The 55,711-nt window shown below is 73.1% G+C and carries 52 protein-coding genes, 1 tRNA gene and 2 pseudogenes (2 of these 55 running past the window's edge); 25 read left to right on the forward strand and 30 right to left on the reverse strand.

Features of this window, described 5'->3' with window-relative positions; translation table 11 throughout:
* Positions 1 to 210: the 5' end (the start) of a TetR/AcrR family transcriptional regulator gene (locus tag ACFWBW_RS04520; protein ID WP_385368300.1), read on the reverse strand. 435 nt of this gene lie to the left of the window's left edge; the window shows 210 of its 645 coding nt (coding positions 1–210); the start codon lies at positions 208 to 210; the stop codon falls past the left edge of the window.
* A gap of 192 nt (positions 211 to 402) precedes the next feature.
* Here ACFWBW_RS04520 and ACFWBW_RS04525 point away from each other — a divergent pair, with 192 nt between their 5' ends.
* The 4 genes from ACFWBW_RS04525 (at position 403) to ACFWBW_RS04540 (ending at position 6,717) form a co-directional block, all read left to right on the forward strand.
* Complete coding sequence (locus ACFWBW_RS04525; protein WP_385368302.1) at positions 403 to 2,133, forward strand: ricin-type beta-trefoil lectin domain protein; 1,731 nt, start codon at positions 403 to 405, stop codon at positions 2,131 to 2,133.
* A gap of 110 nt (positions 2,134 to 2,243) precedes the next feature.
* Positions 2,244 to 4,580, forward strand: a complete 2,337-nt coding sequence (locus ACFWBW_RS04530; protein ID WP_385368304.1) for an alpha-N-acetylglucosaminidase — start codon at positions 2,244 to 2,246, stop codon at positions 4,578 to 4,580.
* Between the two features lie 222 nt (positions 4,581 to 4,802).
* Entirely contained in the window at positions 4,803 to 5,078 is a 276-nt protein-coding gene (locus ACFWBW_RS04535; RefSeq protein WP_385368306.1) for a hypothetical protein, read from the forward strand.
* Positions 5,079 to 5,121: 43 nt separating this feature from the next.
* Positions 5,122 to 6,717 (forward strand): molybdopterin-dependent oxidoreductase, encoded by a 1,596-nt coding sequence (locus ACFWBW_RS04540; protein ID WP_385368308.1) that lies wholly within the window; start codon positions 5,122 to 5,124, stop codon positions 6,715 to 6,717.
* A 67-nt stretch (positions 6,718 to 6,784) separates the two neighbouring features.
* On the opposite strand, the gene ACFWBW_RS04545 is transcribed toward ACFWBW_RS04540, so the two are convergent.
* Complete coding sequence (locus ACFWBW_RS04545; RefSeq protein ID WP_385368310.1) at positions 6,785 to 7,822, reverse strand: exonuclease SbcCD subunit D; 1,038 nt, start codon at positions 7,820 to 7,822, stop codon at positions 6,785 to 6,787.
* Positions 7,819 to 8,601 carry a hypothetical protein gene (locus tag ACFWBW_RS04550; RefSeq protein WP_385368312.1) on the reverse strand — a complete coding sequence of 261 codons (783 nt, stop codon included), beginning with the start codon at positions 8,599 to 8,601 and terminating at the stop codon, positions 7,819 to 7,821. Before ACFWBW_RS04550 ends, ACFWBW_RS04545 begins: the two co-directional genes overlap by 4 nt.
* Positions 8,602 to 8,890: 289 nt before the next feature.
* Here ACFWBW_RS04550 and ACFWBW_RS04555 point away from each other — a divergent pair, with 289 nt between their 5' ends.
* The 3 genes from ACFWBW_RS04555 to ACFWBW_RS04565 all read left to right on the forward strand — a co-directional run bounded on the left by ACFWBW_RS04555 (position 8,891) and on the right by ACFWBW_RS04565 (position 10,675).
* A complete protein-coding gene (locus tag ACFWBW_RS04555) occupies positions 8,891 to 9,040 on the forward strand; it encodes a hypothetical protein (RefSeq protein WP_385368314.1) in 150 nt (49 codons plus the stop codon).
* 165 nt (positions 9,041 to 9,205) lie between these two features.
* On the forward strand, positions 9,206 to 9,463 hold the full coding sequence (locus ACFWBW_RS04560) for a hypothetical protein (protein WP_385368316.1): 258 nt from the start codon (positions 9,206 to 9,208) through the stop codon (positions 9,461 to 9,463).
* Positions 9,464 to 9,604: 141 nt separating this feature from the next.
* Complete coding sequence (locus ACFWBW_RS04565) at positions 9,605 to 10,675, forward strand: alpha/beta hydrolase (protein WP_385368318.1); 1,071 nt, start codon at positions 9,605 to 9,607, stop codon at positions 10,673 to 10,675.
* Here the strand turns inward: ACFWBW_RS04565 and ACFWBW_RS04570 are convergent.
* Positions 10,652 to 11,875, reverse strand: a complete 1,224-nt coding sequence (locus tag ACFWBW_RS04570; RefSeq protein ID WP_385368431.1) for a cytochrome P450 — start codon at positions 11,873 to 11,875, stop codon at positions 10,652 to 10,654. The two genes, ACFWBW_RS04565 and ACFWBW_RS04570, sit on opposite strands and share 24 nt — an antisense overlap.
* A 232-nt stretch (positions 11,876 to 12,107) precedes the next feature.
* Between ACFWBW_RS04570 and ACFWBW_RS04575 the strand changes: the two genes are divergently transcribed.
* The 3 genes and pseudogenes from ACFWBW_RS04575 (at position 12,108) to ACFWBW_RS04585 (ending at position 13,895) form a co-directional block, all read left to right on the forward strand.
* Entirely contained in the window at positions 12,108 to 13,034 is a 927-nt protein-coding gene (locus ACFWBW_RS04575) for an SDR family oxidoreductase (RefSeq protein ID WP_385368320.1), read from the forward strand.
* 46 nt (positions 13,035 to 13,080) lie between these two features.
* Positions 13,081 to 13,260, forward strand: a pseudogene (locus ACFWBW_RS04580) (VOC family protein); the annotation flags it as partial.
* Positions 13,261 to 13,277: 17 nt separating this feature from the next.
* Entirely contained in the window at positions 13,278 to 13,895 is a 618-nt protein-coding gene (locus tag ACFWBW_RS04585) for a DinB family protein (protein ID WP_385368322.1), read from the forward strand.
* Between the two features lie 26 nt (positions 13,896 to 13,921).
* On the opposite strand, the gene ACFWBW_RS04590 is transcribed toward ACFWBW_RS04585, so the two are convergent.
* Complete coding sequence (locus ACFWBW_RS04590) at positions 13,922 to 14,971, reverse strand: enoyl-CoA hydratase/isomerase family protein (protein WP_385368433.1); 1,050 nt, start codon at positions 14,969 to 14,971, stop codon at positions 13,922 to 13,924.
* A 63-nt stretch (positions 14,972 to 15,034) separates the two neighbouring features.
* Between ACFWBW_RS04590 and ACFWBW_RS04595 the strand changes: the two genes are divergently transcribed.
* The gene (locus tag ACFWBW_RS04595) at positions 15,035 to 15,601 is read left to right on the forward strand and encodes a dihydrofolate reductase family protein (protein WP_385368324.1); all 567 of its coding nucleotides are present in this window, start codon (positions 15,035 to 15,037) and stop codon (positions 15,599 to 15,601) included.
* A gap of 40 nt (positions 15,602 to 15,641) precedes the next feature.
* Positions 15,642 to 15,887: a hypothetical protein gene (locus ACFWBW_RS04600; RefSeq protein WP_385368326.1), complete on the forward strand. Its 246-nt coding sequence runs from the start codon at positions 15,642 to 15,644 to the stop codon at positions 15,885 to 15,887.
* On the opposite strand, the gene ACFWBW_RS04605 is transcribed toward ACFWBW_RS04600, so the two are convergent.
* The 4 genes from ACFWBW_RS04605 to ACFWBW_RS04620 form a co-directional block, all read right to left on the reverse strand.
* Positions 15,875 to 16,651, reverse strand: coding sequence for a polysaccharide deacetylase family protein (locus ACFWBW_RS04605; RefSeq protein ID WP_385368328.1), 777 nt, complete (start codon positions 16,649 to 16,651; stop codon positions 15,875 to 15,877). The two genes, ACFWBW_RS04600 and ACFWBW_RS04605, sit on opposite strands and share 13 nt — an antisense overlap.
* Before the next feature lie 211 nt (positions 16,652 to 16,862).
* A complete protein-coding gene (locus ACFWBW_RS04610; RefSeq protein WP_385368330.1) occupies positions 16,863 to 17,927 on the reverse strand; it encodes an alpha/beta hydrolase family protein in 1,065 nt (354 codons plus the stop codon).
* A gap of 237 nt (positions 17,928 to 18,164) precedes the next feature.
* On the reverse strand, positions 18,165 to 19,928 hold the full coding sequence (locus ACFWBW_RS04615) for an FAD-dependent monooxygenase (protein ID WP_385368332.1): 1,764 nt from the start codon (positions 19,926 to 19,928) through the stop codon (positions 18,165 to 18,167).
* Between the two features lie 151 nt (positions 19,929 to 20,079).
* Positions 20,080 to 20,832, reverse strand: coding sequence for an AraC family transcriptional regulator (locus tag ACFWBW_RS04620; RefSeq protein ID WP_385368435.1), 753 nt, complete (start codon positions 20,830 to 20,832; stop codon positions 20,080 to 20,082).
* 54 nt (positions 20,833 to 20,886) lie between these two features.
* Between ACFWBW_RS04620 and ACFWBW_RS04625 the strand changes: the two genes are divergently transcribed.
* Complete coding sequence (locus ACFWBW_RS04625; RefSeq protein WP_385368333.1) at positions 20,887 to 22,215, forward strand: MFS transporter; 1,329 nt, start codon at positions 20,887 to 20,889, stop codon at positions 22,213 to 22,215.
* Here the strand turns inward: ACFWBW_RS04625 and ACFWBW_RS04630 are convergent.
* Entirely contained in the window at positions 22,196 to 22,780 is a 585-nt protein-coding gene (locus ACFWBW_RS04630) for a DUF6434 domain-containing protein (protein ID WP_385368335.1), read from the reverse strand. The genes ACFWBW_RS04625 and ACFWBW_RS04630 overlap by 20 nt on opposite strands.
* 184 nt (positions 22,781 to 22,964) lie before the next feature.
* Positions 22,965 to 24,818 (reverse strand): ABC transporter ATP-binding protein, encoded by a 1,854-nt coding sequence (locus tag ACFWBW_RS04635; RefSeq protein WP_385368337.1) that lies wholly within the window; start codon positions 24,816 to 24,818, stop codon positions 22,965 to 22,967.
* A gap of 243 nt (positions 24,819 to 25,061) precedes the next feature.
* Between ACFWBW_RS04635 and ACFWBW_RS04640 the strand changes: the two genes are divergently transcribed.
* The 3 genes from ACFWBW_RS04640 to ACFWBW_RS04650 all read left to right on the forward strand — a co-directional run bounded on the left by ACFWBW_RS04640 (position 25,062) and on the right by ACFWBW_RS04650 (position 30,169).
* Complete coding sequence (locus ACFWBW_RS04640) at positions 25,062 to 27,128, forward strand: phosphocholine-specific phospholipase C (RefSeq protein WP_385368339.1); 2,067 nt, start codon at positions 25,062 to 25,064, stop codon at positions 27,126 to 27,128.
* 163 nt (positions 27,129 to 27,291) lie between these two features.
* The gene (locus ACFWBW_RS04645; RefSeq protein WP_385368341.1) at positions 27,292 to 28,527 is read left to right on the forward strand and encodes a PP2C family protein-serine/threonine phosphatase; all 1,236 of its coding nucleotides are present in this window, start codon (positions 27,292 to 27,294) and stop codon (positions 28,525 to 28,527) included.
* A gap of 97 nt (positions 28,528 to 28,624) precedes the next feature.
* Positions 28,625 to 30,169, forward strand: a complete 1,545-nt coding sequence (locus tag ACFWBW_RS04650) for a fused MFS/spermidine synthase (protein WP_385368343.1) — start codon at positions 28,625 to 28,627, stop codon at positions 30,167 to 30,169.
* Positions 30,170 to 30,291: 122 nt separating this feature from the next.
* Here the strand turns inward: ACFWBW_RS04650 and ACFWBW_RS04655 are convergent.
* Positions 30,292 to 30,365, reverse strand: a tRNA-Pro gene (locus ACFWBW_RS04655).
* A gap of 118 nt (positions 30,366 to 30,483) precedes the next feature.
* Between ACFWBW_RS04655 and ACFWBW_RS04660 the strand changes: the two genes are divergently transcribed.
* Entirely contained in the window at positions 30,484 to 30,987 is a 504-nt protein-coding gene (locus ACFWBW_RS04660; RefSeq protein WP_385368345.1) for a DUF309 domain-containing protein, read from the forward strand.
* A gap of 8 nt (positions 30,988 to 30,995) precedes the next feature.
* Here ACFWBW_RS04660 and ACFWBW_RS04665 read toward each other — a convergent pair whose 3' ends face one another.
* Genes ACFWBW_RS04665 through ACFWBW_RS04680 form a run of 4 tightly spaced genes read right to left on the reverse strand, consistent with a single transcriptional unit; the run spans position 30,996 to position 34,264 of the window.
* Positions 30,996 to 31,385, reverse strand: a complete 390-nt coding sequence (locus ACFWBW_RS04665) for a VOC family protein (protein WP_243340214.1) — start codon at positions 31,383 to 31,385, stop codon at positions 30,996 to 30,998.
* 4 nt (positions 31,386 to 31,389) lie between these two features.
* Positions 31,390 to 32,022, reverse strand: coding sequence for a lactate utilization protein C (locus ACFWBW_RS04670; protein ID WP_385368347.1), 633 nt, complete (start codon positions 32,020 to 32,022; stop codon positions 31,390 to 31,392).
* The gene (locus ACFWBW_RS04675) at positions 32,019 to 33,512 is read right to left on the reverse strand and encodes a lactate utilization protein B (protein ID WP_385368349.1); all 1,494 of its coding nucleotides are present in this window, start codon (positions 33,510 to 33,512) and stop codon (positions 32,019 to 32,021) included. The genes ACFWBW_RS04670 and ACFWBW_RS04675 overlap by 4 nt, the downstream gene beginning before the upstream one ends.
* Positions 33,509 to 34,264 carry a (Fe-S)-binding protein gene (locus ACFWBW_RS04680; protein WP_385368351.1) on the reverse strand — a complete coding sequence of 252 codons (756 nt, stop codon included), beginning with the start codon at positions 34,262 to 34,264 and terminating at the stop codon, positions 33,509 to 33,511. Before ACFWBW_RS04680 ends, ACFWBW_RS04675 begins: the two co-directional genes overlap by 4 nt.
* 18 nt (positions 34,265 to 34,282) lie before the next feature.
* Here ACFWBW_RS04680 and cobF point away from each other — a divergent pair, with 18 nt between their 5' ends.
* Entirely contained in the window at positions 34,283 to 35,035 is a 753-nt protein-coding gene (gene cobF / locus ACFWBW_RS04685; RefSeq protein ID WP_385368353.1) for a precorrin-6A synthase (deacetylating), read from the forward strand.
* A 20-nt stretch (positions 35,036 to 35,055) separates the two neighbouring features.
* Here cobF and ACFWBW_RS04690 read toward each other — a convergent pair whose 3' ends face one another.
* From ACFWBW_RS04690 to ACFWBW_RS04705, 4 genes are all read right to left on the reverse strand, one after another.
* Positions 35,056 to 36,282 carry an aminotransferase class V-fold PLP-dependent enzyme gene (locus tag ACFWBW_RS04690; RefSeq protein WP_385368355.1) on the reverse strand — a complete coding sequence of 409 codons (1,227 nt, stop codon included), beginning with the start codon at positions 36,280 to 36,282 and terminating at the stop codon, positions 35,056 to 35,058.
* Positions 36,283 to 36,385: 103 nt separating this feature from the next.
* Entirely contained in the window at positions 36,386 to 37,009 is a 624-nt protein-coding gene (locus tag ACFWBW_RS04695) for an anaerobic ribonucleoside-triphosphate reductase activating protein (RefSeq protein ID WP_385368357.1), read from the reverse strand.
* Positions 37,006 to 37,470, reverse strand: a complete 465-nt coding sequence (gene nrdD, locus ACFWBW_RS04700; RefSeq protein WP_385368437.1) for an anaerobic ribonucleoside-triphosphate reductase — start codon at positions 37,468 to 37,470, stop codon at positions 37,006 to 37,008. The genes ACFWBW_RS04695 and nrdD overlap by 4 nt, the downstream gene beginning before the upstream one ends.
* Entirely contained in the window at positions 37,467 to 39,083 is a 1,617-nt protein-coding gene (locus ACFWBW_RS04705; RefSeq protein ID WP_385368359.1) for a glycoside hydrolase family 71 protein, read from the reverse strand. The genes nrdD and ACFWBW_RS04705 overlap by 4 nt, the downstream gene beginning before the upstream one ends.
* 493 nt (positions 39,084 to 39,576) lie before the next feature.
* Between ACFWBW_RS04705 and ACFWBW_RS04710 the strand changes: the two genes are divergently transcribed.
* On the forward strand, positions 39,577 to 40,029 hold the full coding sequence (locus tag ACFWBW_RS04710; protein ID WP_385368361.1) for a hypothetical protein: 453 nt from the start codon (positions 39,577 to 39,579) through the stop codon (positions 40,027 to 40,029).
* A 91-nt stretch (positions 40,030 to 40,120) separates the two neighbouring features.
* Here ACFWBW_RS04710 and ACFWBW_RS04715 read toward each other — a convergent pair whose 3' ends face one another.
* Both ACFWBW_RS04715 and ACFWBW_RS04720 read right to left on the reverse strand, forming a co-directional pair.
* Positions 40,121 to 42,337 carry an NADP-dependent isocitrate dehydrogenase gene (locus ACFWBW_RS04715; RefSeq protein ID WP_385368363.1) on the reverse strand — a complete coding sequence of 739 codons (2,217 nt, stop codon included), beginning with the start codon at positions 42,335 to 42,337 and terminating at the stop codon, positions 40,121 to 40,123.
* Between the two features lie 235 nt (positions 42,338 to 42,572).
* Positions 42,573 to 42,926, reverse strand: coding sequence for a DUF805 domain-containing protein (locus tag ACFWBW_RS04720; RefSeq protein ID WP_385368365.1), 354 nt, complete (start codon positions 42,924 to 42,926; stop codon positions 42,573 to 42,575).
* A gap of 272 nt (positions 42,927 to 43,198) precedes the next feature.
* Here ACFWBW_RS04720 and ACFWBW_RS04725 point away from each other — a divergent pair, with 272 nt between their 5' ends.
* Entirely contained in the window at positions 43,199 to 44,203 is a 1,005-nt protein-coding gene (locus ACFWBW_RS04725) for an NAD-dependent epimerase/dehydratase family protein (RefSeq protein ID WP_385368367.1), read from the forward strand.
* 167 nt (positions 44,204 to 44,370) lie between these two features.
* Here ACFWBW_RS04725 and ACFWBW_RS04730 read toward each other — a convergent pair whose 3' ends face one another.
* Positions 44,371 to 45,516, reverse strand: a complete 1,146-nt coding sequence (locus tag ACFWBW_RS04730; protein WP_385368369.1) for a sensor histidine kinase — start codon at positions 45,514 to 45,516, stop codon at positions 44,371 to 44,373.
* On the reverse strand, positions 45,513 to 46,211 hold the full coding sequence (locus ACFWBW_RS04735) for a response regulator (RefSeq protein ID WP_385368439.1): 699 nt from the start codon (positions 46,209 to 46,211) through the stop codon (positions 45,513 to 45,515). The genes ACFWBW_RS04730 and ACFWBW_RS04735 overlap by 4 nt, the downstream gene beginning before the upstream one ends.
* Before the next feature lie 204 nt (positions 46,212 to 46,415).
* On the opposite strand from ACFWBW_RS04735, the gene ACFWBW_RS04740 reads away from it, so the two are divergent.
* The 3 genes from ACFWBW_RS04740 to ACFWBW_RS04750 are packed head-to-tail and all read left to right on the forward strand — an operon-like array spanning position 46,416 to position 48,486.
* Positions 46,416 to 47,168: a glycosyltransferase family 2 protein gene (locus ACFWBW_RS04740; protein WP_385368371.1), complete on the forward strand. Its 753-nt coding sequence runs from the start codon at positions 46,416 to 46,418 to the stop codon at positions 47,166 to 47,168.
* On the forward strand, positions 47,165 to 47,788 hold the full coding sequence (locus ACFWBW_RS04745) for a DUF2064 domain-containing protein (RefSeq protein ID WP_385368373.1): 624 nt from the start codon (positions 47,165 to 47,167) through the stop codon (positions 47,786 to 47,788). Before ACFWBW_RS04740 ends, ACFWBW_RS04745 begins: the two co-directional genes overlap by 4 nt.
* Positions 47,785 to 48,486 carry a class I SAM-dependent methyltransferase gene (locus tag ACFWBW_RS04750; RefSeq protein ID WP_385368375.1) on the forward strand — a complete coding sequence of 234 codons (702 nt, stop codon included), beginning with the start codon at positions 47,785 to 47,787 and terminating at the stop codon, positions 48,484 to 48,486. The genes ACFWBW_RS04745 and ACFWBW_RS04750 overlap by 4 nt, the downstream gene beginning before the upstream one ends.
* A 91-nt stretch (positions 48,487 to 48,577) precedes the next feature.
* Here ACFWBW_RS04750 and ACFWBW_RS04755 read toward each other — a convergent pair whose 3' ends face one another.
* Positions 48,578 to 49,693, reverse strand: coding sequence for a serine hydrolase domain-containing protein (locus ACFWBW_RS04755; RefSeq protein WP_385368377.1), 1,116 nt, complete (start codon positions 49,691 to 49,693; stop codon positions 48,578 to 48,580).
* Between the two features lie 86 nt (positions 49,694 to 49,779).
* Between ACFWBW_RS04755 and ACFWBW_RS04760 the strand changes: the two genes are divergently transcribed.
* A complete protein-coding gene (locus tag ACFWBW_RS04760) occupies positions 49,780 to 50,649 on the forward strand; it encodes a helix-turn-helix domain-containing protein (RefSeq protein WP_385368379.1) in 870 nt (289 codons plus the stop codon).
* A gap of 12 nt (positions 50,650 to 50,661) precedes the next feature.
* On the opposite strand, the gene ACFWBW_RS04765 is transcribed toward ACFWBW_RS04760, so the two are convergent.
* Both ACFWBW_RS04765 and ACFWBW_RS04770 read right to left on the reverse strand, forming a co-directional pair.
* Complete coding sequence (locus ACFWBW_RS04765) at positions 50,662 to 51,087, reverse strand: hypothetical protein (protein WP_385368381.1); 426 nt, start codon at positions 51,085 to 51,087, stop codon at positions 50,662 to 50,664.
* A complete protein-coding gene (locus tag ACFWBW_RS04770) occupies positions 51,084 to 52,334 on the reverse strand; it encodes a molybdopterin-dependent oxidoreductase (RefSeq protein ID WP_385368383.1) in 1,251 nt (416 codons plus the stop codon). Before ACFWBW_RS04770 ends, ACFWBW_RS04765 begins: the two co-directional genes overlap by 4 nt.
* 114 nt (positions 52,335 to 52,448) lie before the next feature.
* Here ACFWBW_RS04770 and ACFWBW_RS04775 point away from each other — a divergent pair, with 114 nt between their 5' ends.
* Positions 52,449 to 53,906, forward strand: coding sequence for a glycosyltransferase 87 family protein (locus ACFWBW_RS04775; protein ID WP_385368385.1), 1,458 nt, complete (start codon positions 52,449 to 52,451; stop codon positions 53,904 to 53,906).
* Here ACFWBW_RS04775 and ACFWBW_RS04780 read toward each other — a convergent pair.
* From ACFWBW_RS04780 to ACFWBW_RS04790, 3 genes and pseudogenes are all read right to left on the reverse strand, one after another.
* Positions 53,854 to 54,696, reverse strand: coding sequence for a chitosanase (locus tag ACFWBW_RS04780; RefSeq protein WP_385368387.1), 843 nt, complete (start codon positions 54,694 to 54,696; stop codon positions 53,854 to 53,856). The genes ACFWBW_RS04775 and ACFWBW_RS04780 overlap by 53 nt on opposite strands.
* A gap of 313 nt (positions 54,697 to 55,009) precedes the next feature.
* A pseudogene (locus ACFWBW_RS04785) lies at positions 55,010 to 55,483 on the reverse strand (GNAT family N-acetyltransferase); the annotation flags it as partial.
* A gap of 151 nt (positions 55,484 to 55,634) precedes the next feature.
* A protein-coding gene (locus ACFWBW_RS04790; protein WP_385368389.1) for a magnesium and cobalt transport protein CorA crosses the window boundary here: on the reverse strand, positions 55,635 to 55,711 show its 3' end. 1,012 nt of this gene lie beyond the right edge of the window; 77 of the gene's 1,089 nt are visible here — the last part of the coding sequence; the start codon falls outside the window, past its right edge; it ends in the stop codon at positions 55,635 to 55,637.

The raw sequence follows: 55,711 nt of genomic DNA on the forward strand, positions 1-55,711 counted from the left end.
CAGCTGGGCGGCGAGGTGCTCGGTGCAGAGGTCGAGCAGGCCGGCGAGGTCGGTGCAGCGGCGCTGGACGGTGGCGTGCGAGACCTCGAGCCGCTCGGCGAGCGCGCGGAAGCTGAGCGCGGCGGGTCCCTGTTCGTCGAGGATCCGCAGGGCGGCGACGGCGATCGCCTCGGGTGTGGCGCGGTCCAGGGCGGCTGATCTTCTCGGCATGAGATACACCGTATCAGCCATCGGCACATACACCGTAAGGAACGACGTACCGTACGGCGTATCAACCCCTTCGTGTGCACTCGACTACACCCATATTGCTGGTCATTGATCAATAACACCCGACTTATGTTGACAGCGGGTAGTCACACCGCTGCACTGAGCCCTCGACAGCCCCCACGTCAAGGAGACTCCGTGCCGCCTCGCCTGCGTGCGTCGCTCCCCTGTCTGACCGCGGCCGCCCTGCTCGCCCTCGCGCTCTGCCCCGCCCCGGCGACGGCCGGGCCCCACGAGCCCGACGCGACTTCTGCCACCCCGCTCGCGCTCACCCCGCCCATGGGCTGGAACAACTGGGCGCACTACATGTGCGACATCGACGAGGCCAAGGTCGTGGCGAACGCGGACGCGCTCGTGGCCACCGGCCTGGCAGCCAAGGGCTACGACACCGTCACCATCGACGACTGCTGGATGACCAAGAGCCGTGACACCGAGGGCAATCTGGTCGTCGACACGGAGAAGTTCCCGCACGGCATGGCCTGGCTCGGTGAGTACCTGCACGCCAGGAAGCTGAAGTTCGGCATCTACCAGGACGCCGGCTCCCTGACCTGCGAGCGCTACCCCGGCAGCGGCTCCCCCGTCGGCGGTGGACCCGACCACTACGCCCGCGACGCCCGCCAGTTCGCCTCCTGGGAGGTGGACTACGTCAAGATGGACGGCTGCAACCTCTGGATCCCCGAGGGCAAGACCAAGGAACAGGCCTACCGGGACGCCTACAACTCCGTCGCCAGGGCGCTGCGCGACAGCGGCCGCGACATGGTGCTGTCCGCTTCGGCACCCGCCTACTTCCAGCAGGGCGAGTGGGGCGGCTCCGACTGGCACAAGGTGATCGACTGGGTCGGGGAGACCGGCCAGCTGTGGCGCGAGGGCCGGGACATCAAGGTCTACAACCCGGCCGCCCCGACCACCTCGCGCTGGAGCTCGGTCATGGGCAACTACGGCTACAACCGCTGGCTCGGCCGGTACGCCGGCCCCGGCAACTGGAACGACCCCGACTTCCTGATCGCGGGGGCCCCCGGACTCAGCCCGGCGGAGAGCCGCAGCCAGGTCGGCCTGTGGGCCATGATGGCCGCGCCGTTCATCCTGTCCTCGCAGGTCTCCGAGCTCACCCCGGACGGGCTCGCCGCCCTCGGCAACACCGATCTGATCGCACTGGACCAGGACCCGATGGGCGTCCAGGGCACGGTGGTGTCCTCGAACGCCACCTTCGACATCCTGGTGCGGCCGCTGGCGAACGGGGACCGCGCGGTCGCCGTGCTCAACCGGTCCGCCGCCGCCCGCGACATCCGCGTACCGCTCGACGAGCTCGGGCTGGGACCGGGCTCGTGCACCGTCGACGCGAAGAACCTGTGGACCGGTGAGACCCGCGAGGTGGCCGACACCCTGACCGGAACGCTGGCCGCGCACGACACCGGTGTCTGGCGGCTCACCCCGCGCACCGGCTGCGGCGAGGCCGTGCCCACCGGGCAGATCGCCGGCCGCGGCTCCGGCACGAGCGCCGCCTGCACCGACGGGGCGAACACCACCGGCGTCGGCGCCGTCGTGATGGCCGCCTGTACGGGAGCACCCGACCAGCGCTGGACCCTGGGCCGGTACGGCAGCCTGCGCCTGGCCGGCGCCTGCCTGTCGGCGGGCGAGGAGGGCCTCGTGGAGCTGGCCGACTGCTCGGGCGACCAGCGGCGCCGCCAGTCGGGTCAGAGCTGGACGCCCCGCCGTGACGGGGCCCTGGTCGAGGACGCGAGCGGGCTCTGCCTGACGGCTCCGGCGCCCGCGGCGGTCCCCGTCGAACCGGGCACCCCCGCCGAGCGGCTGCGGCTGACGCCCTGCGGCGACCACCAGGTCGACCAGGCGTGGGCCCTGCCGGTCTGACGGCCCGCCCCATGGGGAAGCCGACGAGGCATCAGACGAGGAAGCACCCACCCACCGAGCCGAGCGGGCCGGCCGCAGCGCCTGAGCCGGCCGAGACGAGGACGACGCGCATGCCGGTCCCCATCCCACGCCACGGCCGGGTCCGGCGGGCGCGCCGCCGGGTCACCCTGGCCGCGCTGCCCGCGGTCCTGCTCACCCTGGCGGTCGCCGGGGCCGCCCCCGGCGCGACGGATCCCGCGGCGGGGGCCACGGCTCCCGCCGCCCGGAACCCCGCCCGGCCCGGCGCGGGACACATCGCGACGCCGCCCGCGACGCCGTCCGCGACGTCTCCCGCGCCCCGGCCGCGGGCCTTCGACGCCGGACCCGCGCGGGCCTCCCTGCAGCGGCTGCTGCCGCGCCACGCCGGGCAGTTCACGCTGGTGCCCGACCCCGGAGCCGGGCCCGACACCTTCACCGTGTCCGGCACGGCCGGTGCGATCACCGTCCGGGGTTCCACCGGCGCCACCCTGCTCACCGGGGTCGGCTGGTACCTCCAGCACGTCGCCGGAGCGGACATCGGCTGGCCCGGCGACAGCATCGGCGTGCTGCCCGCAGAGCTGCCGGCGGTGCCCTCCCCGGTCACCCGCAGCGCGCGGGTGGCGCACCGGTACGCGCTCAACGACACCGACGACGGGTACTCCGGTCCGTACCGCACCTTCGAGGAGCACCAGCGCCAGGTCGACCTGATGGCGCTGCACGGCATCAACGAGGTGTTCGTGCAGATCGGCGCCGAGTACCCGTACTACCGGGCGCTCCAGCAGTTCGGTTACACCGCCGAGGAGATGCGGGAGTGGATCCCGGGGCCCGGTCACCAGAGCTGGTGGCTGCTGCAGAACCTGAGCGGCTTCGGCGGTCCGGTGTCCGAGGAACTGATGCGCGGGCGGGCCACGTTGGGCGGCAGGATCGCCGAACAGCTGCGCGGCCTCGGCATGACCCCGGTCCTGCCGGGCTACTTCGGGACGGTGCCGCCGTCCTTCGCCGGGCGCAATCCGGGCGCGGTGACGGTTCCGCAGGGCGACTGGGCGGGCTTCGACCGGCCCGACTGGCTGGACCCGGTCTCGCCTCCCTTCGCCCGGCTGGCCGCCGCGTACTACGCCGAGCAGCGCGCGGTGTTCGGGGACAGCACGATGTACCGGATGAGCCCGCTGCACGAGGGCGGGCAGACCGGTTCGGTGGACGTGAAGGCGGCCGCCGGGGCGGTGCAGCAGGCCCTGTGGGCGGCGCACCCGGGAGCACTGTGGGCGGTGCTGGGCTGGCAGGACGATCCGACCAAGGAGCTGCTGGCCGGGGTGGACACCTCGAAGCTGCTGATCCTGGACGGGCTCTCCGACCGGTACAACAGGCTGGACCGCGAAACCCGTTGGGCCGGTACCTCGTACGCCATCGGCTCGATCTACAACTTCGGCGGGCACACGACGATCGGCGCCAACACCTCGGTGTGGATCGACCGCTTCCAGGCCTGGAGCGCGAAGCCCGACAGCGCGCTCACCGGCATCGCCTACCTGCCCGAGGCCACCGGGACCAACCCGGCGGCCTTCGACCTCTTCACCGACCTGGCGTGGGAGCCCGGCCCCATCGACCAGCGCAAGTGGTTCGCGGACTTCGCAGGCCGCCGGTACGGGGCCCCGGACGCCGCGGCCGCCGCGGCCTGGGAGGAGCTGCGCAAGGGCCCGTACAGCACCTCCTCGGGGCTGTGGTCGGAGTCCCAGGACAGCCTGTTCACCGCCCGGCCGAGCCTGACGGCGGTGGGATCGGCCTACTGGAGCCCCAAGGCGATGCGGTATCCGGCCGGTTCGGTACGCCGCGCCCTCGACCACCTGCTCAAGGTGGACGCCCGGCTGCGCGGATCCAGCGCCTACCGCTTCGACCTGGTGGACACCACCCGGCAGGCCCTCGCCAACCACTCGCGGGTTCTGCTGCCCAAGATCAAGGCGGCCTACGAAGCCAAGGACCTGGCCCTGTTCCGGGAGCTGACCGCCGACTGGGCCTACCGGGAGAAGCAGTTGGACGCGCTCGTCGGCTCCGATCCGAACTTCCTGCTCGGCTCCTGGCTTTCGGCGGCCCGCTCGCACGGCGCCGACGAGGCCGAGCGGGACCGGTACGAGTACGACGCCCGCTCGATCCTCAGCGTGTGGGGGAGGCAGAGCACCAGCGAGGGCGGCTTCCTGCACGACTACGCGAACCGTGAATGGAGCGGCCTGATCAGCGAGTTGTACGCCCGGCGCTGGTCCTCCTACTTCGCCTCGCTGGAGGAGGCCCTCGTGCAGCGCGCCGCGCCGAGGGCGATCGACTGGCACGCCTTCGAGGACGACTGGGCCCGGCTCACCACCCGCCACCCGGCGCGGCCGAGCGGTGACCCGTACGTCTTGGCGAGCGGTATCGCCGCCACCCTTCCCGAGGTCAACTGACCTACACCACAAGGTGCGTGGAGATCTCCCGATGAAGCACCGCTCACCCCCGGGCGGGATGCTCCCCACCCGCCCGGGGGACAACCGGGGCGATCGGCCGCCGCTCAAGCGGGGCACCGGGTTCACTGAAGGAAACTGACGGGAACGGATCAGGGGCGGTCGCGGAAACATCATCCGACGGCCGCCCTTTCCGACGCCGCCATCGCCGGAAGGACGCCCGCCATGTCCGAGACCGACCCGCACCGCACCCCATCGACGCTGGAGCTGCTGACGCTCCTCACCGGCGGGGGCACCGCGCCCGCCGGTATGCCCGCCGGTCTGCCCGCCTCCGGCCGGTTACGGCCGTCCGCCGACCGGGAGCTGCAGTTGCGCCGCCGCTCCGATCTGCGGGCACGGCTCACCGACGGGATCGTGGAACTGCGCAAGCGCCGGCCGTGGAGCGGGCCGGTCACCCGCTCACCCGAGGCGCGGACCCCCGGCGCCGAGGCACCCTGGTAGCTGGGGGGCACATCCCACCGAGCGGGGCGGGCGGTGACTCCGCATGATCCGTACGAAAGCGGGGCGGGCCGGCCCCGCACGGCCGGGCCGGGCCGCGCTCGGCGCCGTCAGCGGACTGCTCGCCGCCTTCGCCGGGCTCGCGCTGGCCCAGCTGGCCGCGGCGGCCGTACGCCCCGAGGCCGCCCCGGTCACCGCCGTCGGCGGGGCCGTGGTCGACGCGACCCCCGCCGCCGTCGAGCAATGGGCGATCCGCCAGTTCGGCACGGCCGACAAGCTGGTCCTGACCCTGGGCATCGGCGCCGTGCTGGCCGCGGTGGCGATCGTGGCCGGACTGCTCGCCGTACGCCGCCCGGCCGCGGGCACGGCGCTCGCCGCCGCCACCGGCTTGCTCGGCGCGCTGGCCGCACTCGGCCGGCCGGAGGCCGCCCCGCAGGACGCGCTGCCCTCGCTGGTGGGCGGACTCGCGGCCGCCGGAGTGCTGTACCTGCTGGTCAGGGCGATCCCCCGGCCCCACCCGCGGTCCTCGGGAGCCGGCCCGCCCACCGCCATGGACCGGCGCGGCTTCGGCCGCCTCGCCCTCGCCACCCTGGCCCTCTCGGCCGGGGCCGGGTACGCCGGGCGACGGCTCGGCGCCTTCGGGGACGCGGGAGCCACGGCCTCGCGGGCCGGACTCGTCCTTCCGCGGCCCGCCGTGCCGGCCCCGCCCGTACCGGCCGGGTCGGACCTGCGGATCCCCGGGACCACGCCCTTCATCACCCCCAACCGGGCGTTCTACCGGGTGGACACCGCGCTGGTCGTCCCGCGCGTGGACGCGGACACCTGGCGGCTGCGCGTCCACGGGGACGGGGTTTCCAGGCCCCTCGACCTCGGCCTGCACGACCTGCTGGCCCGCCCCCTGGTCGAACACGACGCCACCCTCACCTGCGTGTCGAACGAGGTCGGCGGCCCGTACGCGGGCAATGCCCGCTGGCTCGGCGTGCGGCTCGCCGATCTGCTCCGCGAAGCGGGGGTGCGACCGCCGTCGCAGGGCGGCCGGGCCGACCAGCTCGTGGCGCGCTCGGTGGACGGGATGACCCTCGGCACCCCCGTCGAGGCCGTGATGGACGGCCGCGAGGCGCTGCTGGCCGTGGGCATGAACGGCGAGCCGCTCCCCTTCCGGCACGGCTTCCCCGTCCGGATGATCGTGCCCGGCCTGTACGGGTACGTCTCCGCGTGCAAGTGGCTGCGCGAGCTGCGGCTGACCACCTTCGCCGCGTACGACGCGTACTGGGTGCGCCGTTCCTGGGCGCAGCAGGCTCCGGTCAAGACCCAGTCGCGCATCGACACCCCGCGCCCCTTCGCCGAGGTCGCGGCGGGCCGGGTGGCCGTCGCCGGGGTGGCGTGGGCGCAGCACCGGGGCATCGCGCGGGTCGAGGTACGGGTGGACGCGGGCCCGTGGCGGGAGGCCCGGCTCGGGGCGGCGGACGGGGACGACACCTGGCGCCAGTGGGTGTGGCCCTGGGAGGCGGCTCCTGGCGGGCACACCCTGGAGGTCCGCGCCACGGACCGCACCGGCGCCGTACAGACGGGGGATCGCACCGGAACCCTCCCCGACGGGGCCACCGGCCGGCACGCGGTGACGGTCCGGGTCCGGGGCTAGGGGGTGTCTTGCCGATCAGGCCGGGCGTCAGGCCTGGGTCGTCCGGTGTCCTGCCGATCGGGCCCGTTCAGCAGGCGACGGCCGGACCCTCGGTGTGCGGGCCCTCGGCCGGGCAGACCATGGCGGCCGGGCCGGCCAGGGCGCGGGCCTCGTGGAGCAGGTCGGGCGGGGTGGCGGCGCTGAGGGTCCAGACCACGACGGCGCCGGCGCCGCCCGCGGGCGGCTCCGGGACGGCCGCGAAGCGGTCCCTCAGTTCGGCCTCGGCGGTCTGCGGGTACGGGAGGTGCAGCGTCTCGTAGCGCACCGGGGCGGTGTCCACCGGGAGGATCCGGATCCGGCGGCGTTCGCGACCCGGGTCGCGGCTCGGGTCCGGGTCCGCGGCGGGTCCTTCGATCAGGAGCTCGGTGAAACCGCGGCCGCCCGACTCTGCGGGGCCGCGGGCGTGCGTGTTGCCCGGGTAGGCGGCGAAGGCGCCGGCGCCGGGGACCAGCCGGTGGTGGACGTGGCCCAGCGCCCAGTAGTCGTATCCGGCGCGGGCCAGCGTCCGCGGGTCTGCCGGTGCGCAGATCCTGCGGCTCCAGGCTCCGTGCAGGCTGGTGTGCAGCAGCCCTATGTTGACGGCGCCGGGTATCGCGCGGGGGAAGCCGGCCGCGAGGTCGCGGCGCTCGTCGGGCACCGCCACCGACTGGCCGTGGACGGTGATGCCGAGGTCGGGCCAGGTCACCGACTCGGGGGCGTCGGCGCCGAGCCAGCGCACCGAGGGCGGGAGGTTCAGTTTGTGCGGCAGCGGGGTCTCGGCGTCGTGGTTGCCCGAGACCACCACCGTGCGCAGGCCCGCCTCGTGGAAGGCGCCGAGCGCGTCCTGGCAGGCGGCCAGCGCGCGGGCGTCGGTGTGGCGGCGGTCGAAGACGTCCCCGGCGACGAGCACCGCGTCGTAGCCGCCCCCGGCGATGCGGTGCACGGCCGCGCTCAGGGCCTCGTACGGGGCTTCGCGCCGGTCTATCGCGGGCGCCCCGGGGTAGTCGGCAAGGCCTCGCAGGGCGGAGCCTATGTGCAGGTCGGCCAGGTGGGCCACGCGTATCGGCGCGGGCGCGGAGGTGTTCACCGGCCGAGGATGAGCTCGGTCTTGAAGGCGTCCCGCTCCAGCAGCCAGCCCTCGGCGCGGAGCTTGCCCATCAGGTCGGAGCGCAGCTCGACCGCTTCGCGCAGGGTGCGTCCCTTGGCGGTGATCTCTGCGAACCAGGCCAGCTCGCCGGAGGCGGTCCGCAGCCGGCTGACTTGCGTCTCCATCGCGTGATCGAGCATCCGGCCAGGATAGTTGGCCTGTCTTACGGGACCGTGGAGCCGGGATGAAGCGGCGACCGACTCAGCCCAACCGGCAGGTTTCGCGCCCCACTTGGCGAGCTTCCCGGGGAGGCGGTCCAGGACGAGGGCGCGGGAGGCGTCGAGTCCGGGCAGTTCGCCGGGTGCCAGTCCCGGGACCGGCCGGCACTTCTTGTTGGTGAAGTCGAGGGTGGCGCGGGTGTGGCTGAGGTTGACCTGGACGGTGTAATTGCCGTCGCCCGCGCAGAAGTTGTGTCCGGACGCGCGGTCCATCACGCGCCGCACGGCGGCCGGGTCCGTACCGTCGCCCTCGATGTCGAAGCGGGCCTTGTAGGCGAGGCGGACCCGGTTCTCGTCGTCGTGGCGCCGGATTCGGACGATCCAGCCCTGCCCGCCCAGGCTGCGCCCGGCGTCGTCGACGTACTGGGCGACCTCCGAGCGGCCGGGCGCGCCGAGCGACAGCGCGGCGGCCGCGGCGGCCGTGGGCAGGCCGTCGGCGTCGAGCACCCGCTCCGGGTCGACGAGCAGTTTGACCTGGTAGCCCGCGCGCGAGGGCGCCACCGGCGACATCCCGGCCCGCACTCCGGAACGAATCCGGCGACTCGTCACTTTCTGCGTCTTCTGCAGTTTCCGCATATCCCCGTCGATCATGCCTCATACGACACCAGCACGCCCGAAAGCCCCGGAACCGCGCAGGTGAACAGGCGGTGAATCTACCCCAGGACGAAGGTCCCGACCTGCGAGGTCTCCCGACCCCCCGGTTCGGGATCTTCGCCGTTCGTTCACGCCAGATAAGGATCGTAGATTGTGAATGCATTCACAAGACTGGCAACGGACAAAGGTGCACGTCATGGCCACTCTGCTCGCCCCTTCTCGCAAGATCACCGCCACCGGCCCGGCCGCCGGGGCCACCGGAGGTGAGAGCGGTCCCACACTCGCCCTGCCGGCCCGCATCGCCCTCGCCGCCCTCCGCGTCCTGGTCGCCTGGACCTTCATCTGACCCTTCCTGGACAAGCTGTTCGGGCTCGGATTCAGCACCCCGTCCGCCAAGTCCGTCATCAACGGGGGCTCGCCGACCGAAGGGTTCCTACTGCACGGGACGAAGGGCCCCTTCGCGCACACCTTCGACTCGGTAGCCGGCGCCGGCTGGCTTGACCTGATCTTCATGACGGGCCTGCTCGGCATCGGCCTGGCGTTCCTGCTCGGCATCGGCACGCGGATCGCCGCCGTGTCCTGCGCGATGATGATGGGCTTCATGTGGCTCGTCACGATGCTGCCCGCGACCAACCCCCTCACCGACGACCACTGGATCCTCGCGGTGGCCGGCGCGGTCGTGGCCACGACCGCCGCGGGCAACCACTTCGGGCTCGGCCGGGCCTGGCGCCGGACCGCGCTCGTCCGCCGGTACCGCTTCCTGATCTGAGACCGGCGCCCCGCGCCCGGCACCCACCTCCCCGGGTCCGACACGTTGCGCACCGCCCGCTCCCCCGGGCGGTGCGCATCGTAGATTTGGCGTATTGTCCGGAATTCTCCATCATTCCGTCGTACGTCAGGAGCCGGCGCAGTGGAGCTGACCAGTACGTCGTTCCTCGTCACGCTGATCGTCGTGACCGCGCTCGCGATGCTCGCCGCGCTGCTCCTGTGGAACCGGATCCCCGGGCCCGGCTGGGTGCGCTGGCCGGCCCGGCTGCTGATGATCGGCCTGTGTCAGCTCACCGCCATCTGCGTGGTGGCCACCTGGATCAACGGGAGCTACGGCCTCTACTCCTCCTGGGACGACCTGCTGGGCACCGACACCGGGCAGAACGACTCCGCCATGACCGGGCCGCCGCTGGGGCGGGCCAAGTTCACTCCCAGCGGCGACGGCACCCGCACCGCCTTCTTCCGCGGCTCCCACTCGAAGCTCGCCGGCCAGGTCATCGTGTGGACTCCCCCGGAGTACGACGCGCCGGGCGCCGACAAGACCCGGTTCCCCGTGCTGATGCTGCTGCACGGCTACCCGGGCACGCCCCGCTCCTGGATCGACATCGGCGACATGCCCGGCGCGCTGGAGCAGCTCGTCCAGCTCGGCGCGGCGCACCCCTTCATCCTGGTGATCCCCGACCTGTACCCCGGCGGCGTGAACACCGACTGCACGGACACCCCGCAGCGGAAGGTGGCGAGCTGGCTCGCGGAGGACGTGCCGGATCTGGTCGCCAGGAACTTCCGCACGCTCCCCGAGCCCAAGGGCTGGGGCCTGATGGGCATTTCCACGGGGGCCTTCTGCGCGGCCAAGCTGCCGCTGCAGTACCCGAAGGCGTTCCGGGCGGGCGCCGCCCTGGACCCGGATCCGCTGACCGGCGATCCGGAGGTGCTGTCGGATCCCGTGCTGCGCGAACGCAACAGCCCCATGTGGCTGGTCCAGCACGCAAAGAACACGGACGTCGGGCTGTTCCTGGCCACGTCCGCGCAGGACAAGGACAGCCCGCCGCAGCAGCTGACCGACTTCACCAAGGCGGCCCAGAACTCCGGGGTCCGGATCAAGACCCTGGTCCGCCCGCAGGGCGGGCACAACTTCCAGACCTGGATCGCGATGTACCCCGACGCCCTGGGTTGGCTGAGCACGGAGATCTCACCGCCGGGCGAGGCCCCGTAGGCGGACCGGAAGCGACTCCACGCTGTTGCCTATGAAGCTGCGCTGGTGCGGGAGTTCCGCTTCGGGGACGGCCAGGTCCAGGTCCGGGAAACGGGTGAAGAGGGCATCCAGGGCGATGGTGGCTTCCATCCGGGCGAGCGGGGCCCCGACGCAGTAGTGGGCGCCGTGCCCGAAGGAGAGGTGGCGGGCCACGGTGGGGCGGGTCAGGTCGAAGCGGTCGGCGTCCGGGCCGTGGAAGGCCTCGTCGCGGCCGGCCGCCGTGTAGCCGGCGAGGACCGGGGTGCCCTGCGGGATCAGGGTCCCGTCGATGGTCAGATCGCGGGTCGGGTAGCGGAACGGGAACCAGCTGACCGGGCCGTCGAAGCGCAGGGTCTCGTCGACGACGTCGGACCAGGTGGCCTTTCCTTCCAGGACCAGCGCTAGCTGGTCGCGGTGGGTGCACAGGGCGCGGACGGCATTGCTGATCAGGTTGAGCGTGGTCTCGTGGCCCGCGACCAGCATCAGCCGCATGGTGCCGGTGAGTTCGGCCTCGCTGAGCCGGTCGCCGTCGCCGTCGCGGGCGGCGATCAGCGCGCTCGTCAGGTCCTCGCCGGGATCGGCCCGGCGGGCGGCGGCGATGGCCCCGATCAGCTCGACGAGCTCGCGCACGGCCGCCATGACCTCGGCCGGGGTGGAGTCCGTGGCCACGATGACGGTGTTGGACAGCTCGTGCAGCCGCCCCCGGTGTTCGGGGTTCACGCCGAGGAGCTCGCAGATCACGCTCATCGGGAGCGGGAGCGCGACGTGCGTGCGCAGGTCCGCCACCCCGTCGGGGGACTCCTGTGCCGCCCGGTCCAGGTCGTCCAGCAGGCCGGCCGTCAGTTCCTCGATCCGGGGGCGCAGCCGCTCCACCTGGCGGGCGGTGAAGGCGTTGCCCACCAGGGAGCGCAGCCGGCGGTGGTCGGCGTCGTCGGCGGTGTGCATGCCCTGGGCGTTGGCGAAGACGCGCAGCGGCCAGTCCGGGGCGATGGTGCCGTCGTGCAGGGCGGGGAAGTGCCGGGCGGCCTTGGCCACATCGGGGTGGCCCAGGAACTCCTTCAACGCCTCGTGACCGAGGACGACCGCGCCGGGCACACCACCGGGAAGCACCACCTCGGTCACGGCGCCGCGGGCGAGCAGTCTGGCGTTGAGGGCGTGCGGGCAGCCGCCGGCGGGGTCGATGACATGCGGGGGTACGGGCGTGGACGGGGGCGTGGGCGGGCGCGTGGGCGTCGGCTCGGGTGCCTGCGCGGTGGGATCGGTGGACAAGCCTGTCTCCTGACCATACGAAAGGATCTCGGCCAACAGTGCGTCCTCGGGGGCCGGTTGTTCAAGGCCGCACCCGCATCGAAGCGGCGATCCGCAGGCGCGCCGCACCGTGCCCGCCGCACGCGGGCGTCGTAGGGTCGCGGTCATGGTGGAGGAAGTGCAGCGGACTCTCGAAGGCAAGGTGGCCCTGGTGGCCGGGGCGACCCGGGGCGCGGGCAGGGGCATCGCGGTCGAGCTGGGGGCGCGGGGCGCGACCGTGTACGTGAGCGGGCGCAGCACGCGGGGCAGGCGCTCGGAGTACGACCGGCCCGAGACGATCGAGGAGACGGCCGAGCTGGTCACGGCGGCGGGCGGCCAGGGCATCGCGGTGGTCGCGGACCACCTGGTACCCGAACAGGTCGAGGCCCTGGTCGGGCGGATCGACGCCGAGCAGGGCCGGCTCGACGTGCTGGTGAACGACATCTGGGGCGGCGAGCGGCTCTTCGAGTGGGAGAGCACGGTCTGGGAGCACGACCTGGACAAGGGGCTGCGGCTGCTGCGACTGGCCGTGGAGACCCACGCGGTGACCAGCCACTACGCGCTCCCGCTGCTGCTGCGCGAGCCGGGCGGGCTGGTGGTGGAGATGACGGACGGCACGGCGGAGTACAACGCGAGTCGCTACCGGGTCTCCTTCTTCTACGACATCGCCAAGTCGGCGGTGCTGCGCATGGCGTTCGCACTCGGACACGAGGTGGGCCCGCGCGGGGCGACGGCGGTGGCGCTCACCCCGGGCTGGCTCCGGTCGGAGATGATGCTCGACAACTTCGGTGTCACCGAGGCGAATTGGCGCGACGCATTGAAGACGGTCCCGCACTTCGGCATCTCGGAGACCCCGTTCTACGTCGGCCGCGCGGTCGCGGCCCTGGCCGCCGACCCGGAACTGCCCCGCTGGAACGGGCAGTCGCTCTCCAGCGGGCAGCTCGCTCAGGTCTACGGCTTCACGGACGTGGACGGCAGCCGGCCGGACGCCTGGCGGTACATGGTCGAGGTGCAGGACCCGGACCTCCCGGCGGACCCCACCGGCTACCGGTAGGGCGGGCCTTTCGGATGAGGCCTGGCCGGTCCAGGTCCGCGGCGAGTGCGAACGGCTGCGCTCCGAGGGTGTCCCGATCGTCATGGAGCCTCGCGTGGAGCCCTGGGGCGGGCGGGTGTTCCTGGTGTCCGACCCCAACGGTGTGATCATCGAGCTGGTCGACTGGGTGGAAACCGCGCCCGAGACGGCCACCTACGCCACCGGCCCCGACGCCACCACCGCCTAGGACAGGAACACGCTCCCGTGACCCCACCCCGCCTGGTCCCCCTGCTGGCCCAGTTCGACTTCGCCCGCGCCCGCCTCTCCGGCCGTATGGCCGGCCCCGTCATGGACAGCGGCGACGGGACGGACACCGCGGTCGGCCCCATGACGGACGAGGAGTACCTCTGGGAGCCGGTCCCGGACTGCTGGTCGGTGCGCCGCCGCACGGACGGGCCCGGGGCGCGGGCGACCGTACTGGCCGGTGCGGGCGACTGGGGGCGGGATGCCGCGGCCTATCCGCATCCCTGGCCGCCGCCGTTCACCACGATCGCGTGGCGGCTGAGCCACCTCACCGAGATGCTCGCCCTGCGCGCCGACCACACCGCCGGGAGCCGCGGGCTGACCCGGGCCGACCAACGCGTCGAGGGCGGGGCGGCGGCGGCCGTCGCAGGCTTCGACTCCGCCGCGGCGGCCTGGCGCGGTGCGCTGCTGAGCGTCGACGAGGCCGCCCTGGACACCGTGGGGTACTGCACCTACCCGCACGGCAGCGACGCGGAGGAGCCGTTCGTCGACATCGCCTGGTGGGTCAACCAGGAACTGCTGCACCACGGGGCCGAGATCGCGCTGATCCGCGATCTGTACCGGGCGCGGGGGCGCTGACACAGAGCCCCCGCGCCGCGGATGGGTCAGCCCGCGGCGATCCCGGGGCCGCCGTCGGCGAGCGGGGCGAAGAAGCGGGCCACGTACTGCTCGGTGACCTCGCCGAGGGTGGCCGGGGACCAGTGCGGGGTGCGGTCCTTGTCGACGACCTGCGCCCGGATGCCCTCCACCAGGTCGGGCGAGGTCAACGCATTGCAGGAGACCCGGAACTCCTGTTCCAGCACCGGCTCCAGGGCGCCGAGCGCGGCGGCCCGGCGCACGGCCTCCAGGGTCACCTTCAGGGCGGTCGGGGACTTGGCGAGGATCGTCTCGGCGGCCTGCTTGGCCTCCGGGTCCCCGTAGCCGAGCAGCCGGTCCACGATCTCCTCGACGGTGGCGGCGGCGTAGCAGTGGTCGATCCAGCCCCGCGCCTCGGCCAGCACCCCCGGCTCGGGCTCGGCGGCGTACCGCCCGAGCACCTCCCCGGCCGGGGCCCCGGCGAGCTCGGCGGTCAGCGCCGGCAGCCGGTCGGCGGGTACGAAGTGGTCGGCGAGCCCGCACAGCAGCGCGTCGGCGGCGCCCACCGCGGAGCCGGTGAGGGCGAGATGGGTGCCGAGCAGGCCGGGGGCGCGGGCCAGCAGGTGCGTGCCGCCGACGTCCGGGACGAACCCGATGCCGGTTTCGGGCATGGCGACGCGGGAGCGCTCGGTGACCACGCGGACGCCGCCGTGGGCGGACACGCCGACTCCGCCGCCCATCACGATCCCGTCCATGAGGGCCACGTAGGGCTTGGGGTAGCGGGCGATGTACGCGTTGAGCCGGTACTCGTCGCGCCAGAACGCGGCCGAGGCCCGCGTCCCGGCCTTGGCGTCGTCGTGGATGGCCCGGATGTCCCCGCCTGCGCACAGCCCCCGCTCGCCCGCCCCGCGGATGAGCACCTGCTCCACGCCCGGATCCCGCTCCCAGCCGGTCAGGGCCTCGGTGATGCCGAGCACCATGGGATGGGTGAGGGCGTTGAGGGCCCTGGGGCGGTTGAGGGTGATCACCCCGGTACGGCCTTCGACGGCGCACAGGACGGTGTCGGGGGTGTCGGCCATGGCTACGGTGTCGGCTTCGCTCTTCACGCCGTCCAGTATGGACGGCGCGTAGTCTGGTCCGTTATGGGAAAGATCATCCTGATGTCGCAGGTCTCCCTCGACGGCTACTACGAGGGTCCGGAGCGGCAGCTCGACTGGGGCCGCGTCGACGAAGAGCTGCACCAGCACATGAACGACGAAGTCCGGTCGGCCGGCGGCATGCTGATGGGCCGGGTCACCTACGAGCAGATGGCCGCCTACTGGCCCACCGCCGGCGCCGATCCGGCCGCGACCGCGGCGGAGAGGGACTTCGCGGGCATCTGGCGCTCCGCGCGGAAGTACGTGTACTCGCGCACCCTGGCCGCCGAGCAGGCCGACCCGAAGGCCACCGTGCTGCGGGAGGTCGTACCGGAGGAGGTAGCGGCCCTCAAGGCCGCCCCGGGCGGTGACCTGACCCTGAGCGGGGCGGACCTCGCCGCCTCGTTCCTGCGCCACGGCCTGGTGGACGAGTACCGGATCTACGTGCACCCCGTACGCATCGGCCGCGGCCACCCCCTCTTCCCGCCCTCCGACGGCCTGGTCCCGCTCCGGCTGGAGGAGACCCGCACCTTCGGCACCGGGGTCGTGCTGCTTCGGTACGCCCCAGCCTGATCGGGCTCTTGCCCCGCGGGGGGCGAGGCGGACTTCGGCCGTGAACCACCAGGGGCTGGCGCCTTCGTCGTCGAGGAAGGTGCCGGTTGCACCGCCGGCGGTGATCTCCGGCGGGCTTGCCCGCCCCGGGGATGCCGGCGTTGTCGACCAGGACGTCGAGGGAACCGTGCTCGCGGGAGATGTGTGCGGCGTCGGCGCGGGCGCCGCGCCCGGCGATCCGCTCCTCGACCACCGGGATCAGGCGGCGCGGCGCCTCGCCGGCAGCCAGGGCGGTCAGGGGCGGTAGACCTTGCCGGGTTCCGGGTGGGCGGGCGCGAGGAGTTGGGAGACGGTCACGAAGGTGTACCCGCGGTCGCGGAGTTCGCTGACGATGCCGGGGACGGCGGGGATGGTTCCGGAGTAGCGCTCGTGGAGCAGGATGATCCCGTCCCGCTTGGTCTGGTCGAGGACGCGCTGCTTGATGAGTCCGCTGTCGGTGGTCGCGTAGTCCTTCGCGGTGACGCTCCACAGGATCTGGGCCAGGCCGAGTTCCTTCATCACCTTCTTCACCTCGTCATTGGTGGCGCCGCCCGGAGGGCGCATGAGGGTGGGCGCACGGCCCGTCGCCTTCTCTATGTCCTGCTGAACCGGCTCCATTTCGGCACGTATTTCGTCAGGAGTGAGTTCGGTGAGGTTCTCGTGCGACCACGTGTGGTTCGCTATCTCGTGGCCTTCGTCGGCCATGCGGCGCACGATATCGGGGTAGGTGTCGGTATGGCCTTTTCCTTGGAGGAAGAAGGTGGCCGGGACTCCTTCCCGTTTCAGGAAATCGAGCAGGTGGGGTGTCGGCTCGCTCGGGCCGCCGTCGAAGGTGAGGGCCACGCACTTGGCGACGTTGCAGTCCACCGGGCCGGATGTGTGTCCTGAACTGGGCTTGTCGAGCGAGCGGACCGCCTCCGCGCGGATGGCCGCCGGTGAGACGACCCCGTTCAGGGTGGAGCAGCCGGTGAGAGTCGTCACCAGTAGCGCGGCCGCGGCCATGACCATTCGCCGGGAGGAAGTGTGGCGCATACGGCGCTTGCACGAGCTATTCATGTGGTGAAATCCCGAATTGGTCATAGGAGATGGATCGGTGGACACCCATGCAGTGAACAATGCCCGCATGAAGAAACGGCGCAGGTGACCTCTCGCGGTGGAATGGTGTCGGCATCCCGGCAGATCCAGCGGTCGAAGCAGCATGCACAGAGGCGCCTTGATGAACCCTTAGGGCGCCTGAAGACTGCTACTTCAGGTAGGTGCCGAAGAACGCGGTCGCGTAGCGGATCGCGGTCTCGCGTTGCTCCGCGGGCCCCAGCTGCCGGGGGGTACCCGTTCCGTTCGTGCTCTCGCACCGCCCTCCGGGACGATTGCGCTTCTCGACGGCGACATCGTCCGTCGCGAAGGCCGGCCCGGTGCCGGGGGTCCAGACCGTGTTGAAGAAGTTGTGGTTGCCGCCGGGCACGTCGTGGTGTTCGACGTTCGGGTTCCCGGCGGCCATCGCGACGGGGACCTTGCTGTCCTCCCGCATGGCGTCGCAGGTTCCCGCGACCAGCGAGAGGGGAACGCGGGTGATGCGTTCCTTGCCGGCGTGGATGCCGTTCATGGCGGGCGCGAAGGCGAGTGCGCCCCGGAGGGTCACGCCGGGCGGGAGTTCGTGGCTGTCCAGCGCCTGGGCGAGGACGCCTCCGCCGCCGCGCGAGTGCCCGAGCGTGCCGACCCGGTCCAGGTCCACATGACCGGTGAACCGGCTGAGCGCCCGCAGCGGGCCTTCCCCGGTGGAGAGTTGCTTCCACATCTCCAGGTGCTTGTCCAGCAGGGCCGCACGCGCGGTGTGACCCTGGTTCTTCTCCTGGGCCTGGATGCCGTTGGCCGCGACCGACACCACGATGTAGCCCTTCTCGGCCAGTGCCTCGGCGAGGTAGGAGTACCCCAGGTGGTTGTCGACCGGCTTGGCTCCCCCGGCGCACGGCCAGCCCTGCCCGCGGACCGGCTTGTCACCCGCGGCGCAGGTGTCGCCCCAGCCGTGCAGCATCATCACCAGGGGGTGCTTCCCCCCGCCCAGCTCGCGCGGGTAGGTGGCGGCGGCCTTCAGCTCCGTACGCTTGCCGTCCAGGCCTGGAGCCGCGTAGGCGGTGTCACCGAAGTCGTACGTGAGCTGGGCAGAACGGGCCGTGCCGTCCTGCGTGGATATCCGGGCCGAGCCGACGACCTCGGGCCGAGAGCTGCCGCAGGCGGTCCCCAGAGTGACCGCGGCGACGGCCGTCACGGGGAGGATGCAGCGGCGCAGGGAGCGGGGGAGCATACGCATCGGCAAGCAGGCCCTTTCGGGGCACGGATCTCAGGCTGGGACGGCCGCTCGGATCCGTGGGTACCGCGGCGACTCCTTGAAGATATGCACCCTGATCGCCGGGTATGTATCAGTTGCCGCATATATGCGTATCAATGCCGATGGGAGGGTGAGCCGTACGAAGACGCATCGATCGCGTATGCCGTCTGGCCCTAGGCCCCGGGGCCGTCTGGCCCTAGGCCCCGGGGTCGTCTGGCCCTAGGCCCCGGGGTCGGCCGGCGCCGACAGTGAGGTGAGGTATCCGGACAGGGCCGTCGCCGTGCCGGGCAGCGGGAAGCGGGCGCCGAGGTACCCGTCGGGGCGTACGAGGAATCCGGTCGGGCCGTCGGCGCCGTACAGCCGGGCGAACTCCCCGGCGGCATCCCGGTATCCGGGGACGGCAACGGGCAGGCCGGCGGCGGCGTCGAGTGCGGCCTCGCGGGCCAGGACGGCTAGGAGCGCCAGGGTCGGCGGGCCCGGGGAGCCGCTCCCGTCCGCGCCACCCTCCGCCAGTGCCGACCCCGCGGTCACGGCCTGCTCGGCGGCCTCGGCCAGGGCCGCGCCGTCGGCCCCGTACAGGATCACCACGTGGCCGACCCGTCCGCGCAGGACGTCGAGCAGCCGTGAGGGGTAGGAGGCGAGGGGCAGGGTCAACCCCGAGCAGTCCGGGGCCCGTTCACCGGGCTGGGGCGCGTCGGCCGGGCCGAACGGACTGCCGGCGAGCGGTCCCTCCCGGTAGCCGACGAGCAGTTGGGCCTCGCGGAGCAACACGGTCCGCACGTCGTCCGGTTCGTCCTCCATGCCCTGGGTCGCGTGCCGCACGGTCCGGCCGACGACCTCCTCGCCGACCGGGCGGCGCTCGGCGTCGTAGCTCGCGAGCAGGGCCGGCCCGGCCGACCCCCGGAGGGTGAGCGCGAGCTTCCAGGCCAGGTTGCAGGCGTCCTGGATCCCGGTGTTCATGCCCTGGGCGCCGGTGGGCGGGTGGATGTGGGCGGCGTCGCCCGCGACGAAGACGCGGCCGTCGCCGTAGCGGTCGACGATGCGGTGGCTGATGCGGAACACGGAGGACCAACGCATGCCGGAGACCGTGGCGGGGGCCGGGGCGAGGCGGTCGACGACGGCCTGGATGTGGGACAGCTCGGGGACCCGGCCGCCCTCCAGCCCGTGCTGCACGCCGTCGCCCGCTCCGGGGCCGCCCGCCGAGCCCCCCGCCGGTCCGGAGGCCGGCTGTGCGGAGAGTTCGGGCGGGACCAGCATCGACATGCGGTAGCGGCCCCTGCCGGGCAGCGGGATGCACACCAGCACGTCGTCGGCGGACCCGTCGGCGCCCTGGTGCGTGGAGCGCAGTCCGTATCCCTCGGGCAGGTCCCAGTCGCTGACGACGTCGGCCAGCATGTACTCCTCGGTGAAGGCCCCGCCCTCGTAGGAGAGTCCGAGCCCTTTGCGCACGGTGCTGTGCGCTCCGTCGCAGCCGATCAGGTAGCGGGTGCGCAGTTCCTCCTCACCGCCGGAAGCGGTGCGCAGGAGGCTGGTGACCCCGCCTCCGGGTCCGTCCCCGTTCCCGTCACCCTCCCCGTCCTGGGTGAACGACAGCAGTTCGGTGCCGCGTTCGATGACGGTGCCCAGCGCCGCGAGGTGCTCTTCGAGGATGCGCTCGGTCTCGTACTGCGGCAACGCGGCGAACCGGTACGGCACTTCGGGGGGCAGCATGAGCTCGATCCGGGCGCGTTCGGTGCCGTTGACGTAGATCAGCTGACCGCGCAGGGGCACGGCGGCCTCCATGACGGTGCGGGCCAGGCCCATCCGGTCCCAGATCTCCAGGGTGCGCGGCTGGATGCCGACCGCCTTCGCGTACGGGAGGCGGGCCGGCAGCCGGTCGACGATGCGGCAGCGCACGCCGTGCCGGCGCAGTTCGGCGGCCGCGCTGAGGCCGACCGGACCCGCGCCCACGATCAGCACGTCGGTCGTCGGGGTGTGCGCCATGGGTCCTCCCGACCGCCTGGCCCCGAGCCGGTTCCCTCCTCCCATGCTGACCCGGCGGGACGCGGAGGGCCATACGAGGGGTCGGACGAAGGGGTCGGACGAAGGGGTCGGACGAAGGGGTCGGACACAAGGGTCGGACGAAGGGGGCCGGTCAGCCTCCCTTGGCGTGTACTCCCGGCGTGTGCCCGAAGGCCCGCCGGAACACGTCGATGAACGCGCTCGTCGAGGACCAGCCGCAGCGGTGCGCGACCGCCGTCACGGGGGTGTCCACGGCCAGCAGCCGCAGCGCGTGGTGCAGCCGCAGCTGGGTCCGCCACTGGGGGAACGTCATGCCCAGCTCCGCGCGGAACAGCCGGCTCAGGGTCCGCTCCCCCGCCCCGGCCCCGGCCTGCGCGGAGAGCTCCGCGAGCCCGCGCCGGTCCGCCGGATCGGCGTGCAGCAGTGCGCACACCGCCGCCAGCCGGGGATCGGAGGGAGCGGGCAGGTGCAGCGGCTGGAGCGGCGAGGCCCGCAGCTGGTCGAGCAGCACAGCCAGCATCCGGCGCCGCTCGGCGCTGTCGTCCTGCGGGGCCCGGGTGTACGCCAGGATCAGCTCGCGCAGCAGGGGGCCGACGGCGAGCACGGCGGGGGCGGACAGGGAGAGCGGGTTGAGGCGAGTGGGCAGGCCCACGCTGTGCAGGTCGACGCGGCCGAAGGCGCGGTGCTCGTGCACGGTCCCGGCCGGGATCCACAGGGCACGGGTGGTCGGGGCCACCCAGGTGCCCGCGTCGGTGGTCACGGACAGCACCCCGGAACCCGCGTAGCAGATCTGGTGGTCGTCGTGGCGGTGCGGATCGATGCCGTGATGGGTGTCGAGCTCGCGCATGCTCGTCGCCGCGCGCGGGGTGTGGCGGATTTTCTGCATCATCCGGCAATTTATCGGAAGCGGGCCGCCCCCGGCACGGGCGATTCTCGACCGGTGACCTCCATGAGACCGCCCCAGCCTTCACCCAAGCCCCAGCCCCAGCCTTCGCCCAAGCAACAGCCCCAGCATTCGCCCCCTGTCCCGACGCCCACGCCCACGCCCACCCCCACGCCGGCCTCGGCGCCCGGCCCGACCCGGCTCCGTACCGCCGCCTTCGCCGCGGGCCACTCCTGTGTGGACGTCTACCAGGGCGCCGTCGCCGCGCTCGTGCCGTTCCTCGTCTCCGAGCGCTCGTACGGGTACGCCGCCGCGTCCGGCATCGTGCTGGCCGCCTCGCTGCTGTCCTCCGTGGTCCAGCCGCTGTTCGGAGCGCTGGCGGACCGGTGGCCGATGCCCTGGCTCATCCCGCTGGCCACCGCCGCCGCGGGGCTGGGCGTGGCGCTGGTCGGCCTCGACGCCGGGTACGCCGCCACGCTCGCCGCCGTCGCCCTGTCCGGTCTGGGCGTCGCCGCCTACCACCCGGCGGCCGCCCGGCTGGTCCGTACGGTGGGCGGCCCCGGGCACGGCGCGATGAGCTGGTTCGCGCTCGGCGGCAACGTCGGCTTCGCGTGCGCCCCGCTGCTGGTCGTCGGCGCTCTGGCGCTGCCGGGCCCGGCGGGGTGGTGGCTGCTGGCCGCCCCGGCGGCGCTGGGCGTGTTCCTCAACCGGCCGCCGTCCGCGCGGCGTTCGACCACCGACCGGGCGGCCGCGACCCCGCCCCCGGCGCCGGCCCGGCGCCCCCGCGACGACTGGCGGGCCTTCCTGCGGCTCTCCCTGGTGGTCGTCGTGCGCTCGGTGGTCTTCACCGGCCTGAGCACCTTCATCGCGCTGTACGTCCGTGAGCGCGGCGGCGGCGAGACCGCCGGCGCCGCGGCCCTGTTCGCCCTCTTCGCCGGGAGCGCCGGCGGCACCCTCCTGGGGGGTCGGCTGGCCGCCCGCTGGGGGCGGGTCACCACCGTCCACCGCGCCTACGCGGCGGTGGCGCCGGCCGTCGCCGGCATCCTCTTCCTGCCGCTGCCGCTGGTGTACGTCTGCGCGGCGCTGGCAGCCGCCGCCCTGTACGTGCCCTTCTCGCTCCAGGTCACCCTGGGCCAGGACTACCTGCCGAACCGCATGGGCACCGCGAGCGGGGTCACCCTGGGCCTGACCGTCAGCGTGGGCGGCCTCGCGAGCCCCCTGGTCGGCACGGCGGCCGACGCCGCCTCGCTGCACACGGCCCTGCTCCCGCTGGCCGCGCTCCCCCTGCTGGCCTGGGTCCTGGCCCGGCGCCTGCCGGAGCCCGCAGGGCCGGATGCCACGGGCCCGGATCCCGCAAAGCCGGAGCTCACCGCCCCCCGAGGGTGACGCCGCCCTCCCGGGGGCTGGAGCGGTGGGCCCGCCAGGCGGCCAGGGCCTGCGGGCGGGTGCCCTCGGGGTGGCCGGCGTGCCAGTCCCTGAGGAACCGGTTCAGCTCGAACTGGGCCCCGATCTGCCGGGGTTGCGCCGCCTCGCCCCGGGTGGCGTGCCAGTGGGCGACCGCCTCGGCGAGGGTGCGTCCCGCGCCCCGGGCGACGTAGTCCCGCATGAAGGCGTCGAAGTGGAAGCCGGGCCCGATCTCCCGGACGAAGTACTCCCGCAACACCTGGCTGCACCGCTGCCCCGGCGGGATCACGCTGGCACCGTCCACGGGCGCGGCGAGCTGCCGGCCCCCACCGCGGGCGGGCCGGCGGGGGGCCGGATCCGGGGCCGGGAGCCCCTCCAGCGCGGCGGCGATCCGCGCCGTGACCGCAGCCTTCCCTCCGCCGGTGGGGAGGCCCATCCGGCGCGCCAGCGCGGTGAGTTCGGCCAGCGTCCAGTACCAGCGAGCCAGCTCCGCCCCGCTCAGCTCCGGGCTCGGGTCGGGCCGCACTTCACCTTCGTTCGCACTCATGTTCCCATCCTAAACTGCTCACCTCCCACCCCGGAGCTGCGGCGTTCGCGCCCCCGCAGGACGTCCGGGGCGAAGCGGGGCCATCCCGCAGCTCCTAGGACCGCGAGCGCCGGCTCGCCCTCGCCGCGGAGTCCTGACCGGGTGCCGCGCCCTCGCCGTACGACGGCACCCGCCCCTCCCCCGGTCAGCGCAGGTCGGCCCGCGACGTGGTGGTGTCGTCGATGAAGCCGCCCGACTGGTGCTGCCACAGCTTCGCGTAGGCGCCGTCCACGGCGAGCAGTTGGTGGTGCGTGCCCTGTTCGACGATCTGTCCGTGGTCGAGGACGACGAGCTGGTCCATGGTGGCGACCGTGCTCAGCCGGTGCGCGACCACCAGCGCCGTCCGTCCGTCCATCAGCCGCCACAGCGCGTCCTGGACCAGGATCTCGCTCTCGGAGTCCAGTGCGCTGGTCGCCTCGTCGAGGAGCAGGATCGGCGCGTCGCGCAGGATGGCCCGGGCGAGGGCGACCCGCTGGCGCTGCCCGCCGGACAGCTTCACCCCGCGCTCGCCCACCATGGTGTCGAAACCGTCCGCCAGCCCGTCGGCGAACTCCGTGACGTGCGCGGCCTCGGCCGCGCGGCGGATCTCCGCGTCGGTGGCGTCCGGGCGGGCGAAGGCGATGTTGTCGCGCAGTGTGCGGTGGAACATCGCCGGGTCCTGGGGGACGTAGGCGATCAGGCTGCGCAGATCGGCCTGGCGCAGTCGGCTGATGTCCTGCCCGCCGATCAGGATCCGGCCGCCGTCGATGTCCGTCATCCGCAGCAGCAGCCGGGTGAGCGTGGTCTTGCCCCCGCCGGACCGGCCGACGAGACCGAGCTTCGAGCCGCCGGGCACGGCCAGGTCCAGGCCGTCGAAGAGCGGCTTCCCGCCCTCGTGGCCGAAGGTCACCCGCTCGAACCGCACATCGGCGGTCGGCGCGCGCCGCAGCGGCTCCGGCTCCACCGGGTCGAGCACGGTCGGCGGCGTCAGCAGCAGTTCGGTGAACTGCGCGGCCTCCGTCATCGAGCTCTCCATGCGGCGGTAGATCTGGTTGAACTCGAACATGATCCGCGTCGCGCTGGCGTAGTAGGTGAAGGCGACGATGACCGCCTCCACCCCGTGCGCTCCCCCGCCGAGCACGATGGCGAGGATCAGCCCCAGCACGTTGGTCGCCACGGACAGCGGCGCGACCAGCGTGTCGATGCGCAGGTTGCCGTAGTCCCACGAGCGCAGGGTGAGCTTCCTCGACTCCGCGACCCGGCTGCGGTGTTCGGCGGCCTCGCGCGGTTCGGCGGCGAACGCCCGGACGGTGTCCATGTTCATCAGGCTGTCCGCCACGTGCCCCGACACCCGGGCGATCGCCTCCTCCCGCCGGGCGACGAGCACCTGGCGGCGGCGGATCAGGGGCGCCACGCCCAGTCCCGTGATGGTGATCATCGTCAGGAGCCCGACGACGAGCAGCGGGTCGTACTGCCACAGCACCACCGAGGCGAACAGCAGGGGCACGAAGCTGCCCATGACCGAGAACGTCAGCGTGTCGACGAACTCCTCGAAGCGGGAGGCGAAGCTCAGGACCCGCTTCGTCAGCGATCCGGCGAAGTTGTCGTGGAAGAACGCCGCGTCCTTGGCGAACAGTTCATCCATACCGGTGACGTAGAGCTGCTCGATCCCGCGGGCGTCGAGGCGGTTGAGGCAGTGCAGTCCGAGGCGCCAGAACGCCTCCGAGAGCAGCAGGACGCCGGCGAAGCCGAGGACGTAGGGCATCGCCCAGCCGAGGGCGGCGCCGAGGCCCTCGGCGACCGGTTCGCCTCCCGCGATGCGGCCGACGAGCTTCGCGACGACCAGCGGCGCGATGTAGTGGATGCCGATGTTGCCCAGCGCCGGGAGCAGCATCGCGGGCGCGGTGAGCCATCGCTGGCGGACCAGTTCCCGCCCGTAGTGACGAAGTGCGAGGAGCACCGGACTCCTGCGCGGTGGACTCGTGTTCAGTGAACTTTCGTGCGATTCGGGCGATCCCATCCCAACCCTGCCTTCTCGGACTGTCCGGTCGGAAAGCGGAGTGTCCCGCACGGGCGCCCACGCGGTCCAAGGCTTTTCTCCCGATAGCCGAAAACCGGCCGACCTGGGCGACTCGGGCGCGAAAGCCGACCGCCGTTCGCCTGGTGTACGCGCCGGTGTCACGCCAGGCTCCCTTACCGGAACCCCGGACACGCTGTGCTGGGGTTGCTCAGCCACCCCTCAACCGCGGAGGTCGTTCCCGCCATGGCAGAACTCAATCGTCGGCGTTTCCTGCAGCTCGCGGGCGGTACCACGGCCCTGACGATGCTGGGCGAGAGCATCGCCCGCGCCGCCGCCATCCCCGCGCAGGGGACCACCGGCTCCATCGCGGACGTCGAGCACATCGTGGTGCTCATGCAGGAGAACCGTTCCTTCGACCACTACTTCGGCGCGCTGCGCGGGGTCCGGGGCTTCGGCGACCCGCGCCCGGTGACCTTGCCCAGCGGCAAGTCCGTCTGGCACCAGTCCGACGGCACGAAGGAGACCCTGCCCTTCCGGCCCCCGTCCGAGGACCTGGGCATGGAGTTCCTCCAGGGCCTGAACCACGACTGGGCGGGCGGCCAGAGCGCCTTCAACAAGGGCAAGTACGACAACTGGGTGCCCGCCAAGACCCCCACCACGATGGCGCACCTGACCCGCCAGGACATCCCCTTCCACTACGCCCTGGCGGACGCGTTCACCATCTGCGACGCCTACCACTGCTCGTTCATCGGCTCCACCGACCCCAACCGCTACTACCTCTGGTCGGGCCATACCGGCAACGACGGCCAGGGCGGCGGCCCGGTCCTCAACAACGCCGAGGCCGGCTACGGCTGGACCACCTACCCGGAGCGCCTGGAGGCGGCCGGGGTCTCCTGGAAGGTCTACCAGGACATCGGCGACGGCCTCGACGCCGCCGGATCCTGGGGCTGGATCAACGACGCCTACCGCGGCAACTACGGCGACAACTCGCTCCTCTACTTCAACAGTTACCGGGGCGCCCAGCCCGGAAGCGCCCTGTACGACAAGGCCCGCACCGGCACGAACGCCAAGGCCGGCGAAGGCTACTTCGACCAGCTGCGCGCGGACGTGGTGGGCGGCACCCTCCCGCAGATCTCCTGGATAGCGGCACCCGAAGCCTTCAGCGAGCACTCCAACTGGCCTTCCAACTACGGCGCCTGGTACATCTCGCAGGTCCTGGACGCGCTCACCGCCAATCCCGACGTGTGGGCCCGTACCGCGCTGTTCATCACCTACGACGAGAACGACGGCTTCTTCGACCACGTCGTCCCGCCGTACGCGCCCGCCAGTGCCGCGCAGGGCCTGTCGACCACGCCCACGGCCCTGGACGTGTTCCCCGGCAAGGCCGGGTACGTGGCCGGACCCTACGGGCTGGGCCCGCGCGTGCCGATGCTCGTGGTCTCCCCCTGGAGCACCGGCGGTTACGCCTGCTCCGAGACCTTCGACCACACCTCGGTCATCCGCTTCATGGAACAGCGCTTCGGCGTCCACGAGCCCAACATCTCACCCTGGCGCCGTGCCGTCTGCGGCGACCTCACCTCCGCCTTCGACTTCGCCCGCAAGGACACCGCCCCGGCCCCGCTGCCCGAGACCGACGGCTGGTTCCCGCCGGACCGCGAGCGCCACCCCGACTTCCGGGCCACCCCGCCGGCCCAGGGGGTCATGCCCCGCCAGGAGAAGGGGCTGCGCCCCACGCGTGCGCTGGGGTACGCCCCGTACGTGGACGGCGCCGCGCTCGTCGCGGACGGCAGGTTCCGGCTGACGTTCAGCGGCGGCCCGGCGCTGGGCGCGCAGTTCTACGTCACCTCCGGCAACCGCACCGACGCCCCCTGGACCTACACCACCGAGGCCGGCAAGTCGATCGCGGACACCTGGAACACCGCCTACTCGGCCGGGTCCACCGACCTGACCGTGCACGGGCCGAACGGCTTCCTGCGCGGCTTCCGCAACCCCGGCACCACCCCCGGCCCCGAGGTCACCGCCCGCCACGACGCCGCCACCGGGAACCTGGACCTCACGCTCACCAACGCGGGAGGCTCCACCGCCACGCTGACGGTCGCCAACGCCTACGGCGGCAGCCCGAAGCGCCTCACGGTCGCCAAGGGCGCCACCGTGAAGCACACCGTCTCCCTGAAGAACACCCGCCGCTGGTACGACGTGACGGTCACCGCGTCCGGCACCCCGGGCTTCCTGCGCCGCTTCGCCGGCAAGGTGGAGACCGGCGCGGCGGGCCTGTCCGACCCGGCGACCCTGACGGAGCAGTCCTCCTGACGCACCCTCCTCCACGGCACCGTGCCCTCGACCGCGGGTGTTGCCGGACGGATTACCCGTACGGCAACACCCGCCAGGTTGGCGCCCGCAAGGCGGGCGGGCTGATGAAATGCCCTCCACGGCAGTAGGGCTGCGGGTGGCGGGCTGCGGGCGGAGGAGGCACGTGTCGGAACAGGGCGGGCTGGAGGCGCGGCTGCGCTCCATGAAGGAGGCCCTGGAGCAGATCGGAACCTCCCCCGACGAACGGCAGACCTGCCGGGAGCTGGCCGGATTCCTGTTCCGCACGCTGTCCGACGCCGCGGCGGTGGACCTGATCCGCCAGGGCGCCCGTGCCGAACGCGTGGCGGTGGCCGGTGCGACGGCCCTCCTGGACGGGTCCGCCGTCGAAAGCGCGCCGCTGGTCCGGGCGCTGGACCGCGACCATCCCCTGGAGACGTGGACCGCGGGCGCCGGGGCCGCCCGCACGTACCTCGCCTCGGTACCGCTGACCGGCCGGGGCGAGCTGTACGGCAGGCTCATCACCGCCCGGACGCGCGGGGACTACGGGGACCACGAGCTGGCGACCCTGCACTTCGCGGCGCGCCTGGCCGCCCTCCACCTCGGTCACGCCCGGCGCCTCGCGGCGACCGAGAAGACCGCCCTCGATCTGCAACGCGCCCTGGTCGCCGAACCGGGCCGGCCCCACCCCAACCTGGAGATCGCCAGCCGCTACCTGCCCGTCGGGGCCCGCGCCCTGGTCGGCGGCGACTGGTTCGAGACGATCCGCCTGCACTTCGGCCGCACCCTCCTCGCCGTCGGCGACGTGATGGGGCACGGTCTGGAGGCCGCGGTCGACATGAACGCCTACCGGTCCGTGCTGCGCGAGGTCGCCTCCACCGATCTCGCCCCGCACCGGGTACTGCGCCAGTTGGACTCCCTGTCCGCGTCGGACGACACCCGCAGGCCCGCCACCTGCCTGCTCGTCCGCATCGACCCGGCCCGGGGCATGGCCCTCTACGCCAGCGCGGGGCACCTGCCGCCCGCCCTCTTCACCCGCGACGGCACCGGCGAACTCCTGGACGTACCGGTCGGCCCGCCCCTGGGCACCGGCGCCGGCGGCTACGAGGCCCTCGCCCGGCCGATCACCGCGGACCAGACCCTGCTGCTGTACACGGACGGCCTCGTGGAACGGCGCAGCGAGGACATCGACACCTCGCTGGCCAGGCTCGCCGCCCTCCGGCTGGGCTCCCGGACGAGCCTCTCGGAGGTGGTGGACGCGGTCTGCGCCGGGCTCGACGCCCAACACGCCGAGGACGACGTGGCCGTACTCGCCGCACGCCTGCGCCACCGGCCGTCCCACCCCGCCGAAGGCGCGGACCGGACCGTCACCGCACCACACGGCAGCCGCCCTCGTCCGTAGCGGCCGACAACCCCAACACCCTTCTCGTCAACCGCGCTTCCCCGCCGGATCAGGCTTTCCGCGATGCGCCGACGAGTCGCGTGCAAGGATGTCGGCCGTGACCAGTTCGTCCTCCCCGCCTGTGCAAACGGGCACGCCTGACGACCACGGCCTGGGCCCCCGTACCGCTGCCGTACTCGTGTTCGGATCGTCGGCCGCGGTCCTGGTGGTGGAGATCGTCGCCCTGCGGCTGCTGGCTCCCTACCTCGGCCTCACCCTCGAGACCAGCACCATGGTGATCGGCATCGCCCTCACCGCGATCGCCGCCGGCTCCTGGCTGGGCGGGCGCCTCGCCGACCAGGTCAACGCACGCCGGCTCATCGGACCCTCGCTGGGGCTCTCCGGAGCGGTCGTCGCCCTCACCCCTGCCGTGCTCCGCACCACCGCGGAGTGGGCACCGGCGCTGCTCCTGCTGATCGCGGCGCTGACCATCCTGGTGCCGGGCGCGCTGCTGTCCGCGGTGACGCCCATCGTGACCAAGCTGCGCCTGACCAGCCTCGCCGAAACCGGCACGGTCGTCGGCCGGCTGTCCGGCGTCGGAACCGTCGGCGCCATCGTCGGCACGCTCCTCACCGGCTTCGTCCTCGTGTCGCGGCTTCCTGTCAGCGGCATCCTGATCGGCCTCGGCACCCTGCTGGTGGTCGGCTCGGCGCTGGTCGAGTGGCGAACGCGCGGGTGGAGCGGTACGCCCGCCCTGGCACTCGTGGTCGTCGCCGGCGGCCTCGCCACCACGGTCGCGCCCGGCGGCTGCGACACGGAGACCCGGTACCACTGCGCCCGGGTCGTCGCGGACCTCGACCGGGCCGGCGGCCGCACGCTCGTCCTGGACGGCGTACGGCACTCCTACGTCGACATCGACGACCCGACCACGCTCAAGTTCGAGTACGTGCGCGCCATCGCGTCGGTGGTCGATGCCGCCTTCCCCAAGAACACACCGTTGACCGCCCACCACCTGGGCGGCGGCGGACTCACCTATCCCCGCTACCTCGCGGCCACCCGACCGGGGACGCGCAGCGGTGTGTCCGAGATCGACAGCGGGGTCGTGCGCATCGACCGCGACCGACTGGGTCTGCGATCACAGGGCGGTACCGGCGGTATCGACGTACGCGTCGAGGACGGCAGGATCGGCCTGCGGCGACTGGCCGCCGGCAGTCGCGACCTCATCGTCGGCGACGCCTTCGGCGGCGTCAGCGTGCCGTGGCACCTCACCACGGTGGAAGCGATGACGGACGTACGGCGGGTGCTCGACGAAGACGGTCTGTACGTGGCCAACCTCATCGACCACGACGGTCTGGCCTTCGCCCGTGCCGAAGTGGCCACCCTCAGCAGGAGCTTCGAACACGTCGCCCTCGTCGGCAAGCCCACCGACATCGGCCTCGAACCGACGACCGGCCCCAGGGGCGGCAATCTGGTGGTGCTCGCCTCCAACCGACCGGTGGACGCCCCCGCGACCCAGGCGGCGCTCGACGCCCGGCAACCCGGCTGGAAGATCACCACCGGCGACGACCTGAGGTCGTGGATCGGCGATGCCCGGCCCCTCACGGACGACCACGCCCCCGTCGACCAGCTCCTCCAGCCCTACGGGTCCCGCAGCAGCCGGTGAGCCCAGAGGCCCGGAGCGACCCGCATCTGCGTGTCCCCCGCAACGCCCACCACGGCCCCGAACGCACGAAAGGCCGCCTTCCCATTTCTGAGAAGACGACCTCCGACCTGCATAAAGCAAAGTCGGGACGACAGGATTTGAACCTGCGACCCCTTGACCCCCAGTCAAGTGCGCTACCAAGCTGCGCCACGTCCCGATGTGCTTCTGATCTGGGGTTTCCCCCGTCTCGGCGGCACATGCAGAACATTACCCCACACCGAGGGGTGTCCATGCACCGGTTATCGGCGGGAAGGGGATGAAGCGAGGATGGAAGGGTGAACGCACGGGATCGGGACGATGAGGGGCGGGCGCGGAACGCGCGGCCCAGGGACGGGCTGGGGCGGCCCCTGCCCTACGGCGCCCAAGGGGTGGAGCGGCAGCCCGAGGGAGTGGTGCGGACGCCGGCCGAGACGGTGGCGCAGGCGCAGCTGCTGCTGGACGCCGGGATGCCCTTCCACGCGCACGAGGTCTTCGAGGACGCCTGGAAGTCCGGGCCCGATGCCGAGGCTCCGCTGTGGCGGGCGCTGGCCCAGCTTGCGGTCGGGCTGACGCACGCCGCGCGCGGGAACACGGTCGGCGGCGCCCGGCTGCTGCGCCGCGGAGCCTCTGCCCTGGCCGGGCTCGACGGAGCAGGAGGCGCCACCGTGCCCGCGTACGGGATGGACGCCCCCGGGCTGGTCCGGTGGGCCGGGGAGCTGGCGACCCGGGTGGAGGCCGGCGCGGTCGTCGACGCGGCGTCCGAGGCCCCGCACCTCACGGGCGGACCCCGGCCTGCCTGAGCGCGGGGCTACGCAGGCTGGAGGAGGTCCCAGCGGTTGCCGTAGAGGTCCTGGAAGACGGCGACCGAGCCGTACGTCTCGTGGCGCGGCTCCTCCAGGAAGCGGACGCCCTCGGCGGTCATCCGGGCGTGGTCGGCGGCGAAGTCGTCGGTGTAGAGGAAGAAGCCGACCCGGCCGCCCGTCTGGTCGCCGACGCGGGAGCGCTGGGCGTCGTCCTTGGCGCGGGCCAGCAGGAGGGCGGACTCCTTGGCGCCCGGCGGACGGACCACGACCCAGCGGGAACCGTCCGGGCGCGGGGTGTCCTCGGCGAGGTCGAAGCCGAGCGCGCGGGTGTAGAAGTCGATGGCCTCGTCGTAGTCGTGGACCACGAGGGCGGTGAGGGCGAGGTGGGAGGACATGCCCTCATTGTGCGCCGAGGAGGACCACCTCCAGGGTGCGGGGACCATGGACGCCCTCCACCCGGTCCAGCTCGATGTCGCTGGTGGCGGAGGGGCCCGAGATCCAGGTGAGGGGGCGGGTGGGGTCCAGCAGCGGCAGCGCGCGCGGGACGGAGTCCACCACCTGGTCGGGGACCCGGACCACGCAGATGTGGTGGTCCGGGATCAGCGTGATCCGGCGCCGCCCCTGCTCCGGACCGCCGTCGAGGACGATCGTGCCGGTCTCGGCGATGGCCAGGGCGCAGCCCGTCACCACGCTGTCCACCGCGTCGAGTTGGTACGGGGTGGAGGCCGCGCGGTCGTGGATCCGGGTCGGGTCGACGGCCGCCGTCCAGTACGGGGGCAGCCCGGGCGGTACCAGGACCGAGTCGGAGCCCCGCTCGGCGAGGAGCCGCATCAGCAGCACGGCGATGCCGTCCTCGTCGACCCGGTGGACCCTGGCGCGGTACTCCGTGAGGTTCGCGGCGAGCAGGTCCACGTTCTCGGCCGGGGTGCGGGCGCCGTGGACCTCGAGGTAGTCCCGGGGGATCCGGGTGTCCGGGCGCGGCTCGGGCAGGGCCCGGCGGATGCGGGCCAGGATGAGGTCCTTGGCGCTCACGGGCGTGCCTCCTTCTCGCGCGCCGCCCACCAGTCGCGGAACGAGCGCTCCGGGAGCTCCGGCAGCTCCCGGCTGTCGGTCCAGGCCCGGCCGGGCCCCGGCAGCCGGCGCGGTCGCAGCCGCCGGGCGCGGGCCAGCAGGCGCTCCCCCGCGCGCAGCGCGCCGGGATGGTCGAGGAGGAGCCGGGCGGCCCGCATCGCGGCGCGTTCGGCGGTGTGGCCGTCGGCGGGGCGGATGCGGACGCGAATGCCGTCGCGGGTCACCGGGCCGCCCTGGACCACGCGTTCCCTCAGCCGAAGCAGTACCTCGGGTATGTCGATGGCGACCGGGCAGACCTCGTAGCAGGCCCCGCACAGGGTGGAGGCGTAGGGCAGGGTGGCGTCGATCTCGCTCCCGGTGCCCCGGAGCTGGGGGCTGAGGATGGCGCCGATCGGGCCCGGGTAGACGGATCCGTAGGCGTGGCCGCCCGCGCGCTCGTACACGGGGCAGACGTTGAGGCAGGCGGAGCAGCGGATGCAGCGCAGGGCCTGGCGGCCCACCTCGTCGGCGAGGGTGTCGGTGCGGCCGTTGTCGAGGAGGACGAGGTGGAAGGCGGAGGGGCCGTCGCCGTCGGCCCCCTTCGAGGGCCCCAGCCCGGTCCACATGGTCGTGTACGGGTTCATCCGCTCGGCGGTCGAGGAGCGGGGCAGCGTCTGGAGGAAGATCTCCAGGTCGCGGAAGGTGGGGACCACCTTCTCGATGCCCACCACCGAGATCAGGGTCTCGGGCAGGGTCAGGCACATCCGGCCGTTGCCCTCGGACTCGAATACGACCAGGGTGCCGGTTTCGGCGACCATGAAGTTGGCGCCGGACACGGCGACTTTGGCCCGCAGGAACTTCTCGCGCAGGTGCAGCCGGGCCGCTTCGGCGAGTTCGCGCGGGTCGTCGCCCAGCCCCTCCGGGGCCGGACGGCCCCAGCCGCCCATCTCCGCGGCGAAGATGTCACGGATCTCGCCGCGGTTGCGGTGGATGGCCGGGACCAGGATGTGGGAGGGCCGGTCGTGGCCGAGCTGGACGATGAGCTCGGCGAGGTCGGTCTCGTACGCGGCGATCCCGGCCGCCTCCAGGGCCTCGTTGAGGCCGATCTCCTGGGTGGCCATGGACTTGACCTTGACGACTTCCTTCTCCCCGGTGGCCAGGACCAGGCCGGTCACGATGCGGTTGGCCTCGTCGGCGTCGGCCGCCCAGTGGACGGTGCCGCCCGCGGCGGTGACGGCGGCCTCCAGCTGGAGCAGGTAGCGGTCGAGGTGCGCCAGCGTGTGGTCCTTGACCGCTTTGCCGGCCGCGCGCAGCCGGTCCCAGTCCTCCAGTTCGGCAACGGCCCGCGCCCGCTTGTCGCGGATGGTGTGCGTGGCGTGGCGGAGGTTGGCGCGCAGCACCTCGTCCCGTACGGCCTCGCGGGCCGCGTCGGGGAAGGCCGGCATGCCCAGGTACGTGCCCGTGCCCGTCATACGAGTGGCGCCTCTTCCGTCGCGGCCAGGATCTCGGCGAGGTGCAGGGCCCGCAGCGGGGCGCCCTGGCGGCGCAGGATGCCGTCCAGGTGGGCGAGGCAGGAGTTGTCGGCCCCGCAGAGCACCTCGGCGCCCGTGGACACCGCGTGGGCGGTCTTGTCGGTGCCCATCGCGGCCGATACGTCGGGGTTCTTGACGGCGAAGGTCCCGCCGAAGCCGCAGCACTCCTCGGCGCCGGGCAGTTCGCGCAGTTCCAGACCGCGTACGGCGGCCAGCAGCCGCCGGGGCCGGTCTCCGAGCCCGAGGCCGCGCAGGCCGTGGCAGGAGGGGTGGTAGGTGACGGTGTGCGGGAAGTACGCGCCGACGTCCGTCACCCCGAGCACGTCGACCAGGAACTCGGTGAGCTCGTACACGCGCGGTACGAGGCCTTCGGCGAGAGCGGCCAGCTCCGGGCCCCGCCCCTCCGCCTCGGCCGCGCGCCCGATCCGGGGGTAGTGGGAGCGGACCATGGCCGCGCAGGAACCGGACGGGGTGACCACGTACTCGTACCCGGCGAAGGCCCCGGCGGTACGCCGGACCAGTGGTTCGGCCTCGCGCCGGTAGCCGGTGTTGTACTGCGGCTGGCCGCAGCAGCTCTGCGCGGCGGGGAAGTCCACGGTGACCCCGAGCCGCTCCAGGAGGCGGACGACGGCGATGCCCGTGCGCGGGTAGAGCGCGTCGTTGACGCAGGTGACGAACAGGGCGGCGCGCATGATGGGCACAATAGCCCGGTGAAGAAGTTCTCAGTGATCGGCATAGGCGCGGGCGACCCGGACCATCTGACCCTCCAGGCGGTCAGGGCGATCGGCGCGGCGGACGCATTCCTCATCCTGGAGAAGGGCGAGGAGAAGGCGGATCTGACCGGGCTGCGGCGCGCGATGCTCGACGCGCACGCCCGCCCCGGACACCGGCTGGTGGAGGGCCGCGATCCCGACCGCGACCGGACGCCCTCCGACTACACCCCCACGGTGGACGGCTGGCGCAGCGCGCGGGCCGAGCTCTTCGAGCGGTTCATCGCGGAGGACCTGGCGGAGGGGGAGACGGGCGCGTTCCTGGTGTGGGGCGACCCCTCGCTCTACGACTCCACGCTCGCGATCCTCGACGAGGTGCTGGAGAAGGGCCGGGTCGCCTTCGAACACGAGGTGGTGCCCGGCATCAGCAGCATCTCCTCGCTGCTGGCCCGCCACCGCACCAACCTCAACCGGGTGGGCCGGCCGGTCCAGATCACCACCGGGCGCCGGCTCGCGGAGGGCTGGCCGGACGGTGTGGACGACGTGGTGGTGATGCTGGACGCCCGGCACGCCTTCACGGCCCACCTCGACCAGGACCTGTACATCTACTGGGGTGCGTACGTCGGCACCCCCGACGAGATCCTGGTCTCGGGGAAGCTGGCGGAGGTCGCCGGCCGGATCGAGGAGCTGCGCACCGAGGCCCGTGCCCGCAAGGGCTGGATCATGGACACGTACCTGCTCCGGCGCGGCTGAATCCTTCCGCTTCCCTCGGCCTAGGGGAGGTAGGCGGGCAGCACCTCGGCGAGCCGTTCGTATTCCTCGGCCCGGTTGTAGATCTGCCCGCTCACCCGGATGCCGCCGCCGCCCGGCCAGGGCCAGATCAGCACCCGGATCCGCTGCTCGGCCGCGATCCGCTCGCGCAGGTCGCGGGAGGCGTCCGGGGTCTCGGCCACCCCGGGCGGCAGCCGCAGCGTGCGCAGGGCAAGGCCCTCGGTGTGCGGGAGCGGGACGATTCCGGGGATCTCGGCGAGCAGGGCCGCGCCGTAGGCGGCGAGGGCGCTGTTGTGGGCCCGTACCTTCGCGGCGTCGAGCTCCTCCAGCAGGTCGAGCCCGTCCGGGGCGGCGAGCCAGCCGGTGTAGTCGAAGGTGGCCCGGTTCTCCACGGAGCGCGGGAAGCCGTAGTGCGCCTCCCAGGAGGGAACGGGCGGCCGGATCCGGTCGCGGTGGTGCGGGGCGACGGACAGGATCGCGGTGCCGGACGGGGCGTAGGCCCATTTGTGGAGGTTGCCGAACCAGAAGTCCGCGCCCCCGCCCAGGGGGTCGGGGATCATGCCGGGCGCGTGGGCGCCGTCCACGATGGTGGTGATGCCCCGCTCGGCGAGTTCGGCGAGCAGCCGGGGCGAGGCGATGAGCCGGGCGGTGGGCGAGCTGATGTGGTCGAGTACGGCGACCCGGGTCCGCGGGGTGACCCCGGCCAGCACGGCTTCCCGTACGGCGTCCTCGTCGGGGAGGTCCGTGCCCAGGGCCACGGTGGTGAGCGGGGCGCGCCGGGCGGCGGCCGCGACGACCGTGCCGTAGCCGTGGTCGGTGACCAGGATCTCGTCGCCGGGGGCGAACTCCACGGCGTCGAGGGCGGTGTTGGCGGCCTCGGTGGCGTTGGTCACGAAGGCGAGCCCGTCCGGATCGGCGCCGAGCCGGGCGGCGATCCGGGTCCTGGCCTCAACGAGCCGGTCGGGGGCGCCGATGAAGAAGGCGTCGGGGTCGGCGTGCGCCTGCGCCCGGAGGGCGGCCTGTGTCTCCTGGACGGGGATCGGCACCGCTCCGAACGACCCGTGGTTCAGGTGGCCGACGTCCTCGGAGAGCCGGAACAGCTCCCGCCCGCCCGGGAATTCGGCGGGACGGCGGACGGACCCGCCGCGTGAGGCGGCCCCGGCCCGCCCGGCGGCGTCCGTGGGGTCGACGCGGTCGATGCGGTCGGTCGGCTCGGCGGGCTGGGTCACGTGGGACCTCCGTGGGTGCGGCGCGGCTGTCGGCCCGATCATGCCCCGCGGCCCACCGGAGCGACAGCCCCTTCCCCGGCCATCGCAGCCGGTGCCGCCGGTCTCAGGCCGCCGGCGGGCGCACGGTCTGGCGGTGTGTGGCCCCCGCGCCCAGTTCCGCGAGCCAGGCGTCGAGGTCGGCCATGGCGGGCGGGTCCAGGAGGGCCGGGTCCACCGTGGTGCGGAGCTGGTGGGGTACCCCCGAGTTGAGCAGGAGGCGCAGGCTGCGCTCGGCCGAGGCGGCGGCGTGGCCGATGCCGGTGACCCTCTCGTACCGGCCGGGCGGGGCCTTGACGTCGAAGCCGACCCAGTCCAGGAGGCCGGCGTCGAGCAGCCGGGCCAGGCGCCGCGGGAAGGCTCCTCCGGTGTGCAGGCCCACCTCCATGCCCAGCGCGCGGGCCTCCCGTACGGCCTGTGGCAGACCGCGCTGGAGCAGCGGTTCGCCGCCCGAGAAGACGATTCCGTCGAGCAGACCCGTCCGGCGGGCCAGGTGGCGGAGTACCTCGTCCCAGGAGACGGTGGCGGGGGCCCGGGCGGGCAGCAGGCCGGCGTTGTGGCAGTAGCCGCACCGCCAGGGGCAGCCCTGGCAGAAGACGGTGGTGACCAGCCGGCCGGGCCGGTCGCAGGTGGACAGCCGGGACCAGCCGCCGATGCGGATGACCTCGTCCGGCTGCGCGGCGGGGCTCACACGGCCGCCTTGAAGTGGACGCGTTCGGCGTGTTCGCCCTTCTTGCCGATGTTGAAGGAGGACACCGGGCGGTGGTAGCCCATGACGCGGGTCCACACCTCGCACTCCGCCCCGCAGGTGGGGCAGTGGGGCTGCTCCCCCGCCAGGTAGCCGTGGTCCGCGCAGATGGAGAAGGTGGGGGTCACCGTCAGGTACGGGAGCCGGAAGGTCTCCAGCGAGCGCCGGACCAGCTTGCGGCAGGCCTCCGCCGTCGGGATCCGCTCGGGGGTGTACAGGTGCAGGACGGTGCCGCCCGTGTACTCGCCCTGCAGCTCGTCCTGGCGCTCCAGCGCCTCGAAGGGGTCGTCGGTCCATCCGACGGGCAGCTGGGAGGAGTTGGTGTAGATATGGGGTGACGAAGGTCCCGAACCAAGGGACTTCGGCCCCTGCGGAGAGCAGCCGCAGGGGCCCGGCGGACTCAGCTCCGGCCGCTGCTGGCGGCGTAGTACTGGAGGTCCTGCACCTCCACCGTGCGGTCCACCCGGTACCCCAGTTCCACCCGGGCCCCGGTCCTGCCGTCGCGCACCACGGCCGCCGAGCCGGCGCCCGGACTCAGAGGCAGCAGCTCGGAGTGGACCCCGGCCGGGGCCGCGTGCGCGTCCCCGGCCGCCCCCACGGCCGTACGGATGCTCGCGGGCGCGGTCAGGAAGCTCAGCACCTCCACCGTGTCCCGGGCCGCGGCGCTGCCGCCGCGAAGCGACATCACGAGGGACTGGCCGCCGCTCGGGTCGGCGGCGGCGAACTGGGTGCGCGAGCTCAGGTACAGCGTGTCCCGGACGATCTTCGGCCAGCCGCCCGTCTTGAACCGGGTGAGGTAGTACGAGGAAAGGTCCAGGTAGGCATGGCCGTTGTGCAGGGAGGGCGCGAACTGACTGCCCTCGCTGTAGTCGTTCCAGGTGGTGAGCTGGACCCAGTCGGCCCCGTCCTCGATGGCGCGGTTCCATGTGGCGCGCAGGGTCGCGGTGTTGCCGGCCTCGTCGTAGATGCCCTGGTTGGGGCGGGCGTCCTGGACGGAGACGGGCTGCATCCAGATCTTGCCCGCGGCGTGGGCGCGCCGTACGTCGCGCGTGGAGCTCTCCTGGCCGACGTAGCTGCGGCTGCCCCACTCGGAGAATCCGTAGCTGATGGACTCGAACGCACCGTTGTGCGCGCCGAAGTCGAGGAAGAGCGGGACGAAGGCGGTACGGATGCCGTGCCGGGACTTCAGGACGTCCATGACCCGGGTCCACCAGGCGGCGCTCTTCTCCTCCGCCTTGAACGGTGAGACGACCAGCCGTCCGTCGGGGAGCCGGTGGGCGGCGGGGGTCTTGCCGAGGTCCGCGAGGAGGTCGGCGAGTACGGCCGGGTCGTCGGTGCCCAGGGAGGTCATGTCGGGCATCAGCATGACCTTGAAGGCCGGGTCCACCGAACGGGCCGCCTCCATCAGGAGTTTGCAGCGTTCGAGGTTCTTCCCGGAGAGGGAGAGCAGGTCGAGGGTGAATCCGTCGATGCCGGCGGCGCGGGCCGTGCGGACCTCCTGCTGGAGGTTGGCGAGCTCCCAGTCCCCGCCCTTGGGCGGGACGGGGAGCGGCCGGTCGCGCAACAGGCCGCCGTAGCGCTCGTGCTTGCCGTTCTCGCCGTCCGGCTTCAGGTAGTTGCGGGTGTAGTAGTCGACGTCGGAGGGCGCGTTGTCCAGGGAGAGCGGGTACGGGGTGAAGTAGTGGGCGAAGACGAGCTTCTTGCCGGCGGCGCCCGAGCGCAGGGCGGCCGGCTGCGGCAGGTCGAAGGGCAGGGCTCCGGTGGGGCGCGCTCCGCCGTCCGAGCCGGACCCCTGGGGCTTCGGGTCCGGGGCCGGTCCGCTCGGGCTCTGCGGGGCGGTGGTGCCCGGGCCGGTGGCTGCGGGGCCGGATGTGGTGGGCGCGGGGCCGCCGCCCGGGATCCCGGGCAGGGTGGCGGCCGGGCCGGGTCCCGAGCGGGCCCGTGCGTCCGCGACGGTACGGGGCTCCCAGGCGAGGCCCGTCGCGGCGCAGACTCCCGCCAGGAGGAAGGCGGACACGAGGAGGCTCAGCAGGGGTCTTCGGCGCCGGAAGCCCGCACGGCGCCGGTGCGATGCGGGTCTCGTGCCCCGCCCTGACCGACGCCGGTCCGCACTCATCCTGGCCCTCCCCCGAATATGCCCGCGCCATGCCCGTACATCGGGCGGCACAGCAGCAGTACAGCGGATTCCGGGCCCCCGGACAACTGTTCCCCGGGAGACGGGACATGAGAGGGGACGCGAGACGGGCTCGAGACGGGACGGGCAACGGGCGGGCAACGGGCCGGAAAGCAGGCCTGGACTGCGGGATTTCAGGGGCTCCGCCTGCGACGGGGGCCTCGGTTGGACAAAGGCGTGTGACCTGTACAACTCCTGCGATCACCGGGCGGCACGGGCTTTTCACCGGAATAGGGAATTCCACTAGCCTTTGGCGAGAAATGGCGCATAATCGTCTTCATGCGGCTTGAAATAACCCTCTTGCCGCAGGTCACGCATGCAGGGGGGCATCGTGTCGATGAGGGATTCCAGAGGAGCCGGTACGTTTCCGGCGACCTCCGCGGAGCTGTCCCGTCTTTTCACCGCCGTACGGCGGGGCAAAGTACTGACCGTCACCGGACGGTTCCGCGAGCCCCGAAGCCTGCTGGTGCGGGAGATCGGGCAACGGCTCGCGTCCAATTTTTACGACGGCGTGGCCGTGGTGTCCATGGACCGGCGGTTCGGAGTCCGCGAGCTGACCGCCGCGCTGGGCTGCGTACCGGGCATGCCGTTCCTGCCGTGCGGGACGTCGAACGCGGCGTCGTGGCTCGCGGAACGCGACATGCTGCTCGTCCTCGACGGCTGCGAGCACCTCGCGTCCGAGGCCCTGGACTGGCTGCGCGAGCTGCTCTCCGTGGCTCCCGGGCTGCGCGTGCTGGCCGCCGGACGCGACCCGCTGGCCTTCGCACCGGAGCAGGTGCACCCACTGTGACCGGGTGCGCAAACGGGTCCGCCCCGGTCGGCGACTGCCGAACGGGGAGGACCCGGGGAAGTGGTGGACCTCAGCCCCACCCCAGCGGACGTCAGCCGAGGATCTCGAGTGCTTCGTTCAGCGTCGCGGACGGCCGCATGATCGCCGAGGCCTTGGCGGGGTCGGGCTGGTAGTAGCCGCCGATGTCGGCCGGGGAGCCCTGGACGGCGATGAGCTCGCCGACGATCTTCTCCTCGGACTCGGCCAGCGTCTTGGCCAGCGGGTCGAAGGCGGCGGCCAGCTTCGGGTCCTCGGTCTGGCGCGACAGCTCCTGCGCCCAGTACAGGGCCAGGTAGAAGTGGCTGCCGCGGTTGTCGATGCCGCCCAGCTTGCGGCTCGGCGACTTGTCCTCGTTCAGGAAGGTGCCCGTCGCCCGGTCCAGGGTGTCGGCCAGCACCTGGGCGCGGGCGTTGCCGGTGGTGGCGAGGTGCTCGAAGGAGACCGCCAGCGCGAGGAACTCACCGAGGGAGTCCCAGCGCAGGTAGTTCTCCTTGACGAGCTGCTGGACGTGCTTCGGGGCGGAGCCGCCGGCGCCGGTCTCGAAGAGGCCGCCGCCGTTCATCAGCGGGACGACCGACAGCATCTTGGCGCTGGTGCCCAGCTCCAGGATCGGGAACAGGTCGGTCAGGTAGTCGCGCAGCACGTTGCCGGTCACCGAGATGGTGTCCTCGCCGCGGCGGATGCGCTCCAGGGAGTACGCGGTGGCCTCGACCGGCGACAGGATCTTGATGGTCAGACCGTCGGTGTCGTGGTCGGCGAGGTACGTCTTGACCTTGGTGATCAGCTGCGCGTCGTGCGCGCGGCCCTCGTCGAGCCAGAAGACGGCCGGGACGCCGGTGGCGCGGGCGCGGGTGACGGCGAGCTTGACCCAGTCCTGGATCGGCGCGTCCTTGGTCTGGCAGGCGCGGAAGATGTCGCCGGCGGCGACCTCCTGCTCCAGGACCGTGGCGCCCGAGGCGTCGACGACGCGGACGGTGCCGGCGGCGGCCAGCTCGAAGGTCTTGTCGTGGCTGCCGTACTCCTCGGCCTTCTGGGCCATGAGGCCGACGTTCGGCACCGAGCCCATCGTGGACGGGTTGTACGCGCCGTGCGCGCGGCAGTCGTCGATGACGACCTGGTAGACACCGGCGTAGCTGCTGTCCGGGAGGACGGCGAGGGTGTCGGCCTCGGCACCGTCCGGGCCCCACATGTGGCCGGAGGTGCGGATCATGGCCGGCATCGAGGCGTCGACGATGACGTCGGACGGGACGTGCAGGTTGGTGATGCCCTTGTCGGAGTCCACCATCGCGAGGGCCGGGCCCTCCGCGATCTCGGCGTCGAAGGAGGCCTTGATCGCTTCGGCCTCGGGCAGCGAGCCCAGGCCGTTGAGGATGGTGCCGAGGCCGTCGTTCGGGGACAGGCCGGCGGCCGCCAGGGTCTCGCCGTAGCGGGCGAAGGTCTTCGGGAAGAAGGCGCGGACCACGTGGCCGAAGATGATCGGGTCGGAGACCTTCATCATCGTGGCCTTGAGGTGCACGGAGAACAGGACGTCCTCGGCCTTGGCGCGCTCGATCTGGTCGTTCAGGAAGGTGCGCAGCGCGTCGACGTGCAGGACGGACGCGTCCACGACCTCACCCGCGAGAACCGGTACGGAGTCGCGCAGCACCGTGACGGCGCCGTCGGCGTCGACGTGCTCGATGCGCAGCGTGCCGGCCTCGGCGATCACGGCGGACTTCTCGGTGGAGCGGAAGTCGTTCTCGCCCATGGTGGCGACGTTCGTCTTCGACTCGGTGGTCCAGGCGCCCATGCGGTGCGGGTGCGCCTTGGCGTAGTTCTTGACCGAGGCGGGGGCGCGGCGGTCGGAGTTGCCCTCGCGCAGGACCGGGTTGACGGCGCTGCCCTTGATCTTGTCGTAACGGGCGCGGTTCTCGCGCTCCTCGTCGCTCTTCGGGTCGTCCGGGTAGTCCGGAAGCGCGTAGCCCTGGCCCTGGAGCTCGGCGACCGCGGCCTTGAGCTGCGGGATCGACGCCGAGACGTTGGGCAGCTTGATGATGTTGGCGCCCGGGGTCTTCGCCAGTTCGCCGAGCTCGGCGAGGGCGTCCGCGATCCGCTGGCCCTCTTCCAGGTACTCGGGGAAGCTGGCGATGATCCGACCTGCCAGGGAGATGTCACGGGTCTCGACATTCACACCGGCCGTCGACGCGTACGCCTGGATCACAGGCAGGAAGGAATACGTCGCGAGGGCCGGGGCCTCGTCAGTGTGCGTGTAGATGATGGTCGAGTCAGTCACCGGATGCTCCGCTCCACAGTCTGCGTCTCTCGTCTGCAACATTGCTCGACATCAAGATATCTCGTGATCGGGCCGGTCTGGACAGCCCCCCGACGCAAGCCCCTACGAGACACACGTCACGCTCGGTGGCCGGGACCGCCGCGAGCCGCCGGGCCCGGCCGGAAAACGGCGAAAGCGCCGCCACCGGCTGTTTCCAGCCAGGGGCGGCGCTCGGCACTACCGGTCACGGACCTGCTCAGGCGTTGACGGCCTTCGGGCTCGGGCCGTACTGGTTCGGGTGCGGGTTGCCCTCGGTGGCCATCAGGACGATCGCCCAGATCCAGCCGACGAAGGGGATGATGCCGACCAGCACCCACCAGCCGGACTTGTCCTGGTCGTGGAGGCGGCGGACGCCCACCGCGAGCGAGGGGAGGAAGAGGCCGAGCGCGAGGAGCGAGTACAGCAGCGGGTAGGTGCCGAGCGTGAAGTCGACGATCATGACGACGATCAGCAGCGCCACGTAGATGAGCGTGTACATCCAGTATTCCTGGCGCCGGGCGCGGCCGCTGAAGTCGACGTACTTCTTGACCACATCGGTGAAGTAGTGCATGGGTCCCCCCAGAGAGCGACGTTCCGGCCCACCCGGACGGAGCGAGCCGGGGCAGAACTTATGCCCCGCTTACGTCGCGGTCAAGCCACTTGACAAGGCATCAAAAGGGTTACTTTTCGGCACTCCGCGGCCGAAACACACTGGTACCGGGCGCCACTTGGGACTCACTGCCCCCGGACGGTCGCGGACCGTGGCGAAATGAGATGACGGAAGTCTTACGTCAGGGCGTGGGAGGCCCCCGCCGCACCCGGAAGTCCGTAGCGTCCCGGCCCATGCGCGTACTCGTCACCGGCGGCTCCGGCTTCATCGGCTCCCACATCGTTACCACTCTGCGTCTCCACGGCCACGACCCCCTCGTCCTGGACCTCGTCCCCCCGGCAGACGGGGCCGAGTTCGTACGGGCCGACGTCCGCGACCCCGAAGCCGTACGCACCGCCCTGCGCGGGGTGGACTCCGTCTGCCACCAGGCCGCCATGGTCGGCCTCGGCAAGGACTTCGCGGACGCCCCGGCGTACGTCTCGCACAACGACCTCGGTACGGCGGTGCTGCTGGCCGCGATGGCGGAGGGAGGGGTCCGGGACCTGGTCCTCGCCGGCTCGATGGTGGTCTACGGGGAGGGCCGGTACGAGTGCCCGCGCCACGGGGTGGTCCGCCCGGGCCCGCGCCGCGCCGCCGACCTGGCCGCCGGCCGCTTCGAACCGCACTGCCCCGTCTGCGACGCGGAACTGGCGCCCGGGCTGGTCGCCGAGGACGCCCCGACGGATCCGCGCAACGTGTACGCGACGACGAAGCTGGCCCAGGAGCACCTGGCGGCCTCCTGGGCGCGGTGCGTGGACGGCCGGGCGGTGTCGCTGCGCTACCACAACGTGTACGGGCCGGGGATGCCGCGCGACACCCCGTACGCGGGCGTGGCCTCCTTCTTCCGCTCCTCGCTGGCGCGGGGCGAGGCCCCGCAGGTGTACGAGGACGGCGGCCAGCGGCGGGACTTCGTCCACGTGACGGACGTCGCGCAGGCCAACGCGCTGGCCCTGGAGGCCTCGACACCGACCGGCGCGTGCACCGCGTACAACACCGGCAGCGGAACCCCGCACACGGTCGGCGAGATGGCCACGGCCCTGGCCACGGCCCACGGCGGCCCCGCCCCCGTCATCACCGGCGAGTTCCGCCTCGGCGACGTCCGCCACATCACGGCCGACTCCCACCGCCTGCGCGCGGACCTGGGCTGGCGCCCCGAGGTCGACTTCACGAAGGGCATGACGGACTTCGCGCACGCCTGACCCCGGCCGAACCCAGCCCGCCCGGACCCCTTCAGGCCCACCGGTTCAGGCCCACGGGCCCGCGCATCCAGGCGAACGCCGGCCAAAATCCAGCCCCGCCGGCGTTTGAGGCGCGGGGTCGGGGGCGGCGCCCCCGGGGCCCTGGCCCGGCCCCGGCCGGCCCGGCCTCAGGCCGGCACCGGCAGGGTCACCTCGAAGCGGCACCCCCCGGGAACGTTCCGCACCGCGGCCCGCCCCGCATGCGCCTCCACGATGCCCCGCACGATCGCCAGCCCCAGCCCCGCCCCCGCCGGAGGCGCCGGTACCGAGGCCACCCCCGCCGGAGGCGTCCGCGCCGGGGTGCCCCGCCAGCCCGTGTCGAAGACCCGGGGCAGGTCCTCCGGAGGGATGCCGCCGCAGCCGTCCGTCACGGAGACGACCACCGCTCCCCCGTCCGCACGTACGGAGGCCGCGATCGCCACCGTGCCGTCCGCCGGGGTGTGCCGGATCGCGTTGATCAGCAGGTTGGCCAGGACCCGCGTCATCTCCTTGCCGTCCACCTCCACCGGCACCCGGTCCACCGCTCCGCCGTCGAGCCGCACCCCGCGCTCCCGCGCCAGCGGGTGCACCCCGGACAGCGCGTCGCCGACCAGGTCGTACACGGACATCCGGCTCGGGCTCAGCGCCAGCGCACCCGCGTGGATGCGGGACAGTTCGAAGAGGTCCCCGACCATGGAGTTCAGCCGGTCCACCTCGGTGCGGATCTGCCGGTGGTACCGCGCCGGATCCTCCGCCATGCCGTCCTCCAGCGCCTCGGACATCGCCCGCAGCCCCGCCAGCGGAGTCCGCAGATCGTGCGAGATCCAGGCCACCAGCTCCCGCCGCGAGGTCTCCAGCGCCCGCTCCCGCTCCCGGGACACCGCCAGTTTCTCGCTGGTCGCAGCCAACTCGCGGGACAGCGACGCCAGTTCCGCGGTCGCCGGCGCCGGCGGCGCCGCGAAACTGCCCCCGTCACCGAAGTCCCGTGCGGCCAGCGACAGTTCCCGGCTGCGGGCCACCACCCACCGCCCCAGCAGCAGCGCCACGGCCAGCGAGACCACCGCGGCCATCGCCACGACCAGGGTGACCACCCCGAGGTCGTGCCGGGAGAGGAACATCGCCTGCGCCACGGCGAGCGTCCCGGCCAGCATCGCGGTGACCGCCACGGCGGCGATCACCGTCAGGGACACCGCCACCGACCGGTGGCGCACCAGCCTCAGCACGAGCGCGCCGAGCGCCCCCGCGCACACGGCCCCGCCGAACGCGAACAGCGCGATGAGCAGTATGTCCTTCATGCCGCGGCCACCTCTCCCGGCTCGAAGCGGTAGCCGACACCCCACACCGTCTGGATCAGCTTCGGCCGCCCGGGGTCCTCCTCGACCTTGGCGCGCAGGCGGCGTACGTGCACGGTCACCGTCGACAGGTCCCCGAAGTCCCAGCCCCACACCTCGCGCATCAGCTCCTCCCGCCCGTGCGCCTGGCCCGGATGCCGCAGGAAGTGCGCGAGCAGGTCGAACTCGCGGACGGTCAGAGCCAGTTCGCGTCCGTCCTTCGCGGCCCGGTGGGTGGCCGGGTCGAGCGTGATCCCGGCGCCCGTGAGGCGGGCCTCCGCCGCGCCGGCCCCCGCGGCCCCGGCGGCCGCCGCGCGCCGCAGCACGGAGGTGACCCGCAGGACCAGCTCGCGCGGGCTGAAGGGTTTCGTGACGTAGTCGTCGGCGCCCAGCTCCAGTCCCGCGATCCGGTCGTCCTCGTCGCCCCGCGCGGTCAGCATGATCACGGGTACCGGGCCGGCCGCACGGAGCCTGCGGCACACCTCCAGCCCGTCCAGGCCCGGCAGCATGAGGTCCAGTACGACCAGGTCCGGCCGGACGAGCCCGGCGTGGGCGAGCGCCGCCGGGCCGTCGGCGACGCTCTCCACGGTGTAGCCGGCGCGCCTCAGGTAGCCGGTGACGACCTCCGCCACCGTCGGGTCGTCGTCGACGACCAGGATCCGTGCGGGCGCCGACTCCGCACCGCCACCGCCACCGCCCCCGTTGCCACCACTGCCGCTGCTCACGCCGTCACCGCTCATACCGTCCAGCCTCCCACCCACGGGCTCCGGACCGGACCCCGGACCGCGTCCGTGGGGGCGACGTCCGCGTTTCGTAAGGAGTCCACGGCCCTTTTGCGCGGCCCCGGTTCCTACGGTGAGACCGTGAGCGAAACCGTGACGGTAGACGTCGTACTTCCCTGTCTGAACGAGGCCGGGGCCCTGCCCTGGGTCCTCGCGCGCATCCCGGCCGGCTGGCGGGCCCTGGTCGTGGACAACGGTTCCACCGACGGCTCCGCCGAGCTCGCACGGGCCCTGGGAGCGACCGTGGTCAGCGAGTCCCGGCGCGGTTTCGGCGCCGCCTGCCACGCCGGGCTGCTCGCCTCCGAGGCGGACGTCGTCTGCTTCTGCGACTGCGACGCCTCGCTCGACCCGGGGCTGCTGACCGGCTTCGTGGCGGCCGTCGCCGCGGGCGAGGCCGATCTGGTGCTCGGCCGGCGCCGGCCGCGGGGCCGCGGCGCCTGGCCCGCGCACGCCCGCGCCGGAAACCTGGCGCTGGCCCGGCTGTTGCGCCGCCGGACCGGGCTGCGGCTGCGCGATCTGGGCCCCATGCGGGCGGCACGACGGGAAGGCCTGCTCGGGCTGGACCTGTCGGACCGGCGTTCCGGCTACCCCCTGCAGATGGTGGTCCGGGCCGCGGACGCGGGCTGGCGGATCCGGGAGGTGGACGTGCCGTACCTGCCGCGTTCGGGGAAGTCGAAGGTGACGGGCACCTGGCGGGGAACCTGGCAGGCGGTGCGCGACATGAGCCGGGTCCTGGCGCAGCCGCCCGAAGCCCGGGCTGCCGGCCGGGCCGGCACGGGCACACCCTCCGGCGGCGCCCCCTCCGGCCGCACTCCCTCCGGCGGTGCCCGATGAGTACGACCACCCTGCTGGTGATCGCGAAGGAGCCGGTCCCGGGCCGGGTCAAGACCCGGCTCACCCCGCCGTTCACCCCGGTCGAGGCGGCCGCGCTCGCCGAGGCCGCGCTCGCCGACACCCTCGCCGCCGTGGCCGCGGCCCCCGCGCGGCGCCGGGTCCTGGTCCTGGAGGGGCGGCCCGGCCCGTGGCTGCCGCCCGGCTTCGAGGTGGTCCCGCAGTGCGCCGGGAGCCTGGACCTGCGGCTCGCCGCCGCCTTCGGGGCCTGCGACGGCCCCGCGCTCCTGATCGGCATGGACACCCCGCAGGTCACGCCGGAGCTGCTGGACGTCGACTGGTCGGCGTACGGGGCCTGGTTCGGGCCCGCCGTCGACGGCGGGTTCTGGGCGCTCGGACTGGCCGTCCCGGACCCCGCGCTGCTGCGCGGCGTACCGATGTCGGTCCCCGGGACAGGCGCGGTCCAGTACGAACGGCTGCGCGCGGCCGGGCTGCGCACCGGCCGGCTGCCCGTGCTGCGTGACGTGGACACCGCCGAGGACGCCCGCCTGGTCGCCGCCGGGGCTCCGGCGGGCGCCTTCGCCGCGCGGCTGGCGGACCTCACCCGGCCGGTCCTGCGATGACCACGCTCACCTCGGGCACGGCCCGGGCGGGTGGTCCGGTCACCGCCTGGTCGGCGGACCCGTACACGGTGGCCCTGCGCAGCGGCCGGGGGCCGCTCTACCTGCGCCGGGGCGACGGGTGGCTGCTGCCGCTGGACGTGGAGCGCTGGTGCGAGGCTCCGGACGGCGCCGACCGCACGGTGCTGGGCCGCTGCCGGGGAGCCGTCCTCGACATCGGCTGCGGCCCCGGCCGGCTGGTGTCCGCGCTCGCCGCACGCGGGCACCGGGCCCTCGGCATCGACGTCAGCCCGGAGGCGGTGGCCCGGACCGCCCGCACGGGCGCCGCCGCCCTGCACCGGTCGGTCTTCGACACCCTTCCGGGGGAAGGCCGTTGGGACACGGCGCTGCTCATCGACGGGAACATCGGCATCGGCGGCGACCCCGCGGCGCTGCTGCGCCGGACGGCCGAGGTGCTCGCGCCGAGCGGCTCGCTGATCGTGGAGTGCGTGCAGGCGGAGGCCGGGGCCGACGTGGACGAACGCTGCGAGGTCCGGGTGGCCGACGGCCGGGGCGGCCTCGGGGCGCCGTTCCCCTGGGCCCGCGTCGGCCCGGCGGCCCTGGCCCGGCACGCGGAGGCCGCCGGCTGGACCCCGGCCGGCCACTGGACCGCGGCGGGCCGACCCTTCACCGTACTGACGCGCGGGGCCGCAGCCCCGTAGCGCGGTCCGCCGTCAGCGCGGTCCGGGGGCAGCCCGGTCCGACGCCAGCCCAGTCCGACGTCAACCCCGTCCGGCGTCAACCCGGTCCGCGTCAGCCCAGTCCGGTGTACGCGGCCATGACGATCTCCATGCCGCGGTCGTCCTCCTGCCGGTCGCGGTCGATCATCTGGTTCATGACGTAGGCCACCGTCATCCGTGCGTCGGGATCGCTCACGACCAGCGAGCCGCCCCACCCGCCCCAGCCGAAGGTGTTGCCGAACTTCCCGAAGCCCGCGGTCCAGGACATCGGCGTACCCATGACGCGGTCCGGGCCACTGAACACCTCCTGCCATGCGGGCTCGCAGCCCTGGGGGGACAGCAGTCGCACACCGCCGGCCGTCCCCCGGTTCGCCAGGACCGACTGGACCAGGGCGACGGAACGGGCATGGCCGAAGCCGTTCACCGCGGGGATCTGCGCACGGCGCCAGGCGAGAGAGTTGACGTCCCTGACCCGGACGGCGACGCCGGTGCTCTCCCGCCGTGCACCGTCCGGTCCGGGCGGCGCACTGGCGGCGTAGTCGTCGGTCAGTGACGGCGGTGCGATGAGCGGTGCGACGCGGTGGTCGTGCTCGGCGGGGAGCCCGATGTGGAAGTCCGCGCCCAGCGGCCCGGCCACTTCCTCCGCGAAGAACTCGCCGAGGCTGCGGCCGGTGATGCGGCGGACGAGCTCGCCTACGAGGAATCCGAAGGTGAGCGCGTGATAGCCGGCGGCCGTTCCCGGTTCCCATGCGGGCGCCCGCGCGGCCAGCCCCGCCGTCACGCGCTCCCCGTCGTAGAGCTCCTCGACCGCCCGCAGCCCGGGCAGATCGGGCAGCCCCGCGGTGTGCGACAGCACGTGCCGCACCAGCACGCCCTCCTTGCCCGCCGCGGCGAACTCGGGCCAGTAGGCGGCGACCGGAGCGGACAGGTCGAGGCTGCCCCGGTCGGACAGGATCAGCGCGCACAGGGCCGTCATGTTCTTGGTCGTCGAGTTCACGCAGGTGAGGGTGGAACGCTCCCAGCCGGCGGAACGGTCGGCGTCGGCGTATCCGCCCCAGAGGTCGACCACCGGCTCGCCGTCGAGGTAGACGGCCGCCGAGGCGCCCACGTCTTCCTTGGCCAGCAGCCCTGCGAGTGCTTCGTGGACCGCACCGAACCTCGGCTCGCAATATCCCTTAATGTCGTTCATGGGCGTAAGCCTCGGGCAGCGCCACGGCTCGCCGCCCGACAATTCCCGCACGGGATGTGTCGGGTGGGCAGGGAAGGACGGGCAGCGTGCTGGAGCGGCTGAACCAGGCGTTGGAGCACCTGGAGTCCTGCCTCGACCAGGAGATCGACATGGCCGAGGTGGCCAGGATCGCCGCGGTGTCGGAGTACCACTTCCGGCGGCTGTTCTCCGCGCTCGCCGGGATGCCGCTCCCGGTCTACGTCCGGCGCCGGCGGATGACGCTCGCCGGGGCGGAGGTGCTGGCCGGGGAGCTGACGCTGCTCGATGTCGCGGTGCGGTACGGGTACGGCTCGGGCGAGGCGTTCGCCAGGGCGTTCCGGTCGGTGCACGGCATCGGGCCGGGCGAGGCGCGGCGCACGGGCGCCGTCCTGACGGCGCAGCCCCGCATGTCCTTCCGTGTCGTCGTCGAGGGAAGTACGACCATGCGGTACCGGATCGTGGAGAAGGGACCGTTCCGCGTCCTCGGCAGGAAGGCCCGGGTGCCGCTCGTGCACGAGGGGCCCAACGCGGCCGCCACGGCGCACGTGGCGAGCCTGGACGAGCGGACGGTCGTAGGGATGAAGGCGCTGGCCGGCCGGGAGCCGGAGGGGATCTTCTCGGCGGTGGTGCACCTGACCGACAGCCGGGAGGAGGGCGCCGAGGTGGACTACTGGGTCGGCGTGGCGACCGGCCCGCAGACGGCCGCCGGGGAGCTCGACGCCCTCGACGTGCCCGCCGGGACCTGGGCGGTCTTCGACGACCGCGGGCCCTACCCGGGCTCCCTCCAGGAGCTGTGGCGGGACGTGTTCACCCAGTGGTTCCCCTCGAACCCGTACACGAGCCGGCCGGGGCCGGAGTTCCTCCGGACACAGCCGGTGGAGATCGGCGCGGAGACCGACTCCCAGCTGTGGATCCCGGTCGAGCGGGGCGGCGGCTGACGGCGCGCCGGGTCACTCGTCACTCCGCGCGGCGGCTTCGGCCGGACCGGGCCGTGCGCGCCGCCGGCGACCCACGGCCGCCGTCACCCCGGCGGCGACCGCCACCGCGGCGAGCACCAGGAGCAGGTTCCGCCCGTACGGCAGCGGCAGGGCCGAAGGGTTCGGCGGCGTTCCCGGTCGCAGCAGCAGGGGCAGGGTGACCAGTACGAGCGCGCCCGCCGTCAGCAGGGCTCCGCGTACGAGGCCCCGCGCGGGAACGGCGGCGACCGCGAGGCCGGCCGCCAGGACGAGGGGTGCGATGATCGCGTCGTGCAGAACGAGCGCCCCGCCCATCCACACCAGCACGTCGAGGGGGTCGGGCAGGTCCGCCAGCAGCCGGCCGCCGATGGCGATCAGCAGCAGCCCGGCGCCGCCCAGGAGCAGGCGCACGCTCTTCACAGGACCTCCAGCAGGGTGACCCATTTGGTTTGCAGCACTCCGGGCCGGTTCGGCGCGATGACGCGCGCGGGGTAGCCGTGGTCGGCGGTCAGGGTCTGGCCGTTCAGTTCCAGCGCGAGCAGGGTCAGCGGGTCCTCGGCGTAGTCGCGGCCCATCTCCATCACCCGGTAGGCGCCGCTCCTTTCCAGCGAGGTGACCCTCAGTCCTGCCCCGGTCGGGGCGCCGGCCCGTGCCAGCAGGTCGCCGATCCGGACTCCGCTCCAGCGTGCTTCCACGCTCCAGCCCTCCACGCACGCGATCGGCAGCCTCGCCTGTGTCCTGGGCAGGGAACGGAGTTGATCGAGCGTCAGGGTGTAGGGGGTGGGGCCGCGCACCTCCAGCCGCCAGTCCCGTACCGCCCGCTCGGTGATCCCGGCGGCCGCGGCCGTGCGGTTGACCGGGAGCCCCTGGGGTCCGTGGTCGGGGTGCCGGGGCGCGAGCAGGTCGAGCCGCCCCAGCGGGGTGAAGGACTGGCCGACGGTGGTGAGGGTGACGGCTCCGACGGCCGCGCCGACACCGAGCAGCAGGGAACGCCGGTCCGGGCCGTCCTGGGCGGGCAGTTGGAGCGTTCCGGGCGACCGGCGGCTCCAATGGGCCTTGATCTCAGGGGCTTTGACGGCGAGGTGCAGGAGCAGCGAGCCGGTCACGACCCAGGCGAGGGCGAAGTGCGTCTGGATGAAGCCGAACGGCCACGGGTACCACTCGGCGATGTTGAGGAGCCCGGTGAAGACCTGGAGGACGGCGGAGGCCACGAGCACCGCCACCGAGAGGCGTTCCAGCCCGTGCCGGACACCGCGCACCGGGGGCCACACGAACAGCCTCGGGTACACCGTCCACAGTTTGGCGAGCAGGAGCACGATCGCGGCGAGCCCGGTGGCGATGTGGAGGCCCTGGCTGAGCCGGTAGCCCCAGACCGGGCGGCTGGGCAGCGAGTCCGCGGCCCAGCCGGGCGGGTGCTGGAGGTAGTGGCTGATGAGGCCGGTCAGGAAGCAGACGGCGAAGGCCGCTCCGAGCCAGCGGCCGATGGCGGTGGCGGTGCGGGCGTCGTGCAGCCGGCCACCGAAGGAGGGCGGCCGCAGCGGGAAGCGGGGGCCGGGTTCCGGCGGGGTGGGGGGCGGCGGTGGGGTTGGAGGTGTGGGCGGAGGTGCGGGCGGCGGCACGGACGGGGGCACTGTCGGGGGCACCGGCGGCGGCACGGGCGGAGTCATGCCCTCCATGAGAGCGCCGCCGGGCCCCGCGCGGGCGCCCCGACACCTTACGAAACGCGGACGCCGGGCCGGGTCGCCCGCCCGGCGGCGCCCCGCGCTGCCAGGCTGGCCCGTATGGACCACCCCCGCGCCCGGACCCTCCTCACCGTGCTGCTGCTCGCCGCGCTGACCGCCGCGCTCGTGCCCGCCGTCCGCGAGGAGGGCTACTTCGCCGACCCGGCGCGGCTCACCTGGTGGTACGCGGCCGCCTGGACGCTGTTCGGCGCGGCCGTCTGGTCGCTGCGGCGGGTGCCCGGGCGGTACGTGGTCCCGCTCGTGCTGGCGGGTGCGCTGGCCGTCTGCGCCGCGGGACTCTCGGGGCCGCCGCTGACCAGCACCGATTCCTTCCGCTACGCCTGGGACGGGCGGGTGCAGGCCGCCGGGATCTCCCCGTACGACCACACCCCCGCCGATCCGGCGCTGCGCGCCCTGCGCGACGACTGGCTGTTCCCGCGCGGCGGGGCCGCCTGCGCGGGGCCCGACCGGGTGGCCGTCGAGCCGGGGGTGTGCACCCGTATCAACCGGCCGACGGTGCACACCGTCTACCCGCCCGTCGCGGAGGGGTGGTTCGGGCTGGTGCATGCACTGTCTCCGGCGGGCGTGCGGCACAAGGCCCTGCAGGCCGGCGGGGGCCTGCTGGCGCTCGCCGTCACCGGGGCGCTGCTGCTGATCCAGCGCCGCCGGGGCGCGCGGCTCCGTACGGCCGCGTACTGGGCCTGGTGTCCGGCGGTGGCGGTGGAAGCGGTGAACAACGCGCACGTGGACGTGCTCGCCGTCCTGCTGTCGGTGGCGGCGCTGGGGGTGGTGGTGCGCCGACGCGCCCTCGGCGGAGCCCTGTTCGGGCTGGCGATCGCGGCGAAGCTGCTGCCCGCGGTGCTGCTTCCGGGCGCGCTGGCCGGCGTACGGCGGTGGCGGGACGCGGCGGCGCTGCTGCTGCCCGCGGCCGCGGTGGTGGGGCTGGCGTACCTGCCGTACGTGCTGGTCTCGCGCGCGTCGGCCTTCGGCTACCTGGGCGGCTACGCGGAGGAGGAGGGGTACGAGGACCCGGGCGCGGGCGGCCGCTACGCGCTGCTGCGCCTCGTGCTCCCGGACTCCTGGTCGGTGCCCGCGGTCGTGGTCGGGATGCTGGCGGTGACGGTGTACGTCTGGTGGCGCGGGGATCCGCAGCAGCCGTGGAGCGCGGCGCTGTTGGTGACGGGTACGGCGTTCTTGCTGATGACTCCGGGGTACTCCTGGTACGCGCTGCTGCTGATCGCGCTCGTGGCGCTGGACGGCCGCGCCGAGTGGCTGGGGGTGGCGCTCGCGGGGGCGGCGGCGTACGTCTCGGTGCGCACGCTGGGCGGGGCGACGATCCCGGTGGCGTACGGGTTGGCGGGGGCGGCCGTGCTCGTGGGGTGGGCGCTGCGGCGGCGGGCCGGGCGACGGCCCGGGGAGGGAGGGGAGTTCGCCCCGGACCGCCGCCGCGCGTTGCTCGGGGCGGTCAGCCGATGTGGAAGGGGTCCCCGTAGACCTTCCAGTCCAGGGGGGTGTTGAGGTTCAGGTTGCCCTTCTTGAGCCACACGCGCTGGGCCGTGTCGACGCGGCTGGTGTCGCTGTGCGCCTCCTCCTGCTTCATCGCCCAGACCCGGGCGTCGAGGAAGGCGTTGAGCCAGGTGGTCTCGTTGCCGCCCTGGGCCGGGGGCTTGGCCTTGGTGAGGGCGCGCTTGCGGATGTTGCGGAAGCTGGTGGAGTCGGTGCCGTCGCCGTGCATGACGATGGCGTCGTAGTAGGTGAACTGGCCGAGCACGCCGACGCCGTCGGCCTTGCCCTGCTTCACGGCCGGGTTGAAGTAGACCCGGTCGCGCTCGTGGTCCTGGGCCTTCTTGAAGGTGGAGTCGGAGGCCGCCTTCACCCAGTCCTTGGTGAAGTTGGGGTCGAGGCCGGCGTGCGAGTCGCTGCCGTCGACGTTCCGCAGGGCGGGGAGGTACTTGGCGAGCACGTTGCCGGGCTTGATCTGCGTGTAGTACTCGACCAGTTCGAGCATGTCGTGGGTGCCGGAACAGAAGCCGATGATGCCGGCCGTGTAGCCGCGGCCGTCGTCTATGTCCTCGATGTACTTGTACTGCGCCTTCCAGTTCAGCGAGGAGTTCTCGGCACTGGAGACGATCTGCATGGCGATGTCCTTCTTCGCCGGGTCGTCGAGCCCGACGGCGGCGGCCACCTGCGCGGCGGCCGGTGCCGCGGTGGGGGCGGTGGCGGTCGCGTGGGCGGTGACGGGCACGGCGAGAAGGGCGGCGCCGAGCACGGTACTTACGGCCAGTCGCTTGTGGTGGGGGGTGAACACAGTGCCTCCATGAGGGAGTTGATGCTCGGGCGACTTCGTTAGGAAACTTTACTACCAGACGTCTCGCCACCTCAAGGCCCCGGTCGCCCGGATACGACTGCGCCCCGGGCAGCACACGCTTCCCCGGGCGCTCCAAAAGAGGATCCTCTCCAAACTCACAACCCCCGGTGGTGCGAGCCGCCAGGCGGGCCCGCAGGTCCTGCTTCACGTCCGGCCACTCCGGGCGCGTGATGCTGTACACCGCCGTATCGCGGATCCACCCGTCGCGCATGACCATGTGGTGCCGCAGTACGCCCTCGTGCTTCGCGCCGATCCGGGTGATCGCCGCCCGCGACTTCGCGTTCCGCACGTCCGTGAGCAGCTCGACCCGGTTCATCCCCAGCGCCTCGAAGGCGTGCGTCAGCATCAGCAGTTTCGCCTCGGTGTTCGCACCGCTCCGCTGCCGGGACGCGGCGAGGAAGGTCCAGCCGATCTCCAGCCGCCGGTTCGCGGTGTTGATCACCATCAGCCGGGTGGAGCCGATGACCCGGCCCGTCGCCGCGTCCACCGTCGCGTACGGGATCTGCGTGCCCGCCGCCCGCGCCGCGACGGCGTCCTCGATGAAGCCCCGGACATCGTCCGGGTGCGGGACGATCGTCACCGCGAGCTCCCACAGGCTGCCGTCGCGAACCGCCTCGCACAGGCCGTCGTGGTGGCGGAGCTCCAGCGGCTCCAGCCGCACCCGCTCCCCGGCCAGCTCCGCCGTCGCCACCGCGTCCGCGTCCGCACCCGTGTCCGCCTGCTGCATGTCCGACCTGCCCGTTCCTCGTGGTTGCGCGCCAACACGCGGACCCTACCGGCGGGGCCGGGCACCCTCACCCGGTTTTCCGCCGCCCCGGCCGGCCGCGGCCGGGCACCGTCGGAGCCGGCCCGATGCCGTCGGAGCCGGCCCGATGCCGTCAGAGCCAGCCGTTGCGCCGGAAGCCGCGGTGAATGACGAAGCACGCGACGACCATCACACCGAGCACGAAGGGAT

The sequence above is a fragment of the Streptomyces sp. NPDC059957 genome, assembly GCF_042730015.1.
GTDB lineage: Bacteria > Actinomycetota > Actinomycetes > Streptomycetales > Streptomycetaceae > Streptomyces.

Coding starts and splice junctions, on each gene's coding strand:
- ACFWBW_RS04725 (WP_385368367.1), top strand. CDS start 43,199: ATGCGCGTACTCGTCACCGGCGGCTCCGGCTTCATCGGCTCCCACATC.
- ACFWBW_RS04720 (WP_385368365.1), bottom strand. CDS start 42,926: ATGCACTACTTCACCGATGTGGTCAAGAAGTACGTCGACTTCAGCGGC.
- ACFWBW_RS04730 (WP_385368369.1), bottom strand. CDS start 45,516: ATGAAGGACATACTGCTCATCGCGCTGTTCGCGTTCGGCGGGGCCGTG.
- ACFWBW_RS04745 (WP_385368373.1), top strand. CDS start 47,165: ATGAGTACGACCACCCTGCTGGTGATCGCGAAGGAGCCGGTCCCGGGC.
- ACFWBW_RS04630 (WP_385368335.1), bottom strand. CDS start 22,780: ATGAGTGCGAACGAAGGTGAAGTGCGGCCCGACCCGAGCCCGGAGCTG.
- ACFWBW_RS04680 (WP_385368351.1), bottom strand. CDS start 34,264: ATGCGCGCCGCCCTGTTCGTCACCTGCGTCAACGACGCGCTCTACCCG.
- ACFWBW_RS04555 (WP_385368314.1), top strand. CDS start 8,891: ATGGCCACTCTGCTCGCCCCTTCTCGCAAGATCACCGCCACCGGCCCG.
- ACFWBW_RS04640 (WP_385368339.1), top strand. CDS start 25,062: ATGGCAGAACTCAATCGTCGGCGTTTCCTGCAGCTCGCGGGCGGTACC.
- ACFWBW_RS04595 (WP_385368324.1), top strand. CDS start 15,035: ATGGGAAAGATCATCCTGATGTCGCAGGTCTCCCTCGACGGCTACTAC.
- ACFWBW_RS04620 (WP_385368435.1), bottom strand. CDS start 20,832: ATGCAGAAAATCCGCCACACCCCGCGCGCGGCGACGAGCATGCGCGAG.
- ACFWBW_RS04710 (WP_385368361.1), top strand. CDS start 39,577: ATGAGGGATTCCAGAGGAGCCGGTACGTTTCCGGCGACCTCCGCGGAG.
- ACFWBW_RS04665 (WP_243340214.1), bottom strand. CDS start 31,385: ATGTCCTCCCACCTCGCCCTCACCGCCCTCGTGGTCCACGACTACGAC.
- ACFWBW_RS04675 (WP_385368349.1), bottom strand. CDS start 33,512: ATGACGGGCACGGGCACGTACCTGGGCATGCCGGCCTTCCCCGACGCG.
- ACFWBW_RS04615 (WP_385368332.1), bottom strand. CDS start 19,928: ATGGCGCACACCCCGACGACCGACGTGCTGATCGTGGGCGCGGGTCCG.
- ACFWBW_RS04605 (WP_385368328.1), bottom strand. CDS start 16,651: ATGCGCCACACTTCCTCCCGGCGAATGGTCATGGCCGCGGCCGCGCTA.
- ACFWBW_RS04575 (WP_385368320.1), top strand. CDS start 12,108: ATGGTGGAGGAAGTGCAGCGGACTCTCGAAGGCAAGGTGGCCCTGGTG.
- ACFWBW_RS04540 (WP_385368308.1), top strand. CDS start 5,122: ATGATCCGTACGAAAGCGGGGCGGGCCGGCCCCGCACGGCCGGGCCGG.
- ACFWBW_RS04770 (WP_385368383.1), bottom strand. CDS start 52,334: ATGACTCCGCCCGTGCCGCCGCCGGTGCCCCCGACAGTGCCCCCGTCC.
- ACFWBW_RS04750 (WP_385368375.1), top strand. CDS start 47,785: ATGACCACGCTCACCTCGGGCACGGCCCGGGCGGGTGGTCCGGTCACC.
- ACFWBW_RS04610 (WP_385368330.1), bottom strand. CDS start 17,927: ATGCGTATGCTCCCCCGCTCCCTGCGCCGCTGCATCCTCCCCGTGACG.
- ACFWBW_RS04755 (WP_385368377.1), bottom strand. CDS start 49,693: ATGAACGACATTAAGGGATATTGCGAGCCGAGGTTCGGTGCGGTCCAC.
- ACFWBW_RS04535 (WP_385368306.1), top strand. CDS start 4,803: ATGTCCGAGACCGACCCGCACCGCACCCCATCGACGCTGGAGCTGCTG.
- ACFWBW_RS04635 (WP_385368337.1), bottom strand. CDS start 24,818: ATGGGATCGCCCGAATCGCACGAAAGTTCACTGAACACGAGTCCACCG.
- ACFWBW_RS04775 (WP_385368385.1), top strand. CDS start 52,449: ATGGACCACCCCCGCGCCCGGACCCTCCTCACCGTGCTGCTGCTCGCC.
- ACFWBW_RS04560 (WP_385368316.1), top strand. CDS start 9,206: ATGACGGGCCTGCTCGGCATCGGCCTGGCGTTCCTGCTCGGCATCGGC.
- ACFWBW_RS04590 (WP_385368433.1), bottom strand. CDS start 14,971: ATGGCCGACACCCCCGACACCGTCCTGTGCGCCGTCGAAGGCCGTACC.
- ACFWBW_RS04530 (WP_385368304.1), top strand. CDS start 2,244: ATGCCGGTCCCCATCCCACGCCACGGCCGGGTCCGGCGGGCGCGCCGC.